Below are 57257 nucleotides of genomic sequence, written 5' to 3' on the forward strand. Positions count from 1 at the left end.
CGTTGCCGACCGCCTTCTGGTGGGCGAGGAACTCCTCGGTCATCACCGCGCACACGGCGTGCACGCCGACGTCCTGCGGGCCGCACGAGCAGCTGCCGTCGCGGAAGAAGCCGGTCATCGGGTCGGTGCTGCACGGCTGGAGCGCCTCGCCCAGCACGTTGCGCTCGGGGAGTCCGCCGGGCTCGGTCACGGGATCAATCCTCGCCCCGGGCCAGCCGGTGTGTCGACCGGGTCCGGTTGGCCGCGCTGTTGGTGACCAGGATGACGAGCAGGCCCAGGCCGGCGTAGATGCCGAGCACCACGAACGCCGGGACGGTCGAGGCGTCGGGGAAGTACATCGCGTCGCGCGCGACCGTCGCGCCGGCGCCCGGCGGGAGCAGCTGGCCGATGGCGTTGCCGGCGCGGGGCAGCATCTCGGGCGCGATCGAGGAGCCGGAGATGATCAGGCCCAGCGTGAAGTAGAGGCCGCCGACCAGCGAGCCGGCCGGCCCGAACAGCGCGACGAAGGCGGCCGTCGAGGCGGTCACGGCCAGCGAGATGAGGGCCAGGCCGCCGAACAGCGTGAGGTGGTGGGCGTCCTTGCCGACGCCGAACAGCGACATGGCGAGCAGGGCGACGCCGGCCGACGCGAGGGCGTAGACCACGAGCAGGGCGGCGTGACCGATGCCGCGGGCCGTCGAGTGCTGGGTCAGGCCGCGGAGCCGGCCCAGTGCGAGCGAGGCGATCGAGCCGCCCAGGCAGAGCGCCTGGATGACGAAGCCGAGCGAGCTGCCGGCGCTGTCCTCCTCGGGCAGCGGTACGACGTCGGTCACCGGCGGCGCCGAGGCGAGGAGCGCCACGGTCTCGGCCGGCACCGGCTGGCCCGCGGCGACCAGCTGGTCGACCTGGGTCTGCACCTGCTCCTGGTAGGCCTTCGAGAACGACGCCTTGAACAGGTTGGCCACCGACGGCGAGGCGGCCGTGGCGACGTACAGCGTCGGCTGCTGGCCGGCGAACGCGACGCCGCCGTACGCCTTGCGCTCGCGGATCGCCTGCTGCAGGGCGCTCGCGTCGTCGTACGCCTCGACCTTGAAGTCGCCGCCCTCCTCGAGCGCGGTGGTGAGCTGGGCGCGCTGCTCGGCCGTGCCGACGATGCCGACCGGGAGGTCGTTGGGTGCGGGGGAGTGTGCCATGGCGAGGTAGTAGACGCCGAGGACCAGCTGGATCAGCGCGCCGACGACGGCGATCGCCAGGCCGAGCTTCGACAGCTTGCGGAGTCCGACGGGAGCAGGCGTTTCGCTCATGGTCAGAGCATTGCCGAAAACCTCAGCCGCAGTTGTCGCACACGCCCGTCGCCGGCAGTGCCATGAAACACGTGGGGCAGATGGCGACGGTGGGCTCGGGTGCGACCGGCCTGGCGGGGGCCTTGGGCTTGGTCGCGCGCGGGGCGCGGCCCGCCTTCTCGGTCGGGACCCGGCTCTCGCGGACCACCGGGATCGGCGCCGCCTCGACGACGGGCGCGATCCAGCCCGGCGGCGGCGGCTCGGAGATGCCGAACCGGCCGAGCACCTCGCGGGCCGCGTCGGTCGGCTGGTGCTTGGGGCGGGTGACGATGTCGAACGGCGACGACGCGCCCTCGAGGAAGGTCTGCGCGTCGGGGCGCAGGGTGGCCGGCGGGCGGCGGTGCCGCCAGCGCTGCGGGGTCGCGCCCTTCTGGGTGATCGTCACCAGCTCGGGGCGGTCCCAGGCGACCAGGGCCCAGTCGTCGTGGTGGCTGGTCGCCCACACGGCGAGCGGTACGTCGCCCGCGTCGGCCGCGGCGCGCAGCGCGATCCGCTCGGGGTTCGAGAAGCGGCCCTTGACGTGGAGGACGCCGGGCAACGGCTCGGAGACGTCGTACTCCTCGCCCTGCAGCTGGGTGATCAGGTTCGCGAGGTCAGGCGTGTTCTCCATCGCCTCCGAGGATAGTCGAGGACACCGGGTCCGACACGATCGCGTCGGTCGCCTCCGAGATGATCGCCTCCATCGCGGCCCGGGCCGCGACCGCATCGCCCGTCCGGACCGCGCGGGCGACCTCGACGTGGAGGTCGATCGCCTCGTCCTTGGGCCTGGTCGGCATCAGGTGGTGGTGGGTCCGCCCGGACAGCACCTCGGCGACGACTCCGTCGAGCGAGGCCAGCATCTCGTTGCCCGAGGCCTCCAGCAGCACCCGGTGGAAGACGATGTCGGCGGCCAGGAACGCCACGAGGTCGCCGGCTCGGCCGTGCACCACCATGTCGCCGACCGCGGTGGTCAACGCACCGCACTGCTCCGGGGTCGCGCGTACGGCGGCCAGCGCGGCCGCGACGGGCTCGAACCCGCTGCGCAGCTCGCCCAGCGAGCGCAGCTGGGCGGCGCGGTCCTCGGAGTCGAGCCGCCAGCGGATCAGGCGCGGGTCGAAGACCTGCCAGCCGGTGCGCGGCTGCACGGTCAGGCCGACCCGGCGCCGCGAGGCGACCATGCCCATCGAGGCCAGCACCCGGACCGCCTCGCGCGACACCGAGCGGCTCACGTCGTACTCGGTGTCGATGTCGTCGAGGGTCAGCACCGTGCCCGCGGCGAGGTCGCCGCTGACGATGCGGCGGCCGAGGGCGTCGAGGACGTCGTCGTGCAGCGCGGCCACCGGCCACCTCCCATAAAGATCAGATTTATTTCGGGCTGGATCTTGTTAAAAGCAGATTAATCGATGCAGACTGTGACGGCCAGCACATCACCTGGAGGTTCCCATGAGCAGCACCCGCACCGACGGTAGGCCGACCGCCCTCCTCGTCGTCATGGGGGTCTCCGGCTCGGGCAAGTCGACCGTGGGCGCGGCCATCGCGCAGCGGCTCGGCGTCCCGTTCGGCGACGCCGACGACTTCCACCCGCCGGCCAACATCGCCAAGATGACCGCCGGCATCCCGCTCGACGACGACGACCGGATCCCGTGGCTCGAGGCCATCGGCCGGTGGCTCGACGAGCACGACGACCGCGGCGGCGTGATCAGCTGCTCGGCGCTCAAGGTGGCCTACCGCGACCGGCTCCGCGCGCACGCCCCGCGGGTCACGTTCGTCCACCTGCACGGCAGCCGCGAGGTGATCGCGCGCCGCCAGGCCAGTCGTCCCGGCCACTTCATGCCGGCCTCGTTGCTGGACTCGCAGTTCGACACGCTCGAGCCGCTGGGTCCCGGCGAGGCCGGCCTCGTCATCGACGTCGACCAGACGGTCGACGCCATCGTCCACGAGTACGTCGTCCGGTCCGGCCGGACCGACAGCACGTCCGACAGCCTGGTCTGAGGAGTCCCACATGTCCCTCCAGCTCATCGCCGCCGCCGGCACCGACCTCGTCGAACCGGTCGCCTCCGAGGGCCGCCTGGTCCTCGCCGCCCTGCTCGGCATCGGCGTCATCGTCGTCCTGATCATCGCGGCGAAGGTGCATCCCTTCCTCGCGCTCACCGGCGGCGCGCTGACGGTCGGCGTGGTCGCCGGCGTCGACGTCGAGACCGCGATCGCCAGCTACACCACGGGATTCGGTACGACGGCCGCCGGCGTCGGCATCCTGATCGCACTCGGCGCGATGTTCGGCAAGCTGCTCGCCGACAGCGGCGGCGCCGACCAGATCGTCGACACGATCGTCGGCCACGCCTCGCCGCGGGCGCTGCCGTGGGCGATGGCGGTCGTCGGCGCGATCATCGGCCTGCCGATGTTCTTCGAGATCGGCCTGGTGCTGCTGATGCCGGTGATCTACCTGGTCGCGCGCCGCTCCGGCCAGTCCCTGGTCACCATCGGCATCCCCGCCCTCGCCGGCCTCTCCGCGATGCACGGCCTGGTCCCGCCGCACCCCGGCCCGCTCACCGCGATCGACTACCTCGGCGCCGACCTCGGCACCACGCTCGCCCTCGGCGTCGCCGTCGCCATCCCGACCGTGATCATCGCCGGGCCGGTCTTCGGGCTCGTCGGCCGCTACGTCGACGTAGCGGTCCCGCACCGCTTCGAGGGCCAGCAGGACGAGAACGCCACCCTCCGGCCGTCGTTCGGCGTCACCATCGCCTCCGTGCTGCTGCCGGTGGTGCTGATGATGGGCAAGGCGCTGGCCGACATCTTCATCGACGACGCGACCGCCCCGCTGCGCCGTACGCTCGACGTGCTGGGCACCCCGCTCATCGCGCTGGGCATCGCCGTCGTCGTCGGGATGTTCACCCTCGGCGGCCGGATGGGTCGCGACGGCGTCTCGACGTCGCTCGAGTCCTCGCTGCCCGGCGTGGCCGGCATCCTGCTCATCGTCGCCGCCGGCGGTGGCTTCAAGCAGTCGCTGGTCGACACCGGCATCGGCACGATCGTTGCCGAGCGGGTCGCCGACTCGAACATCTCCGTGCTCGTGCTCGCCTGGTTCGTCGCGGTGCTGATCCGCCTCGCCACCGGCTCCGCGACCGTCGCCACCGTCACCGCGTCCGGCCTGCTCGCCCCGCTGACCGCCCAGCTCTCCAGCGGCGAGGTCTCGCTGATGGTGCTCGCGATCGGTGCGGGCTCGGTGTTCTTCTCCCACGTCAACGACGCCGGCTTCTGGCTGGTCAAGGAGTACTTCGGGATGAGCGTCGGGCAGACCCTCAAGACCTGGTCGGCGATGGAGACGCTGCTGTCGGTGAGCGGCCTCGTGTTCGTGATGGCCCTCAACCTGGTGATCTGAGCCGGCGGTTCAGCAGTAGCCGAGCATGTCCTCCAGCGCCGCCACCTCGCTCGGGTCGACGGTGAGGCCCCACCGGGCCTTCACCGTGATCCAGCGGCGGGCGTAGGCGCACTGGAAGTCCTTGCGCGGCCGCCAGGCCGCCGGGTCGTCGGCCCCCTTGGCCGCGTTGGCCGGACCGTCGACCGCGAGCAGACCGTCGAGGTCGTTGGCGTAGGCCGCCCGGCGCTCGTCGTCCCAGCCCGCGGCGCCCGACACCCAGGCCTCGGCGAGCGGGACGACGTGGTCGATCTGGATCGCCTGGGCCTGGTGCAGGTCCTTGAGGTCGTCGAGGACCAGCTCCTTGCCGGTGTAGGGATCGCGCCAGGACCCGGCCAGCACGTCGTGGTCGCACCGGCCCTGCCGGGCGGCCCGGACCGTCCCGGGCTCGGCGTCGCGGAGCAGCACGTCGTCGCGCTGGTTGCAGCCGTTGTCGTCGAGGTCGGCCCACGGGGTGCCGAAGGCGTCGCGGTCGTAGTCCTTCGGCGGGCGCGGGCGGTCGGTCACGGCGAGGCCGGCGAGTGCGAGCGCGGCGTCGGCCGGCACTGCGCTCGGGTGGGGAGCCCGGGCCGGTGCGGGGGCGGTGGTCGTCGTACTGCAGGCGCTGAGGAGCAGCACCGCCACCAGCACCCACCACCGCGTCACGGCGTCACCGTAGGGCCCACCTCCAGCAGTTGTGGGTCGATCCGCGAGGCCCGCACTGTCAGACTGGCGCACGTGAACGCACCGGCCCCCGAGCCCGCCGCCGCGCCCGTCATCCTGCTGGTCTCCGGCGACCACCTCGACGTCCTCACCGAGCAGTTCCACCGCTACGAGCGTGAGTACGACGTCCGACCGGCCGCGAGCGCCGCCGCGGCGAACGCCGTCCTCAAGGAGGCCCGCCGGTCCGGGCAGCCGGTCGCGCTGATCGTCACCGAGTCGCAGCTGCCCGACGAGGTGATGCTGATGGCGATGCACGACTGGCGGGCTCTCGTCCCGACCGCGCGCCGGCTCGTGGTCATCCCGATCAACCGGTTCGGCGAGGAGAGCACGTCGCTGCGGCCCTACCTGCAGAAGGGCAAGTTCGACACCTACCTCGTGCTCCCGCAGGGGCGCCGCGACGAGGAGTTCCACTACGCGGTGACCGAGATGCTCAGCGACTGGGGCGCCACGGTCGCCACCTCGGAGGTCGACTCGGTCCGGATCATCACGCCCGAGGGGCACCCGCTCGCGCTCGCGATCCGCGACTTCCTCGACCGGCAGGGGATGCCGCACCGCAGCTACCTCCCGGACAGCCCGCAGGGGCAGGAGGCGCGGGCGCGGCTCGACGGACCGCCGTCGTACCCGCTCGTGCACATGACCTCCGGGGTCTTCGCCGACCGCCCGGTGCTGATGCCGACCTCGACCCGCGAGCTCGGCGCGATGATCTACGGCCGCCCCTCCGACATCGAGGTCGACACGGTGGTCGACCTCGCCGTCGTCGGCGCCGGACCGGCCGGTCTCGCCGCCGCTGTCTACGGCGCCTCCGAGGGCCTGTCGACCGTGGTCATCGAGTCCGAGGTGATCGGCGGCCAGGCCGGCACCAGCTCGATGATCCGCAACTACCTCGGCTTCCCGCGCGGCATCTCCGGGCAGCGCCTCGGCCAGCGCGCCCGCACCCAGGCGATCCGCTTCGGCGCCCGGTTCTTCACCGGCTGGCCGGTCGTCGACCTGGTGCCCGGCGCCGACGGCCAGCCGCACACCCTGGTCACCGAGGGCGGCGAGGTCCGGGCACGCTCGGTGCTCGTCGCGGCCGGCGTCGCCTACCGCCGCCTCGGCATCGCCCCGCTCGAGGACCTGGTCGGCGCGGGCGTCAACTACGGCGCCGCGATGACCGCCGCCCGCGAGATGGAGGACCGCGACGTGTACGTCGTCGGCGGCGGCAACTCCGCCGGCCAGGCGGCCGTCCACCTCGCCCGGTTCGCGCGGTCCGTCACGATCCTGATCCGGCGTGAGGACCTGGCCGCGACCATGTCGACGTACCTCATCGACGAGATCGCGTGGAACCCGCGGATCGACGTACGTCCCTGCACGGAGATCATCGACGGCGGCGCCGACGACAGCGGCCAGCTCGGGTGGCTGCAGCTGTGCGACGTCCGCACCCGCGAGGAGGAGCGGGTCTCCGCGGGAGGGCTGTTCCTGCTCATCGGCGCGGCGCCGCACTGCGACTGGTTGCCCACGGAGGTGCAGCGCGACGAGCACGGCTTCGTGCTGACCGGCCGCGACGTCCCCACCGAGTGCTGGGTCGACGGACTCCCGCCCGAGAACCTCGGCACCTGCGTGCCCGGCGTCTTCGCCGCCGGCGACATCCGCTCGGGCTCGATGAAGCGGGTCGCGTCGGCCAGCGGCGAGGGCGCGTCCGCCGTCTCGCTCGTGCACGGATACCTGGAGGGGCTGCGGCTGCAGACCGCGCCCTGACGCTGTTCAGGTCGGGGCTGGACCTGACCGACTGACGGCGGCCGCGGAGACCACGCCGAAGCCGAGCAGCGCCCAGGCGATCGCCATCGGCAGCGTCAGCAGGCCGATCGCGGCCAGCACGACGCCGACCAGACCCACCATGATCCCGGTACGACGCGAGCGGGTCGCCGCACGCGCGGCACTGCGGGTGAGGGCGAGCGCGGTCGCGACCCGGGCGACGTCGAGGTCGGCGAGCCGGATCCCGCGGGGGTGGTCGGCGGCGTCGGTCAGCACCAGGTCGGCCTGCGGGTCCGGGACGGGCCCGGCGACGGCGACGACGTGACCACCGCGGCGGTGCTCCTCGACGAGCCCGTCGCGGGCGTCGGCCGGGCGGTCGGCGTACCACCGGGCGATGCCGCAGGCCTCGGCCAGGCCGCGGGTGTTGCGTTCGGTGTCCTCGGACACCAGGACCGGCTCGACGCCGTCGGCCCGGAGCCGGGCGACGTCCTCGGGGGCGTGGGGGCGGACGTCGTCGGCGACGGTGATGTAGCCGATCGGGCGGGAGTCGACCTGGACGCCGACGGTCACACCGGCGTCGTCACGGGCCGCCATGCCGAGCCAGTCGGGGCGGCCGAGGCGGACCGGGTGCCGGTCGACCGAGCCGCTGATCCCGCGGTTGCCGTGCCGCTCGACCTGGCTGAGCTTGCCGCGCGAGGAGAGCCGCGCGATGGCCTGGCTCACCGGGTCCTCGGCGGCGTGGCCGAGGGCGCCGGCGAACCAGCGCAGGTTGCGCTCGTGGTCGGGCTCGATCGGGTCGACTGCGACCACCCGCAGCTGACCGGTCGTGACCGTGCCCCAGCGGTCGAGGAGCACCGTGTCGACGCGCGGACCGACGGTCAGGGCCGCGCGGTCGTCGAGGAAGACGCCCGCCGTACGACCGCGCGCCCGGACGACCCACCGGGCCACGGGGACGGCGTATGCGAACACCGCCGGCAGCGCTGCGAGGAGCACGCAGGCGACCAGGGCTGGGGTCATCCGGTCTCCTCCTGCTCGCGGAACCTCCGGAAGTCGCTCTGGTCGCCGGCGATCCACAGCGGGACGCTGGCCTTGAGCAGCAGGGTCAGCTGGACGACGAAGTCGGGGTCGTGCAGGGAGTCGCCGAACAGCTCGTTGATCCGCTTCCAGCGGTAGCGCACGGTCTGCGGGTGGACGCCCAGCCGGGCCGCGATGGCCGGTGCGCTGTCGCGGGTCTCGAGCCAGACGAGCAGCGTCTCGGACAGGATCTCGCGGGAGTTCTCGGTCTCGTTGAACAGCGGCTGCAGCAGCTCCTGGGCGAGCTGGCGGCGCAGCACCGGCTCGGCGTGCAGCCAGATCTCGGTGCGGAACCGGACGCACTCGATGACCGGCCGGGCCGGGATCACCCGGGCCTCGACGAGGGACAGGGCCCGGTTGGCCCAGGTCCACGCGACGCTGGCGTCGCCGCGGGGGACCGGCCAGCACACGGCCACCCGGGCCTTGGGGCAGGTCCGGTGGATCGCCGCGACCACCTCCTCGGCGTCGGCGGTCGCGCACACGACGGGCTGCGGCGTGCGCCCGGCCCGGGTGAGCGCCTTTGGTCCGAGGGTGTCGCCGCGCAGCGCCTGGCCGCCGGTCTCCACGGCGATCACGGTGACCTGGTCGGGCACCTCCCAGCCGGCGATCGCGGCCTGGGGCTCGACCTCGTCGACGTCGGCTCCGGAGAGCAGCGCGGTCAGCAGCCGGGAACGGGCCAGGCCGGTGTCGGTGCTCCGGGCCTGAGCGCCGGCCCGGTAGCCCACCGCGATCTGCTCGGTGAGCTGTCCGACGAAGGTCGTGACGGCGTCGTTGATGGCGTTGAGGGCGCCGGCGGACAGCTCGTTCTCGGCGGCGCTGACCCGCAGCTCGTCGGAGATCACGCCGACCGCGATGCCCATGCCCTGGTCGATGGTGTCGAGGTCGCGCCCACGCAGAGCGACGCGGTAGCCGACCTTGCGGAACATGTCCTCGACCGGGATGTAGGACACCTCGCGCCCGAGCGACTCGTCGACGAAGACCCGCATCGCGTTGTGCACCGCGGTGAAGACCAGGTCGAGCAGACGCGCATCGGCCGGATCGTCGAGGCCGGGTACGCCGGAGCGGACCTGGTCGGTCACCTGCTCGGCGACCTCGCGGACCCGGCCCTCCAGGCTGCTGATCATCCACTGGGCCGAGCCGGGCAGGGCGGCCCGCGGCGGCGCCGCCCTCATCGACTCCCGCCCTGCCTCATCGCCGGACTCCCGCTCCTTGCGGCTCACCAGCCCGCGGTCGCCACGGACGCGCGACCCGAGTTGCTCGCGTGCATGTCGTGTCCCTCCCCACCGGCCCCACCGGTGTGACGTGGAACATACCTCCGCCCGACGACGCACGGGGGAATTTGTCACCCGCGTGACAAGTCTCGGGCCGCTGCGGCAGGGGGCGTCGTACCGCTGGGGTCGGGACGCCGGGCCAGGGCCGGCGGCGCTGTGACCGTTGTCACCTGCCTGACAAGGAAGGCGCCCCGGAGTGCCGGGCGAGCGATCGGCCCTTGCCGCGGCAGAGAGGGCCGTGGCTGGCTCGTACCGCGGCCCACCCCGGACGCCGCAGGAGGGAGCGGACGTGATCGGGAGCGCGATCCGCCGGTGGGGGGACGTCGTCGACGGCGACGCCCTGGTGGCCGTGCTGTGCGACGACCTCGGCACGACCGACCGCCCGCTTCCTCCGGCCGTCGCCCACTCCGTGGTGGTCGCGACCCGGGCGTTCATCGGTGCCGACGGGCGGTTCGAGGACGCCGTGCGCCAGGTGGGGCCAACCCTGATGCAGATCGGGCGCCGGGCCGCGGTCCGCGGCCACAGCGCGGAGCGGCTCAGCCGGGACCTGCGCCAGGTCGTCGACGAACGGACCCGGCGCGCCGACCAGGTGATCGCCCGGGTCCGCCCGCGCGAGGAGCGCGATGCGCTGCGCGGTGGGCTGGAGCGCTTCCTCGACCAGCTGCACCGCGCCGCGCTCGCCGGGCACCGCCAGGCGCGCACGATGATGGCGCTGGCCCCCGAGGCGCGGCGCGACATGGTCGCCCGGGCCGTCTTCGCCTCCGCGGCGGTGCCCGAGGAGCTGCTGGTGCTGGCCGGCATCGACCCCGCGGCGCCGTACCTGCCGGTCGTGTGGGTGTCCGGTACGGCGGCCCGCCCGGCCGAGCCCGTGCCCGACGTGCTCGTCGACCCCGCCGGGCGCGCCCTGCTCGTGCCCGACGGACGGCTCCCCGGACTCGAGCCGGAGGACCGGGTGGTCACCGGTCCGGCCCGGCCGGCCGCCGACGTCGCCGAGTCGCTGCAGCTCGCCCGGCAGGCCGCCGCGGCGATCCGGGCCGGGGTGATCGTCACCGACCGTCCGGTCACGTCGTGCGCCGACGTCGCCGCGGAGCTGCTCGTCGCCGGGCGCCCCGCGCTCACCGACCTCCTCGTCGACAAGTACCTCGCCCAGCTGCGGGCGCTCAAGCCGGTGCGCCGGGTCGAGATCGGCGAGGTGCTGCTGACGTGGCTGGAGACCCGCGGGTCGCTGGCAGAGGTGGCTGCCGTGCACCACATCGCCCGGCAGACCGCGCACGACCGGCTCCGCCAGGGTCGGCGGCTGCTCGGACCGGCGATCGAGGAGCCCGCCGCCCACGCGGCGATCGTCCTCGCCCTGCACGCAGCTCTGCAGGGCTGGCGCGAGGAGGTGGCTGCTCGTGCGGAAGGTCGCTGAGCCCCGCCGTACCCAGGTCCTCCGGACGTGTGTCCGGATCTCGGCCGCCCACGCGGCCGTCCCGTTGACCGTGGCAGCCGCCGGCTCGCACGGTTCCAGTGCGCACTCCCGGAGTGCCTGACCAACCCCCCCCGCACCACCCAGGAAACAGAGAAATGGAGAACACCCCCATGCGACTCAAGAGTTCCCTCAACGGCCTCGCCGTCGTGGCCGCCAGCGCCGCCGCCGTCCTGGCCATCCCGGTCGGACCGGCATCCGCCGCCATCGACTACACCGTCACCTCCGGCGGCGGCACCAACGCCGTCACCGCGACCAACGTGGGCAACCTGGTCTTCGAGGACACCTTCCTCGGGCCCTTCGGCACGCCGGGCAACCCCAGCATGACCTGCACCACGCTCAGCGCGAGCGGCTCGGTCAACCCCGGCGGCCACGCCTTCACGACCACCCCGACCGTCACCGACGCGGCGGGTCAGGTCACGCCGGTGTCCGGTGACCTCTCCGGCTGCACCAACTCGGTGGTGGGCCCGGTCACGATCACGCCCAGCGGCACCTGGAAGCTCGGGCTGAGCACCAAGACCGCGACCGGCGGCACCGGCTACCTCTCCGGTGTCTCGGTGCACCTGTACGGCACGGCGGGTGGCCAGTTCTGCGAGGCGGACGCCACCGGGTCGCTCAAGGGCACCTACAACCACTCCACGGGCAACCTCGTCCTCGACCCGAGCTTCGAGGGACTGACGATCTCCAACGTCAACCAGACGGGCTCGCTCTGCGACACGGTCGGCATCTACGACGGCGACCCCGCCACCGGCGCGGGCACGGTCAAGCTCAGCCCGGCACCGACCATCAGCTGACCCGATCCGAGACGAGCGAGGGCCGGCATGGCTCGTCGGCCGTGTCGGCCCTCGCTCGTGGCCCCGTTCCGACCGACCCGAGAACCTGACGAACAAGAACACGGAGACCGTTCGATGAACATGCGACCCTCCCTGGCCCGCGCTGGCGTAGCGCTGGCCACCCTGCTGAGCTTCGCGATGCTCGGCCTGCAGGCGCCACCGGCGCACGCCGACGACACCACGCTGACCACGCTGTACGACGCCCAGGGCACCTCGACGATCGGCAGCATCGGTGCCTCGATGCCGATCGGCCCGACGGTCCTCACCGAGACCCTCGACGTCCCGACCAAGAACATCATCGCCGGCACGCTGCCGATCCCGAGCCAGCAGGTCCAGTTCAACGCCTTCGGCTTCCTGCCGATCCGCGCGACCGTCTCGCTGACCCAGGTCGGGCCGATCACCGGCACCCTGCGACCCGGTCCGGCGCCGCGCACCAACGTGATCACCGCCGACGTGTCGTACACGATCCGACTGAGCAACGTGAAGGCCCTGATCTTCGGGATCTGGACGCCGATGTTCGTGGGCGACAGCTGCCGGACCGCGGATCCCGTCGACATCGCCGTGAAGACCCCGGACGGCCAGACCTTCAACGTGTTCAGCGGCGGTCCGGTCGCCGGCACGTACACGATCGGCGACTTCACGGGGTGCAGTGCCTTCTTCATCCCCGGTGTCGGGTCGGTCGCGATCAACGCGCTGGTCCCCGGCAGCAACAACACGATCGCGCTCCAGCTGTCCAACGGCCGCTACCCGTCGTAGCGTGCCGGTGCCGGCTGAGCGCCGAGGTCAGGCGTGCCCGGTCTCCGCGAGTCTCGCGAGGACAGGGCACGCCGAACCTCGGTCGGGAGTGAGCCATCACCCTCGACCTGCCCAGACCAGACCGATCCAGGAGGTTGCTCCGATGAGTCGCCGCAAGCCGCGCCACCCCGGGACCCGCCGCGTCCTGATCCTGCTGTTGTGGATCACCCTGGTCGCCTTCGGCTTCGCCCCTGGTGCGTATTCCGACGAGTCGCCGGGCAACGGCGTCACGGGGGCCGGCCCCGAGCTGCCATCGCAGCAGGTCCAGGGGCCCGGAGGGCCCACCGGGGTCAGCCAGCGAGCACTCACCCCGCGCACCCGGCTCATCATCAGGCTGCCGAACATCCTCGGCTGGCTCTTCGTCGACAAGACACCGCGCAACCCCAACTTCGGCATGCCGCGGAAACGGCCGGTTCCGGTCCCGGCCGAGTGGCAGTCGGACGTCCCCGGATGCGTGATGTCGGCGCTCGCCATCATCACCGATCTCTACGCCGTCGGGACGAACCCCGGTGGAAGTCCGGTCGGTGAGCTTCCGCCGACCACGGTCCATGCGCTCGCCTTCGGCTCGATCCCGGTCACCGTCACCTTGCGCTTGAGTCAGGTCATCGGGGGTCAGCTGGAGCCGCTCCGTGCAGACATCTGGCCGACGAGTGGCTCCGGTCCGGCCTGTGATCCGACCTGGGGGTCCAAGAACCCCTACTCGCCCGCCTACGTGCGAGGCCGCCTGTCGTTGACGCTCGCCGACCTCACGATCGACGGTCAGGCGGTCGACGTCGGCCTCCACTGCCGGACCGTCGAGCCGCTCCAGATCAACATGTGGGGAGACAGGGCCGGCGATGTGGTCCGGCCACCGGACGCTCCGCCCGACTGGCAGCAGGGCTGGACGCCCGGTGCGGGTGGCAACCTCTATCAACGCGAGGACACCAGCCGCGTCAACGTCCCCGGTGGGAACTTCGTGCACCCCGGATCGACCGACTTGACGATCCCGGACTTCACCGGCTGCGTGTCCGAGGACGGTGAGGACATCAGTGCGTTGATCACCTCGGCCATCTCGGGGCCCGGCAACGAGATCGCGGCCCTGCAGGCCGAGCCCAATGTCGCGGGCGACCGGAGCAGTCCTGCGGCCTGCTACCCGGTCGCCCACATGCCGGGAACCACCACGACCTGCCCGCTCGACCCTCCGGCGCCACCCGCCATCCCCGTTCCCTCTGACTGAATCGCACAGCCAGCCCGCACAACGGCGGCCGGCGTGACCTCGGGTCACGCCGGCCGCCGCTGTCGTTCGCGGCGCCGAGCGGCCGTGTTGTCACCCGGATGACAACGCCGCCGAGTCCCGCGAGCGGGGCTGCCGGGAGGCAAGGACCGGACCCGGCGCCGGCGCCGCACGGACGCCGAGCGGGGACGGATCTTGTCACCCGCATGACAACATCCGGCCCGCTCGCCCCGATCGGGCGCCGTTGCTCTGGCGCTCTCGACGCGTCGGTCCTTGACTGACGACCGGTTCCACCATGTGATGACACTCACTCGGGAAGGGGAAGCGCAGTGGACGCAGTGTCCCGGCGTGGCTCGCGGCGGCGCAGGGTCGCCATCGCAGTGCTCGGGGTGCTGCTGGCGGCCACCGGCGTCGCCGGCGGTACGGCGCAGGTGCTGCGCCTGGCCGCAGCGGACCCGGCGCCTCCTGCGCCCCGGGAGTCGGCGTCCTCCACGCAGACGACGCTGGCCGTCATCGACGTGGCGCCGGCCGTCGCGCTGGACGCCACGGCCGCGGTACGACGCCCGCGGGTCGGGGAACCGAGCGACTTCCCGGGGTCGCTCGGCTCCACCCCGCCCGAGGCGCTCGCCGCCTACCAGCGGGCGGCGGCGGTGCTCGACGCCGCCGGCGCCTGCGGGCTGGACTGGACCGTGCTGGCGGCGATCGGCCGGGTCGAGTCCGATCACGGACGCGGACCCGCCGTCGGGAAGCCGTTCGACGGCACCGGCCGCCGCGCGCAGATCACGGACACCGACGGTGGCGTCCTCGACGGCGATCCCCTGTGGGACGCACCGGTCGGGCCGTTGCGGCTGCTGCCGACGACCTGGACCAGTGTCGCCGTCGACGCCGACGCTGACGGGGTCCGCGACCCGCGCGACATCGACGACGCGGCCCTGGCCGCCGCGGTCCGGCTCTGCGCCGGGCAGGACCTGAGCACCCGGCGCGGGCTGCGGGCCTCGTTGGCGGCGTACCACCCGGCACCGGGCTTCGTGCGCACCGTGCTGCGCCTCGCGCACCGCTACGCGCGGCAGTCCGCCCAGGTGCCCGTCGTACCGCTCCCGTCGCCGCTGCCGGTGCTGCCCGAGGACTGCGCCTGCACCCTCGCCCGCCTGCTGCCTGCCTCGCTCGAGGAGTTCGCGACCACGTCGCCGACGCCGGCAGCGCCGGCTGCCAAGCCGCCCGTACCGACGCTCACGCCGAGCGACGAAGCGTCGGAGACGCTGACCAGCGAGCCCACCGAGCCGACGAGCGAGCCGACCAGCCAACCCACCGATCCCACCAGCCCGACCACCCCCGAGCAGCCATGACTCCCCGCGAGCAGCGCACCGACAGGCAGGAGGCCCGCCATGGGCGGCACCGTTGAGGTCACCGGACTCACCAAGAGCTTCGGGTCCCAGAACATCTGGAGCGACGTCACCCTCACCCTCCCCCCGGGCGAGATCACGGCACTGCTGGGGCCGTCGGGCACGGGCAAGTCGGTCTTCCTCAAGTCGCTGATGGGCCTGCTGCGCCCGGAGGCCGGCCGTTGCCTGGTCAACGGGGTCGACATGGTCACGGCCAAGGAGTCGCACCGGCTCGAGCTGCGCAAGAAGTTCGGCGTGCTCTTCCAGGACGGCGCGCTGTTCGGCTCGATGAGCGTCTACGACAACGTCGCCTTCCCGCTGCGCGCCCACACCCGGATGAACGAGACGCAGGTGCACGAGATCGCCATGCAGAAGCTCGACATGGTCGGCCTACTCGGCCAGGAGCACAAGCTGCCCGGCGAGATCTCCGGCGGTATGCGCAAGCGGGCCGGCCTGGCCCGCTCGCTGGTCACCGAGCCCGAGATCATCCTGTGCGACGAGCCGGACTCCGGCCTGGACCCGGTGCGCACGGCCAACCTCGCCCAGCTGCTGCTCGACGTCAACGCCCAGACCGACGCGACGATGCTCGTCGTCACCCACAACATCGAGCTCGCCCGCACCCTGCCCGACAACCTCGGGATGCTCTACCGCCGCCAGCTGGTGATGTACGGCCCGCGCGAGCAGTTCCTGCTCACCGACCACCCCGTCGTGTCGCAGTTCATGGCCGGCGACCCGGTCGGCCCGATCGGGATGAGCGAGGAGGTCGACCACTCCAGCACCGCGCCGCTGCTCGACGACTACGGCTACCCGGTCGACGGGCCGTCCGGGGCGCCGACGATGGTGCGTGCGGGCGCCCGCGCGATCGAGGTGCTGCCCCGCCAGCTGCTTCCCGCCAGCGGGCGGCCGCGGCCCGCGACCGAGCGGCACGCGCGCCGCGTCGCGAGCGGCCAGGCGAGCCTGTACGTCGCCGACGACGAGGAGGCGGACCGACCCCCTGCCGTCGTCCGTCCGGACCCGGTGACCCGAGCCCTCGACCAGACCGGCGCCTTCTTCGCGCTCGGCCTCGACACCGTCCGGTCCGCGTTCCGCCGGCCGTTCTCGGCGCGCGACCTGCTCGACCAGTTCTGGTTCGTCACCAGCGTGTCGTGGATCCCGGCGATGCTGATCGCGATCCCGTTCGGCGCGGTGATCGCGCTCCAGCTCGGCACCCTGACCGTCCAGGTCGGCGCCCAGTCCTTCACCGGCGCGGCCTCGGTGCTCGCCGTCGTGCAGCAGGCGGCGCCGATCGTGACGACGCTGGTGATCGCGGGAGCGGGAGGTGCCGCCATCTGTGCGGATCTCGGGTCGCGCACGATCCGCGACGAGATCGACGCGATGCGGGTGATCGGCGTCGACCCGGTCCAGCGGCTCGTCGTACCCCGGGTGCTGGCCTGCGTGATGGCCGCCGTGCTCCTCAACGGGCTGGTCTCGGTCGTCGGCGTCCTCGGCGGCTACTTCTTCAACGTCGTCGTGCAGGGCGGTACGCCGGGCGCCTACCTCGCCAGCTTCACCGCGCTCGCCCAGATCCCGGACCTCGTCGTCGGCGAGATCAAGGCCGTGATCTTCGGCTTCCTCGCTGGTGTCGTCGCGGCCTACCGCGGCCTCAACACCCGCCCCGGACCGAAGGGCGTGGGGGAGTCGGTCAACCAGTCGGTCGTCGTCACCTTCCTGCTGCTGTTCTTCGTCAACTTCGTCGTCACCACGCTCTACCTCGAGCTGGTGCCCGGGAAGGGAGCCTGACATGGCGATCGCCAGCCGACCCCCGGTCACGGCGGCCAAGCGGCCGTGGTGGGACCGCCGCCTCGACCGGATCGTGCAGTCGGGCCGCGACATCCGCTTCTACGGCCGGGCCCTCGCCGGGATCCCGACGGCGGTGCGGCTCTACCCGAAGGAGGTCTGGCGGCTGCTGTCGGAGGTCAGCTTCGGCACCGGCGCGCTCGCCGTCATCGGCGGCACCGTCGGCGTGATGACCGGCATCAGCATCTTCGTCGGCACGGTGGTCGGCCTGCAGGGCTACTCCGCCCTCGACCAGATCGGCACCTCCGCGCTGAGCGGCTTCATCTCCGCCTACTTCAACACCCGCGAGATCGCGCCGCTCGTCGCGGCGCTCGCCATGTCGGCCACGGTCGGAGCGGGCTTCACCGCCCAGCTCGGTGCGATGCGGATCAGTGAGGAGATCGACGCCGTCAAGGTGATCGGGCTCGACGCCGTGCCCTTCCTCGTGTCGACGCGCCTCGTCGCCGGGTTCATCGCGATCATCCCGCTCTACGTGATCGGCCTGCTGACGTCGTACGCCGGAAGCCGGCTGGTCACGGTGCAGCTGCGCGGCCAGTCGGCCGGCACCTACGACCACTACTTCCAGCTCTTCCTGCCACCCGTCGACATCCTGCTGAGCTTCGGCAAGGTGCTCGTCTTCGCGGTGCTGGTCATCCTGATCCACTGCCGCCTCGGCTACTTCGCCCGCGGCGGGCCGGCCGGGGTCGGGATGGCCGTCGGCCGCTCCGTGCGCCGCACCCTCGTGGTCGTCGCCGTGCTCGACCTCGCCCTGTCGATGGCGATGTGGGGCACGACCACCACGGTCAGGATCGCCGGATGAGCGCCGGCCGGATCCGCGACCTCCTCCTCGGCGTCGGGTACGGCGTCGTGGTGCTGGCGCTCGCCCTCGGCACCTGGCTGGCCTACAACCAGGTGTTCGTCGAGCGCAGTGAGATCACGCTGACCACCCGCACCGTCGGCAGCGCGTTGCAGAAGGGATCGGACGTGAAGCTCAACGGCGTCCCGGTCGGCAAGGTGAGCGCGATCGAGCCCCGCGCCGACGGCGCGTCGCTGACCCTGGCGCTGGAGCCGGACGTGCTCGACGACCTGCCGGTCGGCACCACCGCCCGGCTGCTGCCCAAGACCCTCTTCGGGGAGCGGTACGTCGCGCTCGTGCGACCCCGGCAGGGGAGTGCCACCCTCGAGGCGGGCGACACGATCGAGCAGGACTCGTCGAGCGCGGCGGTCGAGGTCGAGGAGCTGTTCGACCAGCTGCTGCCCGTGCTCCAGGCGATCCAGCCCGACAAGCTGTCCGCCACGCTCGGCGAGCTCGCGCTGATGCTGCGTGGCCAGGGAGGCACGATCGGCGAGACCGTCGTCGCGTGGGGCAGGTACCTCGAGAAGCTCAACCCACTCACCCCGCAGCTCGCCGACGACCTCGCCGCCTTCGGCCGGGTCGCGCAGACCTACGCCGACGCGGCCCCCGACCTCGTGGACGCGCTCGACTCCATGACGACCACCTCGCGCACGCTGGTGGACGAGCGCACGTCGATGACGAAGCTGTTCGCGGGCGTGATCGTGGCGGCCGACGACACCAATGGCTGGCTGGTCGCCAACTCCGGCACCGTCATCACCTTGTCGAAGGAGAGCCGGAAGGCGCTGGAGGCGATCGCGCCGTACGCCGTGCAGTTCCCGTGCCTGTTCACGTCCCTGCGGGCCTTCATCCCGGTGATGGACAAGACGCTCGGCAAGGGCACCGACGAGCCCGGGATCCACGTCGTGCTCAACGTGACGCCCGACCGGGGCCGCTACGTGCTCGGCAAGGACGACCCGACGTACCGCACGACAGGCGCACCGCGCTGCCCCTACCAGGACGGCAGCGTGAAGCCCGTCGCCGCACGCGGCAGGGACGGCGCGCCCGCGCAGATCCTGCCGCCGCCGAGCGACCGCGTGCAGCAGGTGTTCGCCGAGGCCGCCGGGCTGGGCGAGGCGAACTCGCCCGCCGAGAACCGGCTGATCGCCGAGCTGATGGCCCCGGAGGCCGGGGTCAGCCCGGTCGACTACCCGACGTGGAGCAGCCTGCTGGTCGGGCCGCTGCTGCGGGGCGCGGAGGTGGAGGTCCGATGAGCAGTCCCCGCAGCGGGTTGGCGCTGACGCTCACCAAGTCACTGGTGTTCGCCGTTGTCACCGTGCTCGCCACCCTGGCGCTGGCCGGCACCATCCGCAACAGCGCGGCCGGCCCCTCGAACGAGTACGTCGCGATGTTCAGCGACGCCACCAGCCTCAACAAGGGCGACGACGTGCGGATGGCCGGGGTCAAGGTGGGCACCGTGACCGGCGTCGAGGTGAGCGACGACCGGGTCGCCCGGGTGCGCTTCACCGTCGCCGACACCGCACCACTCGGCACCGGAGCCCGCGCCCTGCTGCGCTTCCGCAACCTCGTCGGGCAGCGCTACGTCGCCCTCGAGCCCGGCGACGTCACGGGCAGGCGGCTCGCCCCGGGCCACGTGTTCGGCCTCGACGCCACGCAGCCGGCCCTCGACCTGACCGTGCTCTTCAACGGTTTCCAGCCGCTGTTCCGCCTGCTCGACCCCGAGGACGTCAACAACCTCAGCGCCCAGGTGATCGCCGTGTTCCAGGGTGAGGGGCCGACGGTCGAGGGGCTGCTCAAGAGCACGGCCAGCCTCACCTCGACGCTCGCCGACCGCGACCAGGTGATCGGCCAGCTGGTCACCAACCTGTCCTCGGTCCTCGGCGTCGTCGAGGAGCGCTCCGGTCAGCTCGACACCACGCTGGTCACCCTGCAGCAGCTGGTGAGCGGCCTGGCCGCGGACCGCACGACGATCGGCTCGACGATCGACGGGATGGGCGACCTGTCCGAGAGCGTCGCCGATCTGCTCCAGGAGGGGCGCGCCCCGCTGAAGCGCTCGATCAAGGCGCTCGGCGACCTGTCGGGAGTGCTGGCCGACAACGAGGACGTCATCGACAAGGCGCTGGCGACCCTGCCGACGAAGGTGGAGCGGCTCGCGAAGATCGCCAGCTACGGCTCGTGGGTCAACTTCTACCTCTGCTCGATCAAGGGCCGGATCCCCCTGCCCGAGGGCTACTACGGCGACCTCGGCGTGCAGCCGGTCGCGGGGAGGTGCCGCTGATGGCCGCGCGCACGCAGCGACGGTTCCCGACCGCGTTCGCCGAGCGGAACCGGGTCGTGATCGCCGTGATCGGTATCGCGGCCCTGGTCGCCACCTTCTTCGCCACGTTCTACGCCGAGGACCTGCCGGTCGTCGGCGGTGGCGACAAGCACCAGGCCTACCTGGCGGAGGCCGCCGGCCTCCGCGCCGGGGACGAGGTCCGCGTGGCCGGGGTGAAGGTCGGCAAGGTGACCGGGGTCGACCTCGTCGGCGACAAGGTGCTGGTCAGCTTCCGGGCCAAGGGCGTGGAGATCGGCAGCGAGTCGACCGCGGCGGTCAAGATCAAGACCCTGCTGGGCCAGAAGTACCTCTCCGTCGACCCGCTCGGCACCGAGACGCTCGACGCGCCGATCCCGCTCGAGCACACCACGACGCCGTACGACGTCAACGCGGCCTTCTCCGACCTGTCCTCGACCATCGGCGAGATCGACACCGGCCAGCTCGAGCAGAGCATGGCCACCCTGTCGCAGGTCTTCGCGAACACACCGGAGTCGGTGCGCGGCATGGTCGACGGGCTGACCCGCCTCTCCCACACGATCTCCAGCCGCGACGAGGAGCTGGCCAGGCTGTTCCGCTCCACGTCGAGCGTCACCGACACCCTTGCCGCCCGCAACGACGAGATCGGCAAGCTCGTCGACGACGGCAACCTGCTGCTCACCGAGCTGGCCAACCGGCGCGAGTCGATCCGGCAGCTGCTGCGGTCGACGACCACGCTCGGGCGCGAGCTCGCGGGCGTCGTACGCGACAACCAGGCGCAGCTCAAGCCGGCGCTCGACAAGCTCGATCAGGTCGCGGCGATGCTGCGTCGCAACCAGAAGCACCTCAACGACGCGCTCGAGGTGCTCGGCCCCTACTACCGGATGCTCACCGCCGCGATGGGCAACGGCCGCTGGCTCGACTCCTACATCTGCGGCCTGTTCGACGCGCAGGGCGCGCCGGTCCTCGACAACGACGTGGTCCGTGACTGCCGACCCGGAGGTGGCTCATGAAGTCCCGGTCCCTGCGCTGGACGGCTCTCGCCGCCGGCCTCGTGCTGCTCGTCGCCGCGGCGGTGGTGGGGGTGCGGATGCTGCGCCCCGGCACCGAGCTGACAGCCGACTTCGACTCCGCGGTCGGCCTCTACCCGGGCTCCGACGTCCAGGTGCTCGGCGTCCCGGTCGGCACCGTCACGAAGGTCCACCCCGTGGGCGGAAAGGTCCGGGTCACGATGCGCCTCGACGACGGGCGCAAGGCCGCCCGCGGCACCGGTGCCGTGATCGTCGCGCCGACCCTGGTCAGCGATCGGTACGTCCAGCTCACCACGCCGTGGGTCGGCGGCCCGGCGTTGAAGAACGGGGCCCGGATCACGAAGACCGCGGTCCCGGTGGAGATCGACCAGCTCTACAAGAGCCTCGCCGACGTGGGGGAGACCCTCGGCCCCGACGGAGCCAACCGCGACGGCGCGCTCTCGGACCTGTTGGACGCCGTCGCCCAGAACCTCGACGGGCAGGGGTCCTCGATCAACACCATGCTGCGGGACTTCTCGAAGGCCTCGGCGACCGTGTCCGGCGTCGACGACGACTTCTTCGCCACCGTCGAGAACCTCGACACCCTCAACCAGACCCTGCTCGACCACGACCAGGGCGTGGCCGGCGCCAACCAGCAGCTCGCCGTCGTCGCACAGTACTTGTCCGAGGACCGCGGGAACCTCACCTCGGCGATCACCGAGCTCGGCAAGGCCCTCGCGCTGCTCGAGGGCTTCGTGAAGGAGAACCGCGGCGCCCTCAAGCGCAGCGTCGACGGGCTGCGCGGGCCGAGCCAGGTGCTGGTCAACCAGCAGAAGTCGTTGGCCGAGGCGGTGCGCACCATCCCGCTCGCGCTGCAGAACTTCGTCAACACCTACGACCCGACCTCCAACACGCTCCAGGGCCGCGGCAACCTCAACGAGCTGACGCTGTGGAGCGACGACGGCAAGTCCGCGCGTACGTCCGACGATGCGCCGCCGGTGCTGCTGCCCGGCCTGGACGGGGGTGAGTGAGGTGCGCACCCCCCTTCGTCGTACGACGGCTGCGCTGGTCGCCGTTCTCGCTCTCGCGGTCAGCGGCTGCGGTGTCCTCGGCGGCGGTGTCTACGACGCCCCACTGCCGGGCGGTGCCGATCTCGGCAAGGACCCGATCACGGTGACCGCCGAGTTCGCCGACGTCCTCGACCTGGTGCCGCAGTCGAGCGTGAAGGTCGACAACGTCGCCGTCGGCCGGGTCACCGACATCGACCTCGGCGACGACGGTCGCACCGCCGTCGTGACCATGCAGGTGCGTCGCGACGTCGACCTCCCGTCGGCGACGACGGCCCGGCTGCAGCAGACCTCGTTGCTGGGGGAGAAGTACGTCGCCCTGGTCCGGCCCGAGGGCGGCGGCGAGAACATGCCGGCGTCCGGCCGGCTCGCCGACCACGCCGTCCTCACCTCCGCCGACACCGACGCCGCCGCCACGGCCGAGCAGGTCCTCGGCGCGCTGTCCCTGGTCCTCAACGGCGGCGGGGTCGGCCAGTTCCAGGAGATCTCCCGCGAGCTGCAGCAGGTCGGTGCCGGTCGGACCGAGGAGGTCCGGGAGTTCCTCGACCAGCTCGGCCGGTTCGTCGGAGTCCTCGACCAGCGCAAGGACGCCATCACCGGCGCGATCGACGGCCTGGCCCGGCTCTCCACGTCGCTCGACGGGGACCGCGAGCAGATCGCGAAGGTGCTCGACGACCTGTCGCCGGGCATGAAGGTGCTCGTCGAGCAGCGGCCCCAGCTGACCAAGATGTTGCAGTCGCTCGACCGGCTCTCGAAGGTCACCGTCCGCACGCTGAACGCCTCGCAGAAGGACATGGTCCGCGACCTGCGGGCCCTCGACCCGATCCTCTCGGAGCTGGCGAAGGCCGGTGCCGACCTGCCGTACTCCCTCGAGATACTGCTGACCTATCCGTTCCCCGACTCGGTGCTCGGCGCGATCCGCGGCGACTACCTGAACGTCTTCATGACCACCAACTTCCGCACCCTTCCTGCGGGCTGTGCGGCGGTTGGCTGTTCGTGGCCCCAGCCCACGGCAGGTGGCGGGTCGGCGTCGCGCTCCCGCAACCTCTCCCTCCCCGGGGACGCGCCGCCGACCCTGCTGCCGTCCACGGACAGCGCCACACCGACGACCGGCACGCCGACCGTGCCCGGGCCCTCGATCCTGCCGGGCACACCGTCCTCGTCCGGGTCGGCGAGCGGGTCCCCGAGCGGTTCCCCGGCCAGTGGCTCACCGAGCGGCTCGTCCAGCGACACCGCGAGCGGGTCGCCCAGCGGCTCGGCGAGCGGCTCGGCCAGCAACGAAGGAGGCGAGTGACGTGCAGCAGCTCACCCGCGGAGTCCACGTCAAGCTCGGCCTGTTCGTGCTGGTCGCGCTCCTCGGCACCAGCTACCTCGGGGCGTCGTACGTCGGCTTCACGCCCTTCTCCGACGGCTACCGGGTCACCGTGTCCCTGCCCGAGGGCGGCGGGCTGTTCGTCCACTCGGAGGTCACCTACCGCGGCGTCCAGGTCGGCAGGGTGACCGCCATGGAGCCCACCGACGACGGGGTCGAGGTGACTGCCGAGATCCGGCCGGACGCACCGGACATCCCCGCCGACTCCACGGCGCGCGTCCGCAACCGGTCCGCGATCGGCGAGCAGTACCTCGACCTGGAGGGCACGTCGACCGAGGAGCTGCTGGCCGACGGCGACCACCTCAGCGCCGGCCGGGAGGCACTGCCGGAGGACCTCTCCGAGGTGCTGCGGGCCAGCCGCGACCTGGTCGCGTCCGTGCCCTCGGACTCGCTCACCACCGTCGTCGACGAGAGCTACCTCCTCTCGCAGGGCATCAGCCAGGACTTCGGCCGGCTGCTCGAGACCGCACGGGACTTCCAGCAGGCCGCCGACGACAACTTCCTGGTCAGCGCCTCATTGATCCGCAACGCCGACCGGGTGCTGGCGACCCAGGAGGACTCCAGCACCGCGATCAGCTCCTACAGCGAGGACCTCGCGCTGCTCGCCAAGGCCCTCGCCGACTCCGACACCGACCTGCGTACCCTGATCGCGGCGACCCCCGGGGCCGCGCAGCAGCTGAGCCTGCTCGTCCGCGACGTCGGCCGGCCGCTGTCCAACCTGATGGACAACCTGATCCCGACCGCGACCGTCTTCGGGACCAACGCCACCGCGGTGCGGGACGCGCTGATCCGGCTTCCCGAGGCGGTCAGCATCGGCTGGGCCACCACCAGCGGCCGCGGGGTCAACCTCGGCATGGTGCCGACCTTCTTCAACCCGCTGCCCTGCACCACTGGCTACAGTGGCACGACCCTGCGCCGGGGCACCGACGCGACCGAGGGGCCACCGCTCAACCGGCGGGCGGGTTGCACCGCGCCACGTGTCGAGGGCAATGTGCGCGGCCCCCAGGCCGTGGCCGGGGGCACCGGCGGCGGGAGCGGCCAGCGCCCGGCCGACGTCGACCTCGTCGATGACCTCGACGACCTGCTGGGAGGCGGTCGGTGATGGGCGGGTTCGGGTACGACGTGGAGGAGATCGGCATCAGCGACGAGGACGCTCCGGAGCAGACCCCCCGGAAGGAGCCGGCCTCTGTGACGGCGGAGGCACCGGACCGCTCCGGACGCCGCTCGATCGAGCTGGGCCTGCTGGTCCTGGTCCTGGCCGTGGTCGCGCTGGTCGCCGGCGTGGTCGCCTGGCAGCGCGCCGGCAACCACGACGAGGCGGCCGTGACGCGGGCCGCGCTGCGCGACACGGTGCTGATCACCGCCCGCAGCCACATCGAGACGATGAACACCCTCGACCACGACGACGTCGACGGTGGCCTCGAGAAGTGGCAGGACGTCACGACCGGCACCCTCAAGGACCAGATCGCGGCCACCGACGACGAGACCCGCAAGCTGATGGCCGACCAGCAGATGGTCTCGACCGGCAAGGTCGTCGACGCCGCCGTCCTCGACCTCACCGCCAGCACCGCCACGGTGATCGCGTCGGTCGAGGTCACGGTCCGCAACGACGCCGACCCGTCGGCCGCGCCCAGCGTGAAGCGCAACAGGTTCGCCGCCGACCTGGTCAAGGTCGGCGACCGCTGGCTCCTCGAGGGCCTCGACCAGGTGGCGGTGGAGATCAAGTGAACGTCGTACGCCGGCACGGGGCTCTCGTGCTCACCGTGCTCCTCCTCGCCGCGGCCGCCCTCGCCTTCCGGCAGGCCGACGTGGCCCGCGGCAGGGACAACGTCGGCAACCACGCCGTCGTGGACGCCGCCTCCACCACCGAGGTGCAGTCCGCCGTGTCCTCCGCCCTGGTCCGGGTGTTCAGCTTCGACTACGCGAACCCGGACCCGACCCAGCAGGCTGCCGACGACCTGCTCGACGGCAAGGCACGCGAGCAGTACGACCTGCTCTTCGCGGCGCTCCAGGAGAAGGCGCCCGGCCAGCAGCTGGTGCTCACCGCCCAGGTGCAGGTCGCCGCGGTCAAGGAGCTCACGGCACGGTCCGCCACGTTGCTGGTGTTCCTCGACCAGGCCTCGCAACGGGCCACCGACAAGGAGTCGGCGGTCTCCGCGGCCCAGCTCTCGGTGCGCGCCACGAAGACCGGGGACACCTGGAAGGTGAGCGGCATCGAGCCGCTGTGAGGCGGCGAGCCGGCACGCTCGGTAGCGTCGCCCGCATGACCGACGGTCCCGGCACCCGCAGCCAGCGGTTCTTCGCACGCTGGTACCCCGACCTGATGCAACGCGCCGAGGACGCCGGCCAGGCCGGCATCCGCGCCCGGCACCTCGCCCGCGCCCACGGCCGGGTGCTCGACCTCGGCACCGGCAACGGGTTCTCGGTCCCGCACTACACGACGGCGGTCACCGAGCTGGTCATGGTCGAGCCCAACCCCGGCCTGCGCAAGCAGCTGCAGCGTCGTACCGCCGACATCAAGGCCCGGGCCTGGGAGATCGTCGACGGGGACGCCTACGCGCTGCCGTTCGAGGACGGGTCCTTCGACACGGTCAGCGCGTCGCTGGTGTTCTGCTCCCTGGACCGGCCCGAGGCCGCGCTCGCCGAGCTCGCCCGGATCACCCGGCCCGGCGGGACGTTCCTGTTCCACGAGCACGTCCGCGGCACCGGCCTGCTCCGCGTGCTGCACGAGGTCGCGACGCCGCTGCAGTCGCGGATCGCCGACGGCTGCCACCTCAACCGCGACTTCCTCGGCCTGCTCGACCGCTCGCCACTCGAGGTCACCGAGGTCGAGCACCTGCGGATGCCCGGGCCGCCCGCCCGGATCACCCCGATGGTCGTGGGCGCCGCGACCGCTTGTAACTAAGGGTTACAGCACGAAAACCACTGCAACAGCGCCCGGGTAGTGGCCACACCGCCCGGGTAGAAGGCCCCGTGCGCCCACGATGCGCAGAGAGTGGCGTCGCATCGCGTCCCGTGCCCTGGGAGCACGACTACCCGGGCGGTGTGGTTACTGCCTCGGTGCTGTTGCAGCGAAATCCTGCACGTAACCCTTAGTTACAAGCGAGCGAGCGGCGGTCAGATGACCCCGGCCGCCAGCGCCACCTCGCGGTAGGCCGCGGCCAGCGACGCGACGGTCTCGTGGGCGTTGAGGCCGCTCGGGTTGGGCACCACCCACAGCTCGGCGCCGGACCACAGGTCGTCGATCGTGTCGGGTTGGCGGCCGGGGACGGCCTTGGGGAGCCCGAAGGCGGTGCGGTACGCCGTGATCCCAGCGATCGCCACGACCTTCGGGCGCTCGCGGGCCACCAGCTCGACCAGCTGCTGGCCGCCGGTCCTCAGCTCCTCGGCAGAGAGCTCGGAGGCCTTGGCGGTCGCGCGGTGCACGACGTTGCTGATCCCGATGCCACGCTCGCGCATCGTCGTCCGGTCCACGTCGGTCATCCCGTCGGCCGGGTCGACCGGCTCGGTGATCACGCCGCCGAGCACCAGCGCCGGGTAGAACCGGTTGCCCGGGTGGGCGAAGTGGGTCTGCGTCGCGGCGGTCCACAGCCCCGGGTTGATGCCGACGAACAGCAGCTTGAGCACCTGGCCGGGCGCGTTGGGGAGCAGGTCGGGGACCACGGCGTCGCGGTAGGACTCGAGCTCGGCTCGGGAGAAGGTACGGCGCGCCACACCGCGAGCCTGTCACGATGAGCCCGTGGCGAACGAGCCGGCACCGTGGAACACCTTCGTCGAGGGCGACAACCTCGACGTCCTCGCCACGCTGCCAGGCGCGTCGTACGACCTGATCTACCTCGACCCGCCCTACAACACGGGCAACGACTTCGCCTACCACGACGACTTCCGGGGCAAGCGCGGCGCGGGCGCGGCCGGCCGGCACGTCGCGTGGGTGTCGTACCTGCGGCCCCGGATCGAGGCCGGGCACCGGGTGCTCGCCGACACCGGCGCGCTCTTCGTCAGCATCGACGACCACGAGGTCGCTCACCTGCGGCTGCTCCTCGACGAGGTGTACGGCGAGGCGAACTTCCTCGCCCAGGTCGTGGTCAACCTCAACCCGAAGGGCCGTCAGCTGGGGAAGGGGTTCGCGACCTCGCACGAGTACCTGCTCGTCTACGCCAAGGACGCCGCCCGCTGCGTGCTCGACGCGACGTCGGCGACGACCGTGGTCGAGGAGGACTTCCCGGTCGAGGCGCCCGACGGCCGGCGCTACCGGCGACTGCCGCTGCGCAACACCAACAAGAAGTTCAACCCGCTCTCCACGCCGACCCTGCACTTCCCGGTCTGGGGTGACCCGGCGACGGGCCGCGTTGCCACGACGCCGTTCGAGGGTGCCGAGGAGATCAAGCCGGTCTTCGGGGACGGTACGCCGGCCGTGTGGCGCTGGTCCCGGCCGCGGATCGACGAGCGGCCCGACGACCTCGAGTGCCGGGTCGTGCGCGGGGCGCGGGGGGAGCGGGTCGACGTCTACCAGCGCGACTGGCGCCACCCCGTCGGCGGGCGCCGCAAGAAGCTGCCGACCATCTGGCTCGCCGAGGAGGTCGGCTCCACCGACACCGCGGTCGCCGAGCTCAAGGAGCTGGTCGGCCACGTCTTCGAGTCGCCGAAGCCGACCGGCCTGCTGCTCCGGGTCGTCGGCACCATGCCCGACGACGCCCGGGTCCTCGACTACTTCGCCGGGTCCGGCACCACCGGGCACGCGGTCGCGCTGGCCAACGCGGCCGACGGCGGGCGCCGTACCTGTCTCTCGGTCAACTCGGCCGAGCCGACCCGTACCGGCTCCAACGCCGAGCGCGCCGGCCACCCGACCGTCTCCTCGGTGACCCGGGCCCGGCTGCAGGCCGTCGCCGAGCGGGTCGGCGGCGGCTTCGCCGAGCTCAGCTGACGCCGGCCGCCTTCTCCAGCGCGGCGAGCTCGTCGTCGAGGAAGGTCAGCAGTCGCTGCAGGTGCGGCACCGTGCGGCGGCAGCCGGTGAGGCCGAAGCCCATGTTGCCGGCGTACGACGTGCAGGTGATGTTGAGCGCCATGCCGTTGATCGGGATGGAGACCGGGTAGTTGCCGACCAGCTGCGCGCCGTTCCAGTAGTGCGGCACCCGCGGCCCCGGCACGTTGCTGATGATCAGGTTGTACGGCGGCCGCACGATGCCCTGCATCTTCAGCATCGGCACCACGATCGAGGGCGCCATGCCGATCGCGCTCATCGCCACGATCTGCGCCGGCGTCATCGACGAGAGCGCCTCCTTGCCGTCCTTCATCGACTGGCTGATCGTGCGCAGCCGGTCGGCCGGGTCGGCCCTGTCGGTGGCCAGGCGCACCATCACCGAGCCGATGGCGTTGCCGCCGTCGGCAGACGCCGAGCCGGCCTGCTTGGCCTTGAGGCCGATCGGCACCATCGAGACCATCGACTGGTCCGGCAGCGCGTCGAGCTCGGTGAGGTAGGTCCGCATCGCGCCGCTGCACATGGCGAGCACGACGTCGTTGATCGTCGTACCGGTGGCCTTCCCGACGCCGCGGATCCGCTCGATCGGCCAGTCCTGGGCGGCGAAGCGCCGGGCACCGGTGATCGACTGGTTGAAGATCGTGCGCGGTGCGGCGAGGGAGACGGCGGAGGTCTCGTTCCTCAGGCCCTTGCGCAGGGTCTTCACCAGCGCCATCGGCATCCCGGCGGCGTCGGCGCTGATCGACAGGGCCGTGCGGACCGCGTCACCGGGCAGGTCGGCGAGGGTACGAGCGGCCGTGGTCGCGGCGTCGACGGCCGCGGCGGGCAGCGACTCGGGGCCGTCGGCCTCGGGCCTGCGCTTGCGGGCGGCGCCCTCGGCGAAGGGGGCGGGCATGTTGCGGCGGTCGGCGTCGGAGGAGAGGGTGCTCGCCATCAGCCGCATCGCGGAGATGCCGTCGACGAGGGCGTGGTGGAGCTTGGTGTACATCGCGACCCGGCCGTCGGCGAGGCCCTCGATCACGTGGGTCTCCCACAGCGGCCGCTCCCAGGCGAGCCGCGTGGAGTGCAGCCGGCCGACCAGCTCGAGCAGCTCGCGGACCCGGCCGGGCTGGGGGAGCGCGCTGTGCCGCACGTGGTGCTCGATGTCGAACTGCTCGTCGTCGCGCCAGACCAGGGTGCCGCCGGTCTTGACCGAGCGGTACGGGTGCTTGAGGAACAGCGGCGAGATCCGCTCCGTGTCGCGCATCGACTCGAACATCTCCCGGACGTAGTCCGGCCCCGCGTCCGTCGGCGGCTCGAAGAGCTGGAGCCCGCCGACGTGCATCGGCATGTTGCGGTTCTCGGCGAGCAGGAAGGCCGCGGAGGTCGGGTCGATCGGGCGGAAGCCGGGAACGGAGACCACGGAGCAGCCCCTTTCGTCGCAGGAGGGTCCCGATCCTTGCGCGTCGTGACGGTCGCCACAAGCGAATCGGCAAGCGTGGCAAGGCGTGATCCCATCGTGGGTGGGGTAGGAACGCCCCGGCTGCACGCGAACGGATGGGATCAGGCCTTGAGCAACATCACCCCTCCCGGCTGGTACCCGGACGGTGACGGCATGGAGCGTCGCTGGGACGGTTCCGACTGGACCGCCGACCGGCGACCGATGACCCGGTTCGCGCCGGCCGACGAGTCGACCCGGGTCCGGCCGGCGCCGGAGGACCCGCCGACCGCCGTCCCCCCGACACCGCTGCCGGCCGCTCCTCCGGCCGCTCCTCCGGTCGCCCCGCCCGCCGGCTACGGCCAGGTCCCGTCGCTCGGGTACGGCGGCCCGCAGCCGCCGTACGCCCCGATGCCGACACCGCCCCGGCGCAGCCGCCTGGGCCTGTGGATCGCGCTGGCCGTCGTCCTCGTCCTGCTCGCCGGTGCGGCCGGCACCCTGGCCGCGCTGCGTCCGTGGGAGGAGGCCCCGAGCGCCGGTGGCGGCGACGGTGGCGGCCAGGACCACCCGAAGGCCATCCAGGGCGACATCGACGGCGACGGCCATGGTGACGCGGTCTTCTACTTCTCCCCGGACTACGACAGCACGACCCGGGTCACCGCGAGCAGCAACGGCACGGTGTTCGCCACGAGCGAGCTCGCGGTCGAGGACTCGCAGGAGCCCGACGAGCTCCACCTCGACTGGGACGACGACGGCGTCAACGAGCAGCTGAGCTGGGCCTTCGTCGACGACGCCAACCAGCTGACCCTGTCGTCCACCGACAAGGAGTTCCCGGGCGACCAGACCTTCCGGCTCGCGCTGTCCTCGCTCGAGGACTTCGGCACGAAGATCGACGTCCAGGCCGGCGACTTCGACGGCGACGGCAGCCAGGACCTCGCCCTCGTCGGGCCGAACGACCGCACGGTCGAGGTGCAGGTGCTGCTCGGCGACGGTGCGGGTGGCTTCGCCGACCCGGTGCGCTGGGCCTCGCTGACCAACGCGACCATCGACTCGACCGAGATCCGGGCCGGCGACTTCGACCACGACGGCAAGGCCGACCTGTGGACCCGGCTCCCGGCCGAGAAGGTCAAGGACGAGGACTACACCGGCTACTACTCCGGCAAGCAGGGCTACGCGCTGCTCACCTCGACCGGCAAGGACTTCGAGGTCGGCGCGGTGGCCGAGGACGACCTGTACGCCGACGCCTACCTCGTCGGCGACGTCACCGGCGACGGCACGACCAGCCTGGTCGCGGTGCAGGCCAGCTCGTACGACGAGGAGGTCGAGCTCACCGTCTACGACCTCGCCGACGGCCGCCCGCGCGCCGTCGCCGGCTTCACCGGCACCTCCACCATCGGTCAGCGCAGCCTGCAGGGCGCGACCCTGAGCGACGTCGACGGCGACGGCCGGGGTGACGTCGTGTTCGTCGTCAAGGCACTGAAGGAGGCGAAGTTCACCGGCGTTCAGGTGATGAGGTCGACCGGCACCGTGTTCGAGAGCGCGACCGTGTGGGCCGAGACGCCGGCGTGCGAGAACTCCGACTGCCGGATCGAGTTCCCCGAGTCCTGAGCGAGGGCCGGGTGCCTAGAGCCCGGCCTTCAGCTCGGTGACCACCGAGTCGACGACGGCGACCAGGTCGTTGCCGGTCCTCTCGGCGACCGCCCGCTGGCGCACGTACGACGGCCCGCGGGTCGCGATGTCCAGCACCGACGCCAGCTCCGCCTCGCAGCCCAGCCGGGCCGCGACCGGCTCCAGGCGCGGCACGAGCTCGGCGAGGTCCTCGGTGACGAGCCGCTCGTTCGAGTCGCTGTCGAGGATCACGATCGCGTCGACGCCGTACCGCGCCGCCCGCCACTTGTTCTCCTGGACGTGCCACGGCGGCATGGTCGTGAGCGTCTCGCCGGCGGCGACCCGTTCGTCGAGCCAGATCACCAGGCAGTGCATGAGCGCGACCAGGCCCTGCATGTCGGAGAGGGTGGAGACGCCGTCGCAGATCCGGTTCTCGAGGGTGCCGTGCTTGATCGCCGGGCGCAGGTCCCAGCGGATCTCGCTGAGCTCGTCGATCACGCCGGTCGTGAGCTGGTCGTGGGCGAAGTGCTCGAACTCCTCCCACTTGTCGAACTGAAAGGGCAGGCCCGCGGTCGGCAGCTGCTGGAACATCAGCGCCCGGTTGGAGGCGTAGCCGGTGTCGACACCCATCCAGATCGGCGAGGACGCCGAGAGCGCCTGCAGGTGCGGGTAGTAGGTCAGCAGGCCGTTGAGGACCGGCAGCACCCGGTCCTTCTCGGGCAGCCCGACGTGCACGTGCACGCCCCAGATCAGCATCTGCCGGCCCCACCACTGGGTGCGGTTGATCAGCTCGGCGTACCGGTTGCCCTCGGTCAGCTGCTGCCCGGTCCAGTCCGCGAAGGGGTGCGTGCCGGCGCCGTACAGGTCCAGGTCGAGGTCGTCGGCGGCGCTGGCGGCGTACTGCAGCGTGTCGCGCAGGTCCGCCATCGCCTCCCCGACGGTGCCGCACACGCCGGTGACCACCTCGACGGTGTTCTTGAGCAGCTCCTTGTGGAGCTTGCCGGGCGCGGGCATCCGGGGCTTGGCCCGGGCGAAGAGGTGGGCGGCGTCGTTGCGGAGGTCGCGGGTACGCCGGTCGACCAGCGCGAACTCCCACTCCACCCCCAGCGTCGGCTCGGCCGAGCCGTGGAAGTCGATGCGCACGCGATCAGCGTAGAGGTGTCGCGCGGCGACCTGACAGAGTTGGGGGATGGACGACCTGCGGACCCTCCACCGCACGCTCGACCTGTGCCTCAAGGTCGGCGAGGTGCTGCTGTCCTCCGGGGCCGGTGCCCCCGACGTGGTGGCGACGATGCGGGCGCTGGCCCGGGCGCTCGGCGTACGGCACACGCAGGTGGACGTCACCTTCACCTCGCTGGCGATGAGCGTGCAGCAGGGCCCCGACGAGCCGCCGGTGGTGCAGCTGCGGGCGGTCACCCAGCGCGAGATCGACTACGAGGACCTGACCCGGGTCGACCACCTGGTGCGTGACGTGATCGCGGGGGAGACCGACCTCGAGGGTGCCCGCACCGCACTCGCGCAGATCGTGTCGTCCGGGCACGCGCGGCCGCGCTGGGCCGCGACCCTGGGCTGGGGCGTGATGTGCGGCGGCATCGGGCTGCAGCTCGGCGGCAACCTCGTCGTCGTCCTCGTGGCGACGCTGGCCGCGATCTGCATCGACCGGCTGCAGCTGCTGATGACCCGGCGCCGGCTGCCGGGCTTCTACCAGCAGGTCGCGGGCGGCGTGGTGGCCACGGTGCTCGCCGCGCTCGGCACCCGGCTCGCCGAGCCGTGGGTGCACCTCAACGCGTCGCTCGTCGTCACCGCCAACATCATCATGCTGCTGGCCGGCATCGGCTTCATGGGCGCGGTCCAGGACGCGCTCTCCGGCTTCTTCGTCACCGGCGGCGCCCGGATCCTCGAGGCGGTGCTCGCCACCGCCGGCATCATCGCGGGCGTCAGCGGCGGGCTGTCGCTGTGCGCCGCCGTCGGCCTGGAGATCCCGCGGCTGACCCTGCCCCGCCTCGACCTGGTCGGCGTGACAGCGGTCGCGGTGGGTGGAGCGGTCGGCGCGGCGGCGTTCGCCTTCGCGTCGTACGCACCCCTGCGCACGCTGCTCCCGGTCGGCCTGCTCGGCGGGTTTGCGATCGCCGCCACCGAGGCGATGTCCGAGGCCGGTGCGGGCCGCACCTTCGCGGTCGGCCTGTCCGCCTTCGTGATCGGCCTCTTCGGCTACACCGTCGGCCGCCGCTTCCGGGTCCCGCCGCTGGTCGTGGTGGTCTCGGCCGTCGTACCGCTGCTGCCCGGCCTCTCGATCTACCGCGGCCTGTTCCTGCTCGGCCAGGAGGGCAGCCAGCAGGCCGCCCAGGGCCTGCTCGCCATGGTCACCGCCGCCTCCGTCGCCATCGCCCTGGCCTCCGGCGTGATCCTCGGTGAGTACGTCGCCCAGCCGGTCATGCGCGAGGCCCGCCGGGTCGAGGCTCGCCTCGCCGGCCCGCGCCTGGTCGGTGTCACCCGGGTCCGGCGGAGGGGACGGGGGCGGGCCCGCGAGCGAGGGCAGTGACGGCCGGGCACGTTGGTGAGGTTTCGCCGGACTTCCCGGTGGGAGGCTCCTCGCGATCGATTCGCCTGATTACGGGAGACAACCATGAAGAAGACCACCCTCGGCCTCGGCAGCATCGTCCTCGCGGCCGCCTTCTCGCTCACCGCCTGCGGTGGCACCGACGAGGGCAAGCTCGCCAAGGAGTACTGCGGTCTGCTCCAGGACGCTTCCGACGCCGCGGAGTCGGGTGACGTCGACAAGGCGCAGAAGGCATCGGAGGCGCTGCTGAAGTGGGCGGAGGACAACAAGGACGTGAAGGGCGACGAGGGCGACTTCGCGAAGGCCATCAAGGACGAGTGCGGCGACCTGTCGCCGACGGCTCCCTGATCGTTCGCAGCCTCTCGCGAGCCGGGCTCCCGCTGCCAGCGGGTGCCCGGCTCGTTGCGTCACCCGGGCAGCGTGTCGACGATCGCCGGAAGTGACGCCGTGATCACCTGCAGCAGGTCGTCGCGGGACAGCCCGGCAGAGGATTCGCACCAGGTGAGGACGAGGTCCTCGACCATGGCCTGCCAGGCATGGATGATCAGGCGCACGGCGGGGGTGTCGGGAATGACGAGGCCGCCGGGGTCGGCGGTGAAGAACCGGTCGGCGAGCGCCGCGAACGTGGTGTCGTAGATCGCACGCAGGTTGTCGTTGCCGGCGGTGGCGGCCTTCACCAGGGAGCGGTAGCCGGTGTGGTTGGCGACGACGTAGTCGACGTACCCGGCCAGCGAGGCGAGCAGCCGCTCCATCGGCTCGCCGTGGTCCGGGGGAGCGGTGCGGGCGTAGAGGTCGTCGGCCGCGTGCTGGACGACAGCCTCGTAGAAGCCCTGCTTGCCGCCGAAGTAGTGGTACATCAGCCCGCGCGAGATGCCCGCCTCCTCGGCGAGCAGGTCGATGGACAGCTCGTCGAGCGAGTGGGTCGCGAGCAGCCGGACCCCGAGCTCCAGCAGCTGGGTACGACGCTCCGCCGGCGAGAGCCGGGTGCGCGGGGCGGGGGAGGGCGTGGCGGTCGTCACGCCGGACAGTCTATTGACAGATGTTCAATAACGCCAATAGCGTCGTGCCATGAGCTCCCGCAGCACAGGTCGCACGCAGGTCGACCACCTCATCGTCGGCGCCGGCTTCGCCGGCCTGGCCGCCGCCATCAAGCTCGACGAGGCCGCCGAGCGCGACTTCGTCGTGATCGAGAAGGACAGCGACGTCGGTGGCACCTGGCACATCAACACCTACCCGGGTGCCGAGTGCGACGTCCCGAGCCAGCTCTACTCCTACTCGTTCGCGCTGAACCCGGACTGGTCGAAGGTCTACTCGCCGCAGCAGGAGATCTGGGAGTACACCCGCAAGGTCGCCGAGAAGTCGGGCACGCTCGACCGCTTCGTCTTCGACACCGCCGTGCTCGACGCGACGTGGGACGACGAGACGCAGCGCTGGATCGTGCGCACCGAGGGCCCCGCGGGCATCAAGGAGTACGCCGCCCGCACCGTCGTCGCCGGCGCCGGCGGGCTCTCCGAGCCCCGGCTCCCGGAGATCGAGGGCATCGAGACCTTCCAGGGCGAGATCTTCCACTCGGCCCGCTGGAACCACGACGTCGACCTGACCGGCAAGCGCGTCGCGGTCATCGGCACCGGCGCGTCGGCCGTCCAGCTCGTGCCCGAGCTGCAGAAGGTCGTCGGCCACATGGACGTCTACCAGCGCACGCCGAACTGGATCATCCCCCGCAACGAGCGCTCCTTCAGCGCCTTCGAGAAGACCGTGTTCAAGCGGGTTCCCGGCGCCCAGCGCGCCCTGCGCGCCCTCGTCTACGGCACCCTCGAGTCCCGCGTCCCCGCCTTCGCGAAGTTCCCGCAGGCGATGCGCGCGGTCGAGATGCAGGGGAAGAAGAACATCGCGAAGGGCATCACCGACCCCGAGCTGCGCCGCAAGGTCACCCCCGGGTACCGCGCCGGCTGCAAGCGGATCCTGATCTCCAACAAGTGGTACCCCGCGCTCGACGCCGACAACGTCGACCTGGTCACCGACCCGATCGCCAAGATCACCGGCAACGCCGTCGTCACCACCGACGGCGTGGAGCGGCCGATCGACGTCCTCGTCGTGGCCACCGGCTTCTACGTGACCGAGCCCCCGATCGCGCGGCACATCACCGGCCGCGCCGGCGTCACGCTCGGTGACCTGTGGGACGAGAGCGGCATGGCGGCGTACAAGGGGACGACCTTCCACGGCTTCCCCAACCTGTTCCAGATCGTCGGCCCCAACACCGCGCTCGGCCACTCCAGCATGATCTTCATCATCGAGTCGCAGGTGAAGTACGTCGTCGAGGCCGCGAAGGCCATGCGCCGCGAGGGCCTCGCCGCCGTCGAGCCGACCCAGGCCGCGCAGGACGCGTGGACCGCCGAGATCCGACGGAAGATGAAGCCGACCGTGTGGCAGACCGGCGGCTGCGCCAGCTGGTACCTCGACAAGTTCGGCAACAACACCACCCTGTGGCCGGGCCAGACCTTCACCTTCCGGCAGCACCTGAGCACGTTCGACCTCGACCGGTACGACGTCGAGGTGTCCCACCAGCGAGAGGCAGTCAACGCGTGAAGAACCTCAACAACAAGGTCGTCGTCATCACCGGCGCGGGCTCCGGCATCGGCCGCGCCCTGGCCGTGAACCTGGCCGGCAAGGGCGCGCGGCTCGCGCTGTCCGACGTCAACGAGGCCGGCCTCGACGAGACCGCCGCGCTCGCCAAGGACGCCGGTGCGCCGGACGTGCAGACCGCGAAGCTCGATGTCGCCGACCGCGAGGCGTTCGCTGCGTACGCCGCCGCCGTGGCCGACCACTTCGGCCAGGTCAACGTCGTCATCAACAACGCCGGCGTGGCGCTGGCCGGTGACGTGGTCGACCTGTCCTACGACGACATGGAGTGGATCGTCGGCATCAACTTCTGGGGCGTCGTGCACGGGACCAAGGAGTTCCTGCCGCACCTGATCGCCTCCGGCGAGGGTCACGTCGTCAACCTGTCCTCGCTCTTCGGCCTGCTCGCGATGCCCGGCCAGAGCGCCTACAACGCGACGAAGTTCGCGGTGCGCGGCTTCACCGAGGCGCTGCGCGAGGAGATGCTCATCGCGGGGCACAACGTCGGCGTGACCTCGGTCCACCCCGGCGGCATCAAGACCGCGATCGCCCGCAACGCCCGCGTCTCCGACAAGGAGGACAAGGCCGCCACGGCGAAGCTCTTCGACGAGAAGCTCGCGAAGATGACCCCCGAGCGGGCGGCCGAGATCATCGTCAAGGGCATCGTGAAGAACCAGGCGCGTGTCCTCGTCGGCCTCGACGCCCACGCGCTGCACAACTTCCAGAAGTTCACCGGCTCGCGCTACGAGGACGTCGTCGCGCTCGTCTCCAAGAAGGTCCTCCCGGCGAAGGCCGTGTGACCCTCGGCGCCCACTAGGGTTGCCGTGTGGAGGCGGTGACCGACGGTGTTCTCGACCGGATGTGGTCGCGCAGCCGCCTGTCGCTGCGCGGCCGCTTCGACCGGTGGCGCGACAAGCTGTGGGTCGTCGCGCAGTGCTCGATCGCAGCCGGACTGGCCTGGTTCGTCGCGCACGACCTGCTCGGTCACGCCCTGCCGTTCTTCGCGCCGATCGCGGCGGTGCTGTGCCTCGGTACGTCGTACGGCCAGCGGCTGCGCCGCGTCGTCGAGGTCATGCTCGGTGTCGCGATCGGCGTGTTCATGGCCGACGTGCTGGTCTCCGGCATCGGCTCGGGCGCCTGGCAGCTCGCGCTGATCGTGTTCCTGTCGATGTCGATCGCGCTCTTCCTCGACGCCGGCATCATGTTCGTCTCCCAGGCTGCGGTGCAGTCGATCGTGGTCACGGTGCTGCTGCCCGGCGCCGGCGGCGCGTTCCTGCGCTGGACCGACGCCGTGATCGGCGGCGGTGTCGCGCTGCTCGCCGCGATGGCGGTGCCCGCCGCGCCGTTGCGTCGCCCGCGCGAGCAGGCCGCCGCCGTTGCCCGCAAGATCGCCCAGCTGCTGCGTGCCGCCTCCGACGTGATGGTCGACGGCGAGGTCACCCCGGCCCTCGAGCTGCTCGCCGACGCCCGGACCACGGACCGGCTGATCCGCGAGCTCCAGGCCGCGGCCGAGGAGGGGATGGCCGTCGTCAGCTCCTCGCCGTTCCGGATCCGGCACCGCGAGCCGCTGCGCCGGATGGTCGAGCTGGTCGACCCGCTCGACCGGGCGCTGCGCAGCACCCGGGTGCTCGTGCGGCAGACCACGATCATCGCCTACCGCCGGCTGCCGGTGCCCGCGTCGTACATCGGACTGACCGCCGAGCTCGCCGACGCCGCCGAGGCCGTCGCCCGCGAGCTGCACGCCGACCGGGTCGCGATCGCGGCCCGGGACGAGGTGCTGGCCGTCGGCGCCGCGACCGGGCAGGTCGAGCGCAGCGACATCCTGACCGCCGAGGCGATCCTCGCCCAGCTGCGCGCGATCGTCGCCGACCTGCTCATGGTCACCGGCATGGGCCAGCTCGAGGCGACCGACGCGCTGCCGCCGCCGCGCTGAGCCTGCGACCGGAACCTGTGACCGCATGTCACACTTTCCGCCGTGAGCAACGTGGTGGAGCAGAGCGTCGAGATCGCGGCGCCGATCAGCAAGGTGTTCGCGTACGTCGACGACTTCACGTGCACGAAGGACTGGATGTACGGCCTCACGAAGATCGAGCCGGTCACCGACCAGCTCCGCGGCGTGGGTGCCCAGTACGACGGCGTGATGAAGGTCGGCGTACCGCTCAAGGCGCGCATCGAGTGCACCGCCTGGGAGCAGGACCGGCTGCTCGAGCTGACCTCGGTCAAGGGCGTCGAGACCACCCAGCGCTGGAGCTTCACCGACCTCGGCGGTGACCGGACCCGGGTCGACGCCTGGATCTCCTTCACGCTGCCGGGCGGCCCGGCCGGCAAGGCGATCGCGGGTGCGGTCAAGCCGGTCGTCGGTGTCGCGGTCAGGCACTCCAGCGAGGCGCTGGTGCGCAACGTGGAGTCGCTCGCCTGACCCTGGAGCTGGGCGGCTGAGGGTGGCCCCTGGGCCACTCTCACGCACCCGACTCCGGTGATCGGTGAATCCGGTTGGGTCTGCGGGCGCCGACACGGGACAATGGCCGCGCTGTGAAGATCTCCTACCCACCCGACCTCCCGGTCAGCGCCCGACGCGACGACATCGCTGCCGCGATCCGCGACCACCAGGTCGTGATCGTCGCCGGCGAGACCGGCTCCGGCAAGACCACCCAGCTGCCGAAGATCTGCCTCGAGCTGGGGGGCGGTGGCCCCGGCGAGGACGGGCGCCCGCGGATGATCGGGCACACCCAGCCGCGGCGGATCGCCGCTCGCTCGGTGGCCGAGCGGATCGCCTCGGAGCTCGGGACCGAGCTCGGCGACCTGGTCGGCTACCAGGTCCGGTTCACCGACAAGACCTCGAAGCAGAGCCGGATCAAGCTGATGACCGACGGCATCCTGCTGGCCGAGCTGCAGCGCGACCGGCTGCTGCGCCGCTACGACACGATCATCATCGACGAGGCGCACGAGCGCAGCCTCAACATCGACTTCCTGCTCGGCTACCTGCGTCAGCTGCTGCCGAAGCGCCCCGACCTCAAGCTGGTCATCACCTCGGCGACCATCGACCCGGAGCGCTTCGCCGAGCACTTCGCCGACGTGCGCACCGGTGAGCCGGCGCCGATCATCGAGGTCTCCGGCCGCACGTACCCGGTCGAGGTCCGGTACCGGCCGCTGATGGACCTGCCCGAGGACGACGAGGACGGCGAGCCGATCGTCCGGGACCAGACCGAGGCCATCGTCGACGCCGTCAAGGAGCTCTCCGCCGAGGGTCCGGGCGACGTCCTCGTGTTCCTTCCCGGCGAACGCGAGATCCGCGACACCGCGGAGGCGCTTGCGCCGCTCGGGGACGGGATCCGCGGCGTCGACGTACTGCCCCTCTTCTCGCGCCTGTCCGCCGCCGAGCAGCACCGGGTCTTCGCGCCCGCCAAAGGTTCCCGGCGTCGCGTGGTGCTCGCGACCAACGTCGCCGAGACCTCGCTGACCGTCCCCGGCATCCGCTACGTCGTCGACACCGGCGTCGCCCGCATCTCCCGCTACTCCGCGCGCACCAAGGTCCAGCGCCTCCCGATCGAGCCGATCAGCCAGGCCTCCGCCAACCAGCGCTCGGGCCGGTGCGGCCGGGTCGCGGCCGGCATCGCGATCCGGCTGTACGCCGAGGAGGACTTCGAGGCCCGCCCCGAGTTCACCGACCCCGAGATCCTGCGCACCAACCTCGCCTCGGTCATCTTGCAGATGACCTCCCTCGGGCTCGGCGACATCGAGCGGTTCCCGTTCGTCGAGCCGCCCGACCGGCGCAACGTGCAGGCCGGAACCCAGCTCCTCGAGGAGCTCGGTGCGGTCTCGACCGGCCCGACCGCCGGGAGGAACGGCGAGCTGACCAAGGTCGGCCGCCGTCTCGCCCGGCTGCCGATCGACCCGCGGCTCGGCCGGATGCTGCTCGAGGCCGAGCGGCTCGGCTGCGTGCGCGACGTCCTCGTCATCGTCGCCGCCCTCTCCCTCCAGGACCCGCGCGAGCGGCCCGGCGCCGACCACCCGACCGAGCGCGCGCAGGCCGACCAGCTGCATGCCCGGTTCAAGGCCGAGGGCTCGGACTTCCTGTCCTGGCTCAACCTGTGGAACCACCTGCGCCAGCAGCAGAAGGAGCTCTCCGGCAGCGCCTTCCGCCGGATGTGCAAGCGCGAGTACCTCAACTACCTGCGCGTGCGCGAGTGGCAGGAGTTCGTCACCCAGCTGCGCCAGGTCACCAAGGAGATGGGGGTGCGGCTCGAGGCGCCCAGCGACGTACCCGACGCCGACGGGATCCACCAGGCGCTGCTCTCCGGCCTGCTCTCCCACATCGGCGTGCTCGAGGAGCGGGAGAAGCCCAAGCCCGGCGCCCGCAAGGACAACCGCCGGCCCGGGCCGCGGGAGTACCTCGGCGCCCGCGGCGCGAAGTTCGCGATCTTCCCCGGCTCCGGCCTGGCCCGCAAGAACCCGCCGTTCGTGATGGCCGGCGAGCTCGTCGAGACCGGCCGGCTCTGGGCCCGCCAGAACGCCGCCATCGACCCGCGCTGGGCCGAGCAGCTCGGCGCCCACCTCGTGAAGCGCACGTACTCCGAGCCGAGCTGGTCCCGCAAGCGCCAGGCGGTGATGGCCCGCGAGCGGGTCACGCTGTACGGCGTACCGCTGGCGGCCGACCGGGCCGTCTCCTACGGCAAGGTCGACCCGGAGCTGTCGCGCGAGATCTTCATCCGGCACGCCCTCGTCTACGGCGAGTGGGACACCCGGCACCGGTTCTTCCAGCAGAACCGCCGCCTGCTCGCCGAGGCCGAGGAGCTCGAGCACCGGGCCCGCCGGCGCGACCTCGTCGTCGACGAGCACACGCTCTTCGACTTCTACGACGCCCGCGTCCCCGAGGGGATCGTCAGTGGCGCGCACTTCGACCGCTGGTGGAAGGACGCCCGGCGCGCTCAGCCGGAGCTGCTCACCTTCGACCCGGCGATGCTCACCCACGACACGGCCGACGAGGTCCGCGAGGCGGACTATCCCGAGGAGTGGTCGGTGACGGGCGGTCTGACCTTCCCGATCAGCTACCACTTCGAGCCGGGCGCGAAGGACGACGGGCTCACCATCGACATCCCCGTCGCCACCCTCAACCGGGTCGACGACGACGACTTCTCCTGGATCGTCCCCGGCCTGCGCGAGGAGCTGGTCACCGAGCTCATCCGCAGCCTCCCGAAGGCGCTCCGGGTCAGCTTCGTGCCCGCCCCGAACACCGCGCGCGAGTTCCTGGCCGCCGTACCCGCGGGGGAGGAGGCGCTGCTCACCGCACTCGAGCGCCACCTGCGCTCGACCACCGGCGTCCACGTCCCGCGCTCGGCCTGGGGCCTCGCGTCCCTGCCCGCGCACCTCACCCCGAGCTACCGGGTCGTCGACGAGAACGGCTTGGTGCAGGGGCGCGGCAAGTCGCTCGCCGAGCTCAAGGCACCGCTGCAGCCGCAGTTCGAGCGTGCTATTGCCGCCGTCGCCTCCGACTCCGGCGTCGCCCGCACGGGCGAGAAGGACTGGGTCTTCGACGAGATCCCGGTGACGGCCACGTGGACCCGCGCCGGTCACGAGGTCGAGGCGTACCCCGGCCTGGTCGACGAGGGCAGCGCCGTCGGCCTGCAGGTGTCCGGCTCGGCCGACGAGCGCGACGCCCGGCACCGGCTCGGCGTCGTCCGCCTCGCGCTGCTCGCCCTCGGCCCGGCCCCGCTCGCCGGCGTCCTCGACAGCCTCGGCAACGCCGAGAAGCTCGGCCTCGCCGGGACGCCGTACGCCGGTGTGCCCGCCATCCTCGACGACTGCCTGCGCGCCGTCGTGGTCGACGCCGTCGACGCCCGGCCGCCGGTCCGCAGCCGCCAGGAGTACGACGACCTGCTGGCCGCCCTGCGCCCGACCGCCGCCGCGGGCGTGCGCGACGTGCTCGCCGAGCTGCTCCGCGTCCTCGCCACCTGGCGCGAGGTCGACCGCCTGCTGAGCGGCCGCGCCGACCTGCCGATGCTGCCCGCGCTCACCGACCTCCAGGGCCAGCTCGGCCGTCTCGTCCACGACGGTTTCGTGGGGGAGGCCGGAGCCGCCCGGCTGCGGCGCTACCGCACCTGGCTGGCGGGGATGCGCGAGCGTCGTACCGCTCTCGCGAACGGCGGCCCGGCCGCCCTCGCCAAGGACCGGCAGCGGATGGACGTGCTCCAGCCGCTCCAGGACGCCTACCTCGCCCGGATCGCCGCGCTCCCCGACGGGCGCCCGGCCGGATCCGGGCTGCGTGCGATCCGGTGGATGCTGGAGGAGTACCGGGTCTCGCTGTGGGCCCAGCAGCTCGGCACCGACGGCCCGATCTCGGACGTGCGGATCCGCAAGGCCTTCGACTCCCTCTGACCCGGCAGAAACTGGCTCCCGCTCTCCGCTGACCCGGCAGAAGCTGGCCCGGAAAACGCGCCGACCCGGCAGAAAGTGGTCCGGAAAACACACCGACCCGGCAGAAACTGGCCTCGCCCGACGTCACTTTCTGCCGGGTCGGCGCGATTCACGCGCACCTTCGAGCCGGGTCGGCGCGATTCACGCGCACCTTCGAGCCGGGTCGGCCCGACTCCGAAGCCACTTCGAGCCGGGTCGGGAGAGGTCGAGCACGCCGGACCGGGAGCGCCTCACGGCGCAGGGCCGCTCGTAGCGGCTGAATTTGGGACCCGGGGCTGCCGCGGCCCGGCGTGCTCGAGTGCCAGTCTACGGCCTCGGACCCAGTGCTCAGGTCAGGCGACGTGCGAGCTCCAGGTGGCCGGCCGCCTCGAGCTGCTCGGCGAGCGCGAGCATGCGGCGGATGTCGGCGTCGGGTACGTCGTGCAGCGTGGCCCGACCGGCCGCGACCACCCGGGCGAAGGCGGCCGCGCGGAGCAGGACGTCGGCGAGCTCGCCACCGGCGATGCCACGCAGCACCTCGTCGACCATGGCACGCAGCTCGTCGGGGCCCGGCGGGTCGGCGACGCCCGCGACGACCCGGGCGAACTCGGCCCGGGAGCGGCCGGCCTCGAACTGCCGGGCGACCCCGGCCGGGTCGGCGTACACCCACGAGCGGAGCAGGTAGAGCCGCCACAGGCAGCCGGCCAGGGTGTCGGCGGCGGCGTGGGACCAGACCTCGGCGATCGCCTCGATGCCCTCGGTGTCGGCGAGGTGGACCAGGCGCTCGGCGACCCCGGCGTCGTCGCTGGTGCGGGCACCACGGACGAGCAGCACCGCGGCCCGCTCGGCGGCCTCGGTCAGCAGCGCGGGGTCGGCCGCGCCGACGTACTCGTCGAAGAAGGCCGCCTCCCGCGGCGCGGGGCGGTGGTGACGCTGGTGCTCGGACACCCACTCACCCTAGAACCACGCGCCGCGAGGGGCCCTGTGACCGGCCGGTAGGGTTGCGGCCGTGGGTCGGTTCACGTGGCGGACGGGTGCAGTCGTGGTCGGGGTCGCTCTGGTGGTCCTCGTGGGCATGATCGCCCTCGCGAGCGGCACGGAGCACAAGCAGCGGCCGCACCGGCCGCAGCCGACGGCCGAGACGATGACCGAGCTGCAGCTCGCGGTGTGGGGTACGGCGCCCGAGATCGCGGCGTACCAGACGGTTGTCGACGACTACAACGCCAGCAGCAAGGACACCAACGTGTCCATCGTGTCCTGGCCCGACGCCGATGCGATGCTCGATGCGATCCGCAGCGGCGGCGCCAAGCCCGACCTCTACCTGCTCCCGCGCAGCGACCTCGCGCAGACCGTGGCCGAGAAGCGCAACGTTCCGCTGCTCGACCTGGTCAACGAGCGTGAGATCCCGATCGGCGACGACTGGGCGCGCGACGCGGTCTCGGCGTTCTCGGTCGACGACGACCTGCAGTGCATGCCGTACGCCGCCTCGCCGATGGTCATCTACTACAACACCGACCTCGTCGACTTCGCCGCGATGGAGGCCGAGGGCCTGCCGGTGCCGCGCCAGGACCACACCAGCTGGAACCTCGCGGAGTTCCGCGCGGCCGCCGAGTTCGGCAGCCGGCCGCGCCGCAACACCCGCGGCATCTACATCGAGCCGACGCTGCGCGGGCTCGCGCCGTTCATCCTCTCCGGTGGCGGCAAGGTCTTCAACGACGACAACAACCCCACCAGCCTCGCGCTCAGCGACGACGGCTCGACCGACGCGCTGCGGCGTACCCTCGAGCTGCTGCGCGACCCGCGGCTGACCCTGAGCACCAAGCAGCTCGAGCAGCGCCCGGCCGTCGACTGGTTCAAGCGCGGCAAGCTCGCCATGATCGCCGGCTTCCGCGGGCTGACCCCGGAGCTCCGCGGCGTCGAGGGCCTCAACTTCGACGTCCTGCCGATGCCGTCGCTCGGCTCAGCCCAGACCGTCGCCGACCTCAACGGCATCTGCCTGGCCCCGGCCCGCCCGGAGCGCAACGAGGCCGCGGCCAACGTGCTCAGCTACCTGGTCAGCGACGAGGCGCTCGCCCGGGTCGCCGAGACCGGGTACGTGCAGCCCGCCAAGCTGACCGTCGCGTTCTCCGACGACTTCCTCCAGCCGGGGCTGGCGCCGGAGCACGCCTCGCTGTTCAACACGGTGATGCGCTCGATCGTGCTGCCGCCGCTGATGACGCAGGGCCGCGAGCTGCGCCAGCTGGTCGACCCCGACATCGAGACCTTGCTGACTACGCCGGACATCGCCGACCTCCAGGAGTCGCTGAAGGCGATCGACGAGAAGTCGCGCAGCCTGCTCGACCCGGACTACGTGGCGCCGTCGGAGACCCCGTCGGGCTCCCCATCGGGTTCGCCGTCGGGCTCGCCGTCCGACTCCGCCACGCCCTGACGCTTCCGCTTCGCCCGGCTCGCGGACGACGCCTCGGCGTCGAGGACCGCGCGGCTGAGGGCCGGAGCGGTCAGCCCGATCTGCCAGCTGCGCGCGCCCAGCGCCCGGAGCTGGTCGATGACCGCCTCCAGCAGGTCGACCGCGTCGCGGGTGCTCGGCGGTGACCACATCACCCGGCGCAGGGTGTCGGGGGTGAGCAGGTTCTCGAGCGGGATGGAGTGCTCCTCGGCCAGCGCCGAGACCGCTGCGCGGGCGAGCTCGAGCCGACGGGCGGCGACCGGGTCCTTGTCGGCCCAGGTGCGCGGCGCCGGGGGACCGTCGCCGTGGGTGACCCGCGAGGGCAGCTGGTCCTCGGAGAGGTTCGCGGCCGCCTGCAGGGCGGCCAGCCACTCCTTGGCGTGCCGGGCGGCGCCGCGGCCGTGGAAGCCCTGGGTGCCGAGCAGCGCTCCGCGCGTCGTGGGCATCGCGGTCGCCGCGGCCACGATGGCGGCGTCGGGGATCAGTCGGCTCGGGGTCACGTCGCGCTCGCGGGCGATCGCGTCGCGCGCCTCCCACAGGGCCCGCACCGCGCCGAGGGTACGACGGCCGCGGACCTTGTGGAGCCCGGACGTACGCCGCCACGCGTCGACGCGGACCGCCGGCTCGAAGCCGCGGACGTGCTCGAACTCCTGCCGGGCCCAGTCGGCCTTGCCGGTCTCCTCGAGCTCCTCGGCCAGCAGGTCGCGCAGCTCGACGAGCACCTCGACGTCGAGGGCGGCGTACTCCAGCCACGGCTCGGGCAGGGGCCGGGTCGACCAGTCGACGGCGGAGTGCTCCTTGCGCAGGTGCCGCCCGAGCAGGGTCTCGACCAGGGTGGCGAGCCCGACGCGCGGGTAGTTGAGGAGCCGCCCGGCCAGCTCGGTGTCGAAGAGCGCGACCGGGCGCAGCCCGACCTCGGCCAGGCAGGGCAGGTCCTGGGTGGCGGCGTGCAGGATCCACTCGGCGTCGCCGATGGCGTCGGCGAGCGGCGTCAGGTCGCCGAACGGGATCGGGTCGATCAGGCCGATGCCGGCTCCGGCCCGCTTGACCTGGATCAGGTAGGCGCGGTTGGAGTAGCGGTAGCCGGACGCGCGCTCGGCGTCAATCGCCACCGGACCGGAGCCCGCCGCGACCAGGTCGCAGTAGGCCGCGAGGGCCTCGGGGGTGTCGATCACCGGCGGCAGGCCGTCGGCGAGGGTCAGCAGCACGACCGGCTGCTGGTCCTCCTCGGGCGTCTCCTCGGGGGTCGGCTCGTCGGCCATCAGCCGCCCCGCTGGCCGCGCCGCGACGGCATGACCGCGATCCCGTCAGGTACCGGCTCGAGACCGCCGGCGGTGCACATCAGCTCGCCCCACGCCTCGGCGTGGGTGGCCATGTCGCTCGGGTCGACGGGCGTCCACGACGCCCGGATCTCCAGCTGGGCGCTGCCCGGCTCGTCGGCCATCGAGCCGTACGACTCGGTGACCACCTTGGTGACGGTGCCGGAGACGGCGACGTACTCGGCGCCGTGGGCCTCGAGCGCGTCGCTCAGCCAGGTCCAGCCGACGTCGGTGAGCATCGGATCGGTCGCGAGGTCGTGGTCGATCTCGGCCCGGCAGTAGGCCACGCAGCGGAAGGTGCCCTCCCACGCGTCGTTGCCGGCCGGGTCGTGGAGCAGGACGAGTCGCCCGGTGGCGACCTCCTCGTCGTCCACGGTGACGTCGGCGGACAGCGCGGCGGCGTACGGGGCGATCCGCTGCGGTGCCGGCATCTCCTCGCAGAACACCTCGGGGCGGAACGTGGCCGCGCGCAGGCCCGCGACGGCAGCGGTGAACTCGGGGGGAGTGCCGGCCGCGCCGGACCCCTGGTTCATCTCCTGGCGGGCGACCATGGGGCCACCCTAGGCCGACAGGGCCGGATCGATGTGCGTCCCACGCCGTTGACCTGAGACCCTGACCCCGTGACCGCCCCCCTGCACGACAGCGCACTCCTCAAGGCAGCCCGCGGTGAGAAGGTGCCGCACACCCCGGTCTGGTTCATGCGCCAGGCCGGCCGCTCGCTGCCGGAGTACCTCGAGGTGCGCGAGGGCATCGCCATGCTCGACTCCTGCATGAACGCCGAGCTGATCACCGAGATCACGCTGCAGCCCGTGCGCCGGTACGGCGTGGACGCGGCCATCTTCTTCTCCGACATCGTGCTGCCGCTCAAGGCCGTCGGCGTCGACCTCGACATCGTGCCCGGGGTCGGCCCGGTCGTCGCCTCGCCGGTGCGCACCCTCGCCGACGTCGAGGCGATCCCGGACCTCACGCCCGACCAGATCCCCTACATCACCCAGGCCGTGCAGAACCTGGTCGGCGAGCTGGCCTCGGTCAACGGCGGCACGCCGCTGATCGGGTTCGCGGGCGCGCCGTTCACCGTGGCGTCGTACCTCGTCGAGGGCGGGCCCTCCAAGGAGCACGCCAAGACGAAGGCGCTCATGTTCGGTGCCCCTGAGGTGTGGGACGCGCTGATGCGCAAGATCGCCGACGTGTCCGCGGTCTTCCTCGAGACCCAGGTCGCGGCGGGTGCCTCGGCGGTCCAGCTGTTCGACTCGTGGGCCGGCGCGCTGACGCCCGACGACTACGTCCGGTTCGTGCAGCCCCACTCGGCCCGGGTGCTGGAGCGGGTCGGCGAGCTCGGCGTACCCCGCATCCACTTCGGCGTCGGTACGTCGAACCTGCTCGACCTGATGGGCGAGGCCGGTGCCGACGTGGTCGGTGTCGACTGGCGCACCCCGCTCGACCGGGCGATCCCCCTCGTCGGCGACCGCTCGGTGCAGGGCAACCTCGACCCGACGCTGGTGTTCGCGCCGACCGAGGTGATGACCGCGCGCGCTGCTGTCGTCATCGAGGCCGGTCGCGCGGCCCGCGGCCACATCTTCAACCTCGGCCACGGCGTCATCCCGAGCACCGACCCCGACCAGCTCGCGCGGCTGACCGAGTTCGTGCAGTCCTACCCGCTGGGCTGAGCGGCTCGCGCTTCACAGGAAGCGCACAGAACGGGGACAGTCCGCACCCACGACGCGGTCGAACACTGGTGGTCACCAACGACCTCCGGAGGACCCCGTGACCGAGCCCGTCATGACCACGCCGGCGCCGCGCGCCACCCTGCCGCCGGCTGCGGCGCGTCCCGCCGCCGCGGCGCGCGCCGAGGCGGTCCGGGTCGGCGCGGGCCTCACCCTGGCGGCGGGCCTCGCCCTGCCCGCGTCCTGGTGGCTGCGCGACGGCGGGCTGACCGCGATCATCGACCTGGGCTCGGCCATGACGGCGCTGGGCCAGCTCAGCGGCCTGGCCGGCTCGGTCCTGCTGCTGGCCCAGGTGCTGCTGATGGCCCGGCTGCCGCTGCTGGAGCGGGCGTTCGGCCAGGACCGCCTCGCCGGGCTGCACCGGGTCGTCGGATTCACCTCGTTCTCGCTGGTGATGCTCCACGTCCTGACCGTGACGTGGGGGTACGCCGCCGGTTCGCTCGCCGCGACGCCCGGGATGCTGTGGACGCTGACCTGGGACTACCCGGGCATGCTGCTCGCCGCCGCCGGCACCCTGTGCCTGGTGATGGTGGTCGTGACCAGCATCCGTGCCGCGCGCCGCCGCCTGCGCTACGAGTCCTGGCACCTGCTCCACCTCTACGCCTACCTCGGCGTCGGCCTCGCCCTGCCGCACCAGCTGTGGACCGGGCAGCAGCTCACCACCTCGCCCACCCGCACCGTCTTCTGGTGGACCGCCTGGGGCACGGCCGCCGGCGCCGTCCTCGTCTGGCGCGTCCTGCTCCCGCTCGCGGTCAACCTGCGCCACCGGCTCCGGGTGACCTCGGTGGTCCCCGAGGCGCCGGGCGTGTGGTCGGTCCACGTGACCGGACGACGCCTCGACCTGCTGCGAGCCGAGCCCGGACAGTTCCTGCTCTGGCGCTTCCTCGGCGCCCCCGGTCGGTCCCGCGCCCACCCGTACTCGCTCTCCGCCGCACCCGACGGCCGCAGCCTGCGGATCACCGTCGCCGCGGCCGGCGACGACAGCGAGCGCGTGGCCGCGCTGCAGCCCGGCAGCCGGGTCCTCGTCGAGGGCCCCTACGGCCGGCTGACACCCCGCGCCCGCGAAGCGCGCAAGGTCGCTCTCATCGGAGCCGGTGTCGGCATGGCGCCGCTGCGCGCCCTCGCCGAGGGGATGGAGTTCGCCCCCGGAGAGGCGGTGTACGTCGAGCGGTACCGCACCGCGCCGCTGTTCGCAGCCGAGGTCGACCAGCTCGCCCGGGAGCGCGGACTGCAGGTGCTGCGCCTGCCCGGCGTCCGTCGTACTGCTGACTCGTGGTTGCCCGTGCTGTCCCGCCCGGTCGACGACGTGTCGGCGCTGCGGGGCTGGGTGCCCGACATCCACGAGCGCGACGTCTACGTCTGCGGCCCGCCGGGATGGTCGGCCCTGGTCCGGGCAAGCCTGGTCGCGGCAGGCGTGCCCGACCGGCGCCTGCACGTCGAGGAGTTCGGGTGGTGAGCGGCATGCGACGCATCGCGCTGTGGTTCGCGGGGACCGTCTCGGTCGTGGTCCTGCTGTTCAGCCACCAGACCTCGAACGGTGGCGGCACCACCCTGGCCACGCCGGGCTCCGGGTTCGTCGCGACCGGCGGCACCTCGGCTGGCAGCGCCACGGGGAGCACGGTGACCGGCGACGTCTCCCAGACCCGCTGGGGGCCGGTCCAGGTCGCGCTCACCGTGGACGGTGCGACGATCACCGCGGTCGAGGTGCCGCAGTACCCGAGCGGCAACGGCCGCGACCAGGAGATCAACAGCCGCGCCCTGCCGGTCCTGGTCCGGGAGACCCTCGCCGCGCAGAGCGCCTCGATCGACATGGTCAGCGGCGCGACCGTCACCAGCAACGGCTACCAGCAGTCGCTGCAGAGCGCGCTCGACAAGGCCGGGCTGTGAACGTCCACCGCCGTGCCTTCGAGGTGATGGGCACCGTGGTCAGCCTGGCGCTGCGCGGCCGGTACGCCGAAGGCCCCGAGGCCGAGGCCGCCTGGGCCGAGGTGATGGCGAGCCTGCGCCACGTGGACGCGGTGTTCAGCACCTACCGCCCCGACTCGGTCGTCAACCGGTGGGGTCGCGGTGAGCTGGCCCTCGTCGACGCGCCGCCGGAGCTGAGCGAGGTGCTCACCCTCGCCGACGTCGCCCGGGAGGCGAGCGGCGGTGCCTTCGACATCGAGGCCGTCCGCTCGCCGTACGGCGGCGGTCCGGACCCCTCCGGCGTCGTGAAGGGCTGGGCGGTGCAGCGCGCGAGCCGCGCCCTCGAGCGGCTCGCCGCGACCGACTACTGCCTCTCGGCCGGCGGCGACATGGTCTGCCGGACCCGGGTGCCCGGTGCCCCCGCCTGGCGGATCGGCATCGAGGACCCGGCCGACCCGCACCGCCTGGTCGCCGTCCTCCCGGTCGTCAACGGCGCGGTCGCGACCTCGGGCAGCGCCCACCGCGGCGCCCACATCCACGACCCGCGCACCGGCACCGCACCGGACGGACTGCGCCAGGTCACCGTCGTCGCGCCCGACCTGGTCGCCGCCGACGTCGAGGCCACGACCGCCTTCGTGCTGGGCGAGCAGGGCGTGCCCTGGCTGCTCGCCCGGGGGCGGACCGGGGTCGTGGTCGCTGCCGACGGCGCCGTGGCGACGTACGGCGACGAGCCCGTCAGGCGCCGGCGGCCTTCTTCGCTGCCGCCTTCTTCGCGGGTGCCTTCCTCGGCGCTGGCTTCGTGGCCGTGACCTGGCCCTTGAGCCCGACCCGCTGACGCTCCTTGTCGACGACCAGGAACGGCTGGGCCTCGACCAGCGGCAGGAGGGCATCGAAGCCGTAGCGCTTCGGCTCGAACGCGCTGAACAGGCGCCGCAGGTTCGTCCCGAGGGAGCTCAGGTTGGCCCAGCCGTCCTCGCCGGCCGCATTGTTGACCGCCCGGGTCAGCAGGCTCTGGAGGTTGGGGAGGTCGGGCGCGTCCTCGGGCTCGCCGGCCTCGTCGGCGGGCGCCGCGTCGACCGTGCCGAGCAGCTCCAGGAGCAGGAACTGGTCGCAGGCCTCCTGCAGCGCGCGCGGCGTCCGCTCGCGGCCGACTCCGTAGACGGTCTTGCCGGACTCCCGCAGGCGACTCGCCAGCCGCGTGAAGTCGCTGTCGCTCGACACGATCGCGAAGCCGTCGACGTTGCCCGAGTAGAGCAGGTCCATCGCGTCGATGATCAGCGCCGAGTCCGTCGAGTTCTTCCCACGGGTGTAGGCGAAGGTGTGCTCGGGCGAGATCGCGTGCTTGTTGAGCTTGTCCTTCCAGCCCCTCAGGCTCTCGCCCGACCAGTCGCCGTACGCCCGCTTCACGGTGGTCCTGCCGAACTTCGCCAGCTCCTCCAGCAGCGGGCCGGCGTACTGGTGCGAGACGTTGTCGGCGTCGATCAGGACGGCGATGCGCAGGTCAGCCATCCGCCCATCATGGCCGAGCGACAGCCCTCAGCAGGTGAGGGTGGTGCGGCGGATCACGAGGAACTCGGTCCTCGTCTGGTCGGAGAACCGGAGCAGGTCCTCCATCACGACCGGCTTGCTCGCCTCGCTGGCGTACTGGCGGTCGCGGAAGTCGAGGTACGTCGGGAAGTAGGCCTCGAAGATCCCGTCCAGTGGTGGCGTGCCCGCCTCGGGGTCCTCGGACACGGCGGACTGTCGGAGGCGGGACGCGCCCGGGTGGTGCTCCTCGACCATCGCCGGGTGCTCCGTGCGCCAGATCCGGGTGAACTCCTCGCGCGTGACGTCCGAGCGCCGGTGGAGCAGGCCGAGCTCCCAGATCCCGTCGGTCTCGCCGCCCGCGCCGGCGCGGGCGGGGTGATCGGTGAAGTCGTGCACCAGCTCGGTCATCCGGTAGACCTCGGCGCCGGCTGAGCGGGCCCGCCGCAGGGCCTCCTCGGGCAGCGGGGCCTCCGGGTCGACGTACACGTGGACCAGGCCGAGGAGATCCGTGGCGTGGTCGAACGGTCCGTGGTCGACGCGCTCGTCGAGCAGGATCCGCCCGACGTGAGGCGTGTCGAGCAACGACTCGGCGAGCCAGAAGGCCGCCGTACGGTCGCGTCCGTCGCCGGCACGCAGCGCCAGCAGCCACTTGTCACGCAGCGGTGAGGTCTCCATCCGCGCACCCTAGCGGGGATCGTTCGGACCCGGACGACATGGTCAGGAGGCGGCGCTCGCGCTCGCGCCGGCCGCCCGGTACTCCGCGGCCCGAGCGGTCAGCGCGGCCTGCAGCTCGCGCACGGGCAGCGGCTGCTGGAGCGCCTTGCGCTGACGCAGCTGCAGGGTGAGGAAGGTCTGGTCGCCGGCGATCGGGCGGGCCTCGATCATGCCGACCCGGTGCAGCGGGTCACCGATCACGGCGTAGTCGGGCAGCACGGTGACCCCGACGCCCTCGGCCACCAGCGCCTTGCCCATCTCGGCACCGTCGGTGCTGTGCGCCGCCGGCGGGACCTCGGGGCCGAACGCGCGGTGCACGTAGCGGTGCATCACGTAGCCGGGCCGCATCATCACGAACCGCTCCTGCCGCAGCTCGTCGATGGTGACCTGCGGGCGGGCGGTGAGGGGGTGCCCGGCCGGCAGCACGGCGACCGGGCGACCGTGCAGCAGGTCGATCCCGTCGAGGCCGACCGGGGCGTCGTCGCCGTCGAGGACGTTGACCAGGCCGAGGTCGAGGGTGGCCTCGGCGAGCCCCTCGTCGATCTGGGACTGCTGGAGGGTGAGCACCTCGACCGTCGTGCCGGGATGGCGCTCCTGGAAGGCGCGGACCGCCGGGATGAGCAGGGTCGAGGTGGCGGCGTGCACGGTGCCGACCCGGATCACCCGGGCGTCGGTACGACGATCGCCGGCCGCGTTGCGCAGTCGCTCCACCGACGCGAGCACGTCGGCCATGTAGGGGAGCAGCTCGCGGCCCTCGCGGCTGATCCGGGCGCCCGAGCGACGGCGGTCCAGCAGGGTGACCCGCAGCTCGCGCTCGAGCTTGGTGAGTGCCTCGCTCAGGGCCGGTTGGGAGAGGTGGAGCTTCTCGCTGGCCCGGCGCAGGGAGCCGTGCTGCGTCACGGCGGTGAGGTACTCGAGCTGTTCGATGCGCATGGGTGCGGCCTTTCACGTCCATCGGTGACGCCGTGGGCCGATGTCCTTGCCCGGGCACCAAATACAAGTAAGTCTGTAGACAAACAGTAACACGGGGGACGGGGGGATTCCGGACCGGCTCACGCAGTGCGGGCCGGACCCCGCGTCCGGCGCCGCAGCAGCAGCCGGGCGGGCACTGCCAGCAGGGCGAGCAGCAACAGCCACGGGACCAGGAAGCCGACGACCACCAGCACGGCGCCGGCTCCGTCCGCGAACGCGTCCCAGCCCCGGCTCAGCCCGCCGAGGAAGCCGTGGGCCTCGTCGTCCTTGCGCTCGTGGCGCACCACCGGCTGCTCGATGTAGACGGTGACGGTCGACATGCCGGTCTGGTCGGCGAGCCAGTGCTGCCGGGACTCGAGCGCGTCGAGGTCGGCCTGCCGACTCGCGAGCTGGGACTCGATCGCGACGATCTGCTCGATCGTCTCCGCGCGGGCGAGCAGGGTCTCGATCCGGCTGACGCTCCTGCGCTGGGCCCGGATCCGGGCCGCGACGTCGACCACCTCGGCGCTGACGTCCTCACTGTTCGTGGTCGTGCCGGTCGGTGTCGCGACCGCCTCCAGTGCCGCCACCACGTCGTCGAACTGGTCGCTCGGCACCCTCAGCACCAGCCGCGCGGTGCTCAGCACGCCCTTGTCGCCCGTCGTGGTCTCCTGCTCGCCGACGGTGCCCTGGTGGGCGTCGACCACCTTGCGCACGGCCAGCCGCGCCCGGGCGACGTCCTTCGCCTCCAGCGACACCGTGCCGGTCGCGATGACCGCCGGCTGCTCGGCCGTCGCCACCTTCGCGCCGTCGCGTCCGGTGCTGTCGGCCAGCCCCGCGGGCACCTCCGCCTCCGGAGCGGCGCCGTTCACCGCCGCATCCGCCGACGCGGCCTTGGCGCTGCTCCCGCCCGCGCTGTCGTCCGAGCCGGAGCTGCTGCAGCCGGCGAGGGCCACGGCCGCGACCAGGCCGGCGAGGAGGAGGGAGGTACGACGTGGTGAGGTGGGCATGCACCTCGGACGGCGGCGCGCGCCCTGTGGTTCCGGTGTCCTCGGATCCGCTGGTTCGGCAGCCGTCGGCGCCGGGCTTCGCCATGCTGGCGCCCGTGACTTCCTGGCAACGGAGCAATGCGCTGATCGCGTTGCTCGGTCTCCTGCTCCTGCTCGTGCCAGCCTCCGTCGACCGTGCGTCCGCGACACCGGTCGGACCGGGGTCCCGTGCGGACGCCACAGCGCCCGGACAGAAGGTCTCCGGTGACTGCGCCGTCGCCCAGGCCCAGGTGGCCGGTCTCCAGGCGATGGATGCCCATCTGGCGACCAAGCTGAAGAAGGCTCGGAAGGCGCTGCGCAAGGCCCGCTCGGACGGATCGAGGTCGCGCGTGAGCAAGGCTCGCAAGAAGGTCAGGCATCTCAAGGCGAAGGTCCTGGCGAACCAGGCTGCGTCGGGCGGCGCCCAGCAGGCCCTGTCCACGGCGTGTGCCCCACCTGCGCCCCGACCGGACCAGGGCACCATCGAGCTCACCATCGCGTCGCCGTCGGGCGTCGCCGGCTCGGTCGTGCTGGCCCCGACGACGGGCGCGGGTGTCGTCCGGGCCAAGTCGCCCGACGTCGCGTCCGACGTGTCCTCCCACGTGGTGGCCCCGGGCAGCTGGCAGGTCGACCCCCAGCCGTTCGTCCAGGCCGGCAAGCTCTACCTGGCCGACCCTGCGACCGCCCAGGTCGCCGCGGGCGCGGTCGTGTCTGTCCGGGTGGAGTTCCGTGCGGCGCCCGTCGCCGGCGACCTCGAGGTCACGGCGCTTGCGGCGCACGGGGTGAGCATCGGGTGGACGGCGCCGAACGGGTTGGGGTCCGATGACGTCGTGGTCAGGTACGCCGAGGGGAGCCAGGCTCCGCGCTCGGTCGCCGAGGGCGCGGCCGCCACGGTGACCGGCGAGAGCGCCGTCATCGACGGCCTCGCCGCCGCAACTGAGCACGCCTTCGCCGTGTTCACCCGGGTCGGCGGTCGTTGGCTCGGCCCGATCAGCCTCACCGCGACGACACTCCCGACGACCGACCCGACCGGACCGACGGCGACCTGGGTCACGGCACCAGGCGTGAGCCTCCTCGCGGACGACGTCTCGGTGACCCGCACCGACACCGGCGTCCTCGCCCGGCGTACCGGCTGGGTGCCGGTGGTCGGCCAGGCTGTCGTGCTGCGGCCATCGGCCCAGTTGCCGGCGGGACTCGTCGGCGAGGTCACCAACCTGGCGAGCGACGGCACCGCCCTCGTGGTCCCGGCCAGCCTCGACGCCGCCTTCGACCTGCTCGACTACGACGTCCCGGACCTCGCGGCCGACCTTCCCGCTCAAGGGGCCCGGACCAGCCGCGCCTCCGCGGCCTCCGGGATCGGGTTCGAGTGCGAGGCGGGCATCAACGCCTCCTTCTCGACGGTGAGCCTGGCGCTCGGCGGGCACCTGCAGGGGAGTGTGCTGACGTCGACGATCGCCGGTGTCGCCGTCCCCGTCGGTGCGTCGTACGACGCCGAGGTGACCCTCACGTTGAAAGTGGCGGCGCAGATCGAGTCCGAGGCGGCGGCCAGCTGCTCGCTGAGCCTGGCCAAGGTGAAGCGGACCTTCTGGGTCGGTGTTCCCGTGGCCGTCGAATTCGAGCCGCGGGCACAGCTCGAGGTGACCACCTCGATCTCCGTCAGCGGCCTGGGCTTCGAGGCAACGGGCGGTTTCTGGGCAACGGGCTCGGTCAAGGCCGACGGCACCGGCACCAACGACGGTGGTGCCATACACGACGCGAAGCTCCTCGAGCCGCAGGGTGAGGTGAGCGCCGACGTCCACCTGAAGCTCGGCGGCAAGCTGTTCGCGGGGCCGGGAGCGACCAGCGACTGGGCGGGTGCCACGGCGGGCATCCAGGGCGAGCTCAACCCGCTCGACCTCGGTGTGGCGGTCAAGTCGATCGACCCGGGGTGCATCCAGTTCAGTGCCGGCCTCAGCGGCAGTGTCGACCTGCTGGCCAAGGCCTGGGTGGGCGCGTTGAAGCTCGAGGCCAAGCGACCGGTGTTCACCGGTGCGGTGACGTACGGCGGCCCGTGGTTCGTCCCGTCGGGCTGTGAGGCCGACCTCCCCGATCCGACGGACTTCTGCACCAGCCAGACGTCCGTCCCCAAGTCCGAGTGCCTGGCCCTGATGGCCATCAAGACGGCCAACCCCCAGGCGGTCAGCCTCGGTGGATGGGGGACCGGCGATCCGTGCGAGTGGAGCCAGATCACCTGCTGGTCGCCCCCGTGCGGCCAGCAGCCCTGCGCGCGCGCCGTGGACAGCGTCGGTCTCGCCTTCGCCGACGTGACGACCCTGCCGGCAGCCATCGCGGACCTCGGGCATCTCCGCTCGCTGTCGCTGTGGGGCGATCCGCTCAGCGGACTACCCGACCGGCTGTGGGACATGGCGAGCCTCCAGGAGCTGAACCTCGGCCAGACCGGTCTGTCCGTGCTGCCGGGCGACGTCGGACG

At 72.3% G+C, this 57257-nt stretch carries 52 protein-coding genes (2 of these 52 only partly in view); 34 read left to right on the forward strand and 18 right to left on the reverse strand.

Features of this window, described 5'->3' with window-relative positions:
• The 4 genes in view from ACZYRU_RS05190 to ACZYRU_RS05205 are tightly spaced (at most 22 nt apart) and all read right to left on the reverse strand, a layout consistent with a single transcriptional unit that may run on beyond the window.
• Positions 1–190 carry the start of a DUF2237 family protein gene (locus tag ACZYRU_RS05190; protein ID WP_488956015.1) on the reverse strand. Its footprint begins 218 nt before the window's first position, so 190 of the gene's 408 nt are visible here — the first part of the coding sequence; its start codon is at positions 188–190; the stop codon falls past the left edge of the window.
• Positions 191–194: 4 nt separating this feature from the next.
• Positions 195–1283, reverse strand: coding sequence for an ABC transporter permease (locus ACZYRU_RS05195; RefSeq protein ID WP_488956016.1), 1089 nt, complete (start codon positions 1281–1283; stop codon positions 195–197).
• 22 nt (positions 1284–1305) lie between these two features.
• Positions 1306–1932, reverse strand: a complete 627-nt coding sequence (locus tag ACZYRU_RS05200) for a hypothetical protein (protein WP_488956017.1) — start codon at positions 1930–1932, stop codon at positions 1306–1308.
• Entirely contained in the window at positions 1916–2641 is a 726-nt protein-coding gene (locus tag ACZYRU_RS05205; protein ID WP_488956018.1) for a FadR/GntR family transcriptional regulator, read from the reverse strand. Before ACZYRU_RS05205 ends, ACZYRU_RS05200 begins: the two co-directional genes overlap by 17 nt.
• A 103-nt stretch (positions 2642–2744) precedes the next feature.
• On the opposite strand from ACZYRU_RS05205, the gene ACZYRU_RS05210 reads away from it, so the two are divergent.
• Both ACZYRU_RS05210 and ACZYRU_RS05215 read left to right on the forward strand, forming a co-directional pair.
• Entirely contained in the window at positions 2745–3293 is a 549-nt protein-coding gene (locus ACZYRU_RS05210) for a gluconokinase (protein ID WP_488956019.1), read from the forward strand.
• A gap of 10 nt (positions 3294–3303) precedes the next feature.
• On the forward strand, positions 3304–4683 hold the full coding sequence (locus ACZYRU_RS05215; RefSeq protein WP_488956020.1) for a GntP family permease: 1380 nt from the start codon (positions 3304–3306) through the stop codon (positions 4681–4683).
• A 9-nt stretch (positions 4684–4692) separates the two neighbouring features.
• Here the strand turns inward: ACZYRU_RS05215 and ACZYRU_RS05220 are convergent, their stop codons facing one another.
• Positions 4693–5364, reverse strand: coding sequence for an HNH endonuclease family protein (locus ACZYRU_RS05220; RefSeq protein WP_488956021.1), 672 nt, complete (start codon positions 5362–5364; stop codon positions 4693–4695).
• A 72-nt stretch (positions 5365–5436) separates the two neighbouring features.
• On the opposite strand from ACZYRU_RS05220, the gene ACZYRU_RS05225 reads away from it, so the two are divergent.
• Positions 5437–7155: an NAD(P)/FAD-dependent oxidoreductase gene (locus tag ACZYRU_RS05225; RefSeq protein ID WP_488956022.1), complete on the forward strand. Its 1719-nt coding sequence runs from the start codon at positions 5437–5439 to the stop codon at positions 7153–7155.
• Positions 7156–7161: 6 nt separating this feature from the next.
• Here ACZYRU_RS05225 and ACZYRU_RS05230 read toward each other — a convergent pair whose 3' ends face one another.
• Positions 7162–8169, reverse strand: a complete 1008-nt coding sequence (locus ACZYRU_RS05230; RefSeq protein WP_488956023.1) for an HAD family hydrolase — start codon at positions 8167–8169, stop codon at positions 7162–7164.
• Positions 8166–9446 (reverse strand): helix-turn-helix domain-containing protein, encoded by a 1281-nt coding sequence (locus tag ACZYRU_RS05235; RefSeq protein ID WP_488956024.1) that lies wholly within the window; start codon positions 9444–9446, stop codon positions 8166–8168. Before ACZYRU_RS05235 ends, ACZYRU_RS05230 begins: the two co-directional genes overlap by 4 nt.
• A 340-nt stretch (positions 9447–9786) precedes the next feature.
• Between ACZYRU_RS05235 and ACZYRU_RS05240 the strand changes: the two genes are divergently transcribed.
• From ACZYRU_RS05240 to ACZYRU_RS05315, 16 genes are all read left to right on the forward strand, one after another.
• Positions 9787–10908, forward strand: coding sequence for a helix-turn-helix domain-containing protein (locus tag ACZYRU_RS05240; protein WP_488956025.1), 1122 nt, complete (start codon positions 9787–9789; stop codon positions 10906–10908).
• 170 nt (positions 10909–11078) lie between these two features.
• Positions 11079–11759, forward strand: coding sequence for a hypothetical protein (locus tag ACZYRU_RS05245; RefSeq protein ID WP_488956026.1), 681 nt, complete (start codon positions 11079–11081; stop codon positions 11757–11759).
• 114 nt (positions 11760–11873) lie between these two features.
• Complete coding sequence (locus ACZYRU_RS05250) at positions 11874–12554, forward strand: hypothetical protein (protein ID WP_488956027.1); 681 nt, start codon at positions 11874–11876, stop codon at positions 12552–12554.
• A gap of 142 nt (positions 12555–12696) precedes the next feature.
• The gene (locus ACZYRU_RS05255; RefSeq protein ID WP_488956028.1) at positions 12697–13809 is read left to right on the forward strand and encodes a hypothetical protein; all 1113 of its coding nucleotides are present in this window, start codon (positions 12697–12699) and stop codon (positions 13807–13809) included.
• A gap of 326 nt (positions 13810–14135) precedes the next feature.
• Positions 14136–15152: a lysozyme family protein gene (locus ACZYRU_RS05260; protein ID WP_488956029.1), complete on the forward strand. Its 1017-nt coding sequence runs from the start codon at positions 14136–14138 to the stop codon at positions 15150–15152.
• 39 nt (positions 15153–15191) lie between these two features.
• Complete coding sequence (locus ACZYRU_RS05265; RefSeq protein ID WP_488956030.1) at positions 15192–16967, forward strand: ABC transporter permease; 1776 nt, start codon at positions 15192–15194, stop codon at positions 16965–16967.
• Position 16968: 1 nt separating this feature from the next.
• On the forward strand, positions 16969–17823 hold the full coding sequence (locus ACZYRU_RS05270; RefSeq protein WP_488956031.1) for an MlaE family ABC transporter permease: 855 nt from the start codon (positions 16969–16971) through the stop codon (positions 17821–17823).
• Positions 17820–19109: an MCE family protein gene (locus ACZYRU_RS05275; RefSeq protein ID WP_488956032.1), complete on the forward strand. Its 1290-nt coding sequence runs from the start codon at positions 17820–17822 to the stop codon at positions 19107–19109. Before ACZYRU_RS05270 ends, ACZYRU_RS05275 begins: the two co-directional genes overlap by 4 nt.
• Entirely contained in the window at positions 19106–20134 is a 1029-nt protein-coding gene (locus tag ACZYRU_RS05280; RefSeq protein WP_488956033.1) for an MCE family protein, read from the forward strand. Before ACZYRU_RS05275 ends, ACZYRU_RS05280 begins: the two co-directional genes overlap by 4 nt.
• A complete protein-coding gene (locus ACZYRU_RS05285) occupies positions 20134–21162 on the forward strand; it encodes an MCE family protein (protein WP_488956034.1) in 1029 nt (342 codons plus the stop codon). Before ACZYRU_RS05280 ends, ACZYRU_RS05285 begins: the two co-directional genes overlap by 1 nt.
• The gene (locus ACZYRU_RS05290; RefSeq protein WP_488956035.1) at positions 21159–22190 is read left to right on the forward strand and encodes an MCE family protein; all 1032 of its coding nucleotides are present in this window, start codon (positions 21159–21161) and stop codon (positions 22188–22190) included. Before ACZYRU_RS05285 ends, ACZYRU_RS05290 begins: the two co-directional genes overlap by 4 nt.
• Before the next feature lies 1 nt (position 22191).
• A complete protein-coding gene (locus tag ACZYRU_RS05295) occupies positions 22192–23520 on the forward strand; it encodes an MCE family protein (protein WP_488956036.1) in 1329 nt (442 codons plus the stop codon).
• 1 nt (position 23521) lies between these two features.
• Positions 23522–24700, forward strand: a complete 1179-nt coding sequence (locus ACZYRU_RS05300) for an MlaD family protein (protein WP_488956037.1) — start codon at positions 23522–23524, stop codon at positions 24698–24700.
• Complete coding sequence (locus ACZYRU_RS05305; protein ID WP_488956038.1) at positions 24700–25326, forward strand: hypothetical protein; 627 nt, start codon at positions 24700–24702, stop codon at positions 25324–25326. Before ACZYRU_RS05300 ends, ACZYRU_RS05305 begins: the two co-directional genes overlap by 1 nt.
• Complete coding sequence (locus ACZYRU_RS05310) at positions 25323–25826, forward strand: hypothetical protein (RefSeq protein ID WP_488956039.1); 504 nt, start codon at positions 25323–25325, stop codon at positions 25824–25826. Before ACZYRU_RS05305 ends, ACZYRU_RS05310 begins: the two co-directional genes overlap by 4 nt.
• 35 nt (positions 25827–25861) lie before the next feature.
• Complete coding sequence (locus tag ACZYRU_RS05315; RefSeq protein ID WP_488956040.1) at positions 25862–26503, forward strand: class I SAM-dependent methyltransferase; 642 nt, start codon at positions 25862–25864, stop codon at positions 26501–26503.
• A 212-nt stretch (positions 26504–26715) separates the two neighbouring features.
• On the opposite strand, the gene ACZYRU_RS05320 is transcribed toward ACZYRU_RS05315, so the two are convergent.
• On the reverse strand, positions 26716–27312 hold the full coding sequence (locus ACZYRU_RS05320) for a mismatch-specific DNA-glycosylase (protein ID WP_488956041.1): 597 nt from the start codon (positions 27310–27312) through the stop codon (positions 26716–26718).
• Positions 27313–27337: 25 nt separating this feature from the next.
• On the opposite strand from ACZYRU_RS05320, the gene ACZYRU_RS05325 reads away from it, so the two are divergent.
• Positions 27338–28522, forward strand: coding sequence for a site-specific DNA-methyltransferase (locus ACZYRU_RS05325; RefSeq protein ID WP_488956042.1), 1185 nt, complete (start codon positions 27338–27340; stop codon positions 28520–28522).
• On the opposite strand, the gene ACZYRU_RS05330 is transcribed toward ACZYRU_RS05325, so the two are convergent.
• Complete coding sequence (locus ACZYRU_RS05330; protein WP_488956043.1) at positions 28515–29978, reverse strand: WS/DGAT/MGAT family O-acyltransferase; 1464 nt, start codon at positions 29976–29978, stop codon at positions 28515–28517. The genes ACZYRU_RS05325 and ACZYRU_RS05330 overlap by 8 nt on opposite strands.
• Positions 29979–30125: 147 nt before the next feature.
• Between ACZYRU_RS05330 and ACZYRU_RS05335 the strand changes: the two genes are divergently transcribed.
• Positions 30126–31601 (forward strand): FG-GAP-like repeat-containing protein, encoded by a 1476-nt coding sequence (locus ACZYRU_RS05335; RefSeq protein WP_488956044.1) that lies wholly within the window; start codon positions 30126–30128, stop codon positions 31599–31601.
• Positions 31602–31616: 15 nt separating this feature from the next.
• On the opposite strand, the gene ACZYRU_RS05340 is transcribed toward ACZYRU_RS05335, so the two are convergent.
• Complete coding sequence (locus ACZYRU_RS05340; RefSeq protein ID WP_488956045.1) at positions 31617–32744, reverse strand: glutamate--cysteine ligase; 1128 nt, start codon at positions 32742–32744, stop codon at positions 31617–31619.
• Positions 32745–32790: 46 nt separating this feature from the next.
• On the opposite strand from ACZYRU_RS05340, the gene ACZYRU_RS05345 reads away from it, so the two are divergent.
• Both ACZYRU_RS05345 and ACZYRU_RS05350 read left to right on the forward strand, forming a co-directional pair.
• Entirely contained in the window at positions 32791–34143 is a 1353-nt protein-coding gene (locus tag ACZYRU_RS05345; RefSeq protein ID WP_488956046.1) for a threonine/serine exporter family protein, read from the forward strand.
• Between the two features lie 84 nt (positions 34144–34227).
• Positions 34228–34509 (forward strand): hypothetical protein, encoded by a 282-nt coding sequence (locus tag ACZYRU_RS05350; protein WP_488956047.1) that lies wholly within the window; start codon positions 34228–34230, stop codon positions 34507–34509.
• 59 nt (positions 34510–34568) lie between these two features.
• On the opposite strand, the gene ACZYRU_RS05355 is transcribed toward ACZYRU_RS05350, so the two are convergent.
• Positions 34569–35180, reverse strand: a complete 612-nt coding sequence (locus tag ACZYRU_RS05355) for a TetR/AcrR family transcriptional regulator (protein ID WP_488956048.1) — start codon at positions 35178–35180, stop codon at positions 34569–34571.
• 49 nt (positions 35181–35229) lie between these two features.
• Here ACZYRU_RS05355 and ACZYRU_RS05360 point away from each other — a divergent pair, with 49 nt between their 5' ends.
• The 5 genes from ACZYRU_RS05360 (at position 35230) to hrpA (ending at position 43155) form a co-directional block, all read left to right on the forward strand.
• Positions 35230–36747, forward strand: coding sequence for a flavin-containing monooxygenase (locus ACZYRU_RS05360; RefSeq protein WP_488956049.1), 1518 nt, complete (start codon positions 35230–35232; stop codon positions 36745–36747).
• Entirely contained in the window at positions 36744–37580 is an 837-nt protein-coding gene (locus ACZYRU_RS05365) for an SDR family NAD(P)-dependent oxidoreductase (protein WP_488956050.1), read from the forward strand. Before ACZYRU_RS05360 ends, ACZYRU_RS05365 begins: the two co-directional genes overlap by 4 nt.
• 26 nt (positions 37581–37606) lie before the next feature.
• Positions 37607–38713, forward strand: a complete 1107-nt coding sequence (locus ACZYRU_RS05370) for an FUSC family protein (protein WP_488956051.1) — start codon at positions 37607–37609, stop codon at positions 38711–38713.
• Between the two features lie 42 nt (positions 38714–38755).
• Positions 38756–39199, forward strand: a complete 444-nt coding sequence (locus tag ACZYRU_RS05375) for an SRPBCC family protein (RefSeq protein WP_488956052.1) — start codon at positions 38756–38758, stop codon at positions 39197–39199.
• Positions 39200–39312: 113 nt separating this feature from the next.
• The gene (gene hrpA, locus ACZYRU_RS05380) at positions 39313–43155 is read left to right on the forward strand and encodes an ATP-dependent RNA helicase HrpA (RefSeq protein ID WP_488956053.1); all 3843 of its coding nucleotides are present in this window, start codon (positions 39313–39315) and stop codon (positions 43153–43155) included.
• A 366-nt stretch (positions 43156–43521) separates the two neighbouring features.
• Here hrpA and ACZYRU_RS05385 read toward each other — a convergent pair whose 3' ends face one another.
• Positions 43522–44121 carry a hypothetical protein gene (locus ACZYRU_RS05385; RefSeq protein ID WP_488956054.1) on the reverse strand — a complete coding sequence of 200 codons (600 nt, stop codon included), beginning with the start codon at positions 44119–44121 and terminating at the stop codon, positions 43522–43524.
• A 61-nt stretch (positions 44122–44182) separates the two neighbouring features.
• On the opposite strand from ACZYRU_RS05385, the gene ACZYRU_RS05390 reads away from it, so the two are divergent.
• Positions 44183–45601, forward strand: coding sequence for an extracellular solute-binding protein (locus ACZYRU_RS05390; protein ID WP_488956055.1), 1419 nt, complete (start codon positions 44183–44185; stop codon positions 45599–45601).
• Here the strand turns inward: ACZYRU_RS05390 and ACZYRU_RS05395 are convergent.
• Positions 45520–46881, reverse strand: coding sequence for an HRDC domain-containing protein (locus ACZYRU_RS05395; RefSeq protein ID WP_488956056.1), 1362 nt, complete (start codon positions 46879–46881; stop codon positions 45520–45522). The two genes, ACZYRU_RS05390 and ACZYRU_RS05395, sit on opposite strands and share 82 nt — an antisense overlap.
• Positions 46881–47489 (reverse strand): DUF3000 domain-containing protein, encoded by a 609-nt coding sequence (locus ACZYRU_RS05400; RefSeq protein WP_488956057.1) that lies wholly within the window; start codon positions 47487–47489, stop codon positions 46881–46883. The genes ACZYRU_RS05395 and ACZYRU_RS05400 overlap by 1 nt, the downstream gene beginning before the upstream one ends.
• 69 nt (positions 47490–47558) lie before the next feature.
• On the opposite strand from ACZYRU_RS05400, the gene hemE reads away from it, so the two are divergent.
• The 4 genes from hemE to ACZYRU_RS05420 all read left to right on the forward strand — a co-directional run bounded on the left by hemE (position 47559) and on the right by ACZYRU_RS05420 (position 51376).
• Positions 47559–48605, forward strand: coding sequence for a uroporphyrinogen decarboxylase (gene hemE, locus ACZYRU_RS05405; RefSeq protein ID WP_488956058.1), 1047 nt, complete (start codon positions 47559–47561; stop codon positions 48603–48605).
• A gap of 97 nt (positions 48606–48702) precedes the next feature.
• On the forward strand, positions 48703–50118 hold the full coding sequence (locus ACZYRU_RS05410; protein ID WP_488956059.1) for a ferredoxin reductase family protein: 1416 nt from the start codon (positions 48703–48705) through the stop codon (positions 50116–50118).
• A gap of 5 nt (positions 50119–50123) precedes the next feature.
• Positions 50124–50549 carry an FMN-binding protein gene (locus ACZYRU_RS05415; RefSeq protein WP_488956246.1) on the forward strand — a complete coding sequence of 142 codons (426 nt, stop codon included), beginning with the start codon at positions 50124–50126 and terminating at the stop codon, positions 50547–50549.
• On the forward strand, positions 50546–51376 hold the full coding sequence (locus ACZYRU_RS05420) for an FAD:protein FMN transferase (RefSeq protein ID WP_488956060.1): 831 nt from the start codon (positions 50546–50548) through the stop codon (positions 51374–51376). Before ACZYRU_RS05415 ends, ACZYRU_RS05420 begins: the two co-directional genes overlap by 4 nt.
• Here ACZYRU_RS05420 and ACZYRU_RS05425 read toward each other — a convergent pair.
• The 4 genes from ACZYRU_RS05425 to ACZYRU_RS05440 all read right to left on the reverse strand — a co-directional run bounded on the left by ACZYRU_RS05425 (position 51303) and on the right by ACZYRU_RS05440 (position 54769).
• Positions 51303–52076 carry an NYN domain-containing protein gene (locus ACZYRU_RS05425; protein ID WP_488956061.1) on the reverse strand — a complete coding sequence of 258 codons (774 nt, stop codon included), beginning with the start codon at positions 52074–52076 and terminating at the stop codon, positions 51303–51305. The genes ACZYRU_RS05420 and ACZYRU_RS05425 overlap by 74 nt on opposite strands.
• A gap of 27 nt (positions 52077–52103) precedes the next feature.
• A complete protein-coding gene (locus tag ACZYRU_RS05430) occupies positions 52104–52769 on the reverse strand; it encodes an EthD domain-containing protein (protein ID WP_488956062.1) in 666 nt (221 codons plus the stop codon).
• A 42-nt stretch (positions 52770–52811) separates the two neighbouring features.
• Positions 52812–53741, reverse strand: coding sequence for a LysR family transcriptional regulator (locus ACZYRU_RS05435; protein WP_488956063.1), 930 nt, complete (start codon positions 53739–53741; stop codon positions 52812–52814).
• A 119-nt stretch (positions 53742–53860) separates the two neighbouring features.
• Entirely contained in the window at positions 53861–54769 is a 909-nt protein-coding gene (locus tag ACZYRU_RS05440; protein WP_488956064.1) for a DUF4349 domain-containing protein, read from the reverse strand.
• A gap of 95 nt (positions 54770–54864) precedes the next feature.
• On the opposite strand from ACZYRU_RS05440, the gene ACZYRU_RS05445 reads away from it, so the two are divergent.
• Positions 54865–57257, forward strand: partial view of a leucine-rich repeat domain-containing protein gene (locus ACZYRU_RS05445; protein ID WP_488956065.1) — the 5' portion only. Its footprint extends 688 nt past the window's final position; only the first 2393 of its 3081 coding nucleotides appear in the window; the start codon lies at positions 54865–54867; its stop codon lies off the right edge, out of view.

The organism is Nocardioides sp. F233, assembly GCF_057813895.1.

Excerpts from the sequence above, each read along its gene's own strand:
- ACZYRU_RS05440 (WP_488956064.1), bottom strand. The coding sequence starts at position 54,769 with ATGCCCACCTCACCACGTCGTACCTCCCTCCTCCTCGCCGGCCTGGTC.
- ACZYRU_RS05215 (WP_488956020.1), top strand. The coding sequence starts at position 3,304 with ATGTCCCTCCAGCTCATCGCCGCCGCCGGCACCGACCTCGTCGAACCG.
- ACZYRU_RS05350 (WP_488956047.1), top strand. The coding sequence starts at position 34,228 with ATGAAGAAGACCACCCTCGGCCTCGGCAGCATCGTCCTCGCGGCCGCC.
- ACZYRU_RS05425 (WP_488956061.1), bottom strand. The coding sequence starts at position 52,076 with ATGGCTGACCTGCGCATCGCCGTCCTGATCGACGCCGACAACGTCTCG.
- ACZYRU_RS05315 (WP_488956040.1), top strand. The coding sequence starts at position 25,862 with ATGACCGACGGTCCCGGCACCCGCAGCCAGCGGTTCTTCGCACGCTGG.
- ACZYRU_RS05345 (WP_488956046.1), top strand. The coding sequence starts at position 32,791 with ATGGACGACCTGCGGACCCTCCACCGCACGCTCGACCTGTGCCTCAAG.
- ACZYRU_RS05230 (WP_488956023.1), bottom strand. The coding sequence starts at position 8,169 with ATGACCCCAGCCCTGGTCGCCTGCGTGCTCCTCGCAGCGCTGCCGGCG.
- ACZYRU_RS05290 (WP_488956035.1), top strand. The coding sequence starts at position 21,159 with ATGAAGTCCCGGTCCCTGCGCTGGACGGCTCTCGCCGCCGGCCTCGTG.
- ACZYRU_RS05285 (WP_488956034.1), top strand. The coding sequence starts at position 20,134 with ATGGCCGCGCGCACGCAGCGACGGTTCCCGACCGCGTTCGCCGAGCGG.
- ACZYRU_RS05360 (WP_488956049.1), top strand. The coding sequence starts at position 35,230 with ATGAGCTCCCGCAGCACAGGTCGCACGCAGGTCGACCACCTCATCGTC.
- ACZYRU_RS05280 (WP_488956033.1), top strand. The coding sequence starts at position 19,106 with ATGAGCAGTCCCCGCAGCGGGTTGGCGCTGACGCTCACCAAGTCACTG.
- ACZYRU_RS05400 (WP_488956057.1), bottom strand. The coding sequence starts at position 47,489 with ATGGTCGCCCGCCAGGAGATGAACCAGGGGTCCGGCGCGGCCGGCACT.
- ACZYRU_RS05305 (WP_488956038.1), top strand. The coding sequence starts at position 24,700 with ATGGGCGGGTTCGGGTACGACGTGGAGGAGATCGGCATCAGCGACGAG.
- ACZYRU_RS05270 (WP_488956031.1), top strand. The coding sequence starts at position 16,969 with ATGGCGATCGCCAGCCGACCCCCGGTCACGGCGGCCAAGCGGCCGTGG.
- ACZYRU_RS05395 (WP_488956056.1), bottom strand. The coding sequence starts at position 46,881 with ATGGCCGACGAGCCGACCCCCGAGGAGACGCCCGAGGAGGACCAGCAG.
- ACZYRU_RS05250 (WP_488956027.1), top strand. The coding sequence starts at position 11,874 with ATGAACATGCGACCCTCCCTGGCCCGCGCTGGCGTAGCGCTGGCCACC.
- ACZYRU_RS05275 (WP_488956032.1), top strand. The coding sequence starts at position 17,820 with ATGAGCGCCGGCCGGATCCGCGACCTCCTCCTCGGCGTCGGGTACGGC.
- ACZYRU_RS05265 (WP_488956030.1), top strand. The coding sequence starts at position 15,192 with ATGGGCGGCACCGTTGAGGTCACCGGACTCACCAAGAGCTTCGGGTCC.
- ACZYRU_RS05200 (WP_488956017.1), bottom strand. The coding sequence starts at position 1,932 with ATGGAGAACACGCCTGACCTCGCGAACCTGATCACCCAGCTGCAGGGC.
- ACZYRU_RS05255 (WP_488956028.1), top strand. The coding sequence starts at position 12,697 with ATGAGTCGCCGCAAGCCGCGCCACCCCGGGACCCGCCGCGTCCTGATC.
- ACZYRU_RS05210 (WP_488956019.1), top strand. The coding sequence starts at position 2,745 with ATGAGCAGCACCCGCACCGACGGTAGGCCGACCGCCCTCCTCGTCGTC.
- ACZYRU_RS05245 (WP_488956026.1), top strand. The coding sequence starts at position 11,079 with ATGCGACTCAAGAGTTCCCTCAACGGCCTCGCCGTCGTGGCCGCCAGC.
- ACZYRU_RS05430 (WP_488956062.1), bottom strand. The coding sequence starts at position 52,769 with ATGGAGACCTCACCGCTGCGTGACAAGTGGCTGCTGGCGCTGCGTGCC.
- ACZYRU_RS05415 (WP_488956246.1), top strand. The coding sequence starts at position 50,124 with ATGCGACGCATCGCGCTGTGGTTCGCGGGGACCGTCTCGGTCGTGGTC.
- ACZYRU_RS05435 (WP_488956063.1), bottom strand. The coding sequence starts at position 53,741 with ATGCGCATCGAACAGCTCGAGTACCTCACCGCCGTGACGCAGCACGGC.
- ACZYRU_RS05195 (WP_488956016.1), bottom strand. The coding sequence starts at position 1,283 with ATGAGCGAAACGCCTGCTCCCGTCGGACTCCGCAAGCTGTCGAAGCTC.